Below are 56578 nucleotides of genomic sequence, written 5' to 3'. Positions count from 1 at the left end.
CCGAAGATGCCATGGAGCATGCAAAGGGACTTGGCGCCAAGATCACCGGAATGTTCAAGCACGAGAAGTAGTCACTCGGGTTTCAAGACAGGATTTTCAAGAAAGGTGGCTGGTGCCTGAATACGGGCATCGCCACCTTTTTTGTGCCCTTGGTTCAATCTCTGGAGGAGGGGCCAGGTGGCGCAGCTCGGAGAGGAATCACCACGGCCTCTGCTGATCACGGTGAAAACATGTCACGGCGATCTCCGGTGAAATAATTTGGTAACAAATTGATGCAAGCGCTTGCACTATGCCGGTTAGCCTCACTAGTGTGAGCTAAACCACTCGTGGACGCATTGGTTAGCCGCGTGCCGCATGTTGGAGTCCGTTCACTTTTAGGAGTATGAGCATGGTACGTAAAATGTCAAAGATGTACTTGCCGTTGGCAGCTATTGCAGCGGCCGCTATGGCACTTTCCGCCTGTGGCGGCGGCTCCGGCGGCGGTGGGGGCGGGGATGCCAGCGGTGACGCAGGGGCAAACCTCGACGGTCGCGGCCCCATCACGTACGTGCAGGGCAAGGACAACTCCAACGTTGTCCGTCCACTGCTCGATAAGTGGAATGCGGCCCACCCGGATGAGAAGGTGACGTTTAAGGAACAGTCCGACAACGCCGACCAGCAGCACGACGACCTGGTGAAAAACTTCCAAGCCAAGAACGTTGACTACGACGTGGCCAGTGTGGATGTCATTTGGACCGCTGAATTTGCTGCCAGGGGCTGGCTGCAGCCGCTGAAGGACAAGATGGCAGTTTCCACAGAGGGCATGCTGCCGGCAACTGTGAAGACCGGAACGTACAACGAAGTGCTGTACACACTCCCGCAGACCTCCGACGGCGGCATCTTGTACTACCGCAAGGATCTGGTCCCCACCCCTCCGAAGACTTGGGAAGAAATGATGGGCATGTGCTCCATCGCCAAGGACAAGGGCATTGACTGCTATGCCGGGCAGTTCGCACAATATGAGGGGTTGACGGTCAACGTTGCCGAGGCCATCAACACCCAAGGCGGGGAAATCATCGGCAAGGACGGCAAACCCACCGTCAACTCGGCGGATGCCAAGGTTGGGCTGGGAAACCTCGTCACTGCCTACAAGAACGGGAACATCCCCAAGCAGGCACTGACCTATCAGGAAGAGCAGGGACGGCAGTCCTTCGAAGCTGGGAAGCTCTTGTTCCTGCGCAACTGGCCCTACGTCTACAACCTAGCCAAGACGGATGGTTCCTCCACGGTTAAGGACACGTTCGGGATTGCCCCGCTTCCCGGCAAGGACGGCCCCGGTGCTTCCAGCTTGGGCGGGCACAACATGGGTGTGAGCGTGTACTCCAAGAACAAGGCAACGGCAAAGGACTTCCTTGCGTTCATGACAAGTCCGGAATCGCAGAAGTTCTACGCTACCCAGGGATCCCTGGCGCCTGTCCTCGGCGATCTGTACGACGACGCCGAGCTTGTTAAGCAGCTGCCGTACCTGCCTGTTTTGAAGACATCCATCGAGAACGCCGTTCCGCGCCCGGTAACGCCGTTCTACCCCGCAGTGACCCAAGCGATCCAGCAAAACAGTTTTGCTGCCCTGCAGGGCAGCAAAACTGTGGACCAGGCGCTGACTGATATGGAAGCGGCCATCTCCACCGCTGTCTCCAAGTAGTCCACTGTCCTGCTGCCATCCACAGGGTGGCAGCAGGACGCAAGTGAAATGCAGTTCCGGGGTCTGGTGTGCATGCCAATAGTCTGCTGTCGGCATGCGCACCGGCCGGGCCGGAGTGCAAAAGCTTATATTTTTTTGGGTCTTTCCCCGGGATGTCTGGGATCGGCAAGACCGCTGCACCCAGAGGGTGACGGCAGCAATTTGAAAGTGCTGAAAGGAGCTGGCATGTCGACACATTTAGACCCGGCGGTCAAGAGTAGCAAGACGCCCGGCAGCAAGGAGGTCGGAGCGGACCGCAAGGAGAAAACCCAGGGGCGGCTGGCTGCAATGCTGATCACCCCGACAATGGTGGTCCTTGCGATCGTGATCGCCTATCCGGTGGTCAATGCGATCATCATGTCGCTGCAGCAGGACGAAGGCCTGGATCCGGTAACGGGAACCTTTGTGGCGGGTGGCTTTGCCGGCTTCGCCAACTACATTCATTGGATTTTTCAACAATGCACCGGACCAGGCGGAACCACCGTCAGCTGCCCGCCGGGAACATTGGGTGCACAGTTTTGGTCGGCCACAGGGGTTACCTTCTTCTTCACGGTGATCACGGTCTTCTTTGAGACAATCCTTGGCTTCTGGATGGCACTGATCATGGCCCGTGCCTTCCGTGGCCGCAGCGTGCTGCGCGCGGCGGTACTGGTGCCATGGGCCATTCCCACGGCTGTCACCGCCAAATTGTGGTTTTTCATTTTCGCCTTTGACGGTATCGCCAACACCTTGTTCCACACCTCGATCCTGTGGACCGGCAGCGAAGGGCCGGCCCGTGCAGCGATCATCATTGCCGATATCTGGAAGACCACGCCATTCATGGCGCTGCTTATTCTGGCAGGCCTGCAGATGATCCCCGGGGATATTTATGAAGCGGCCAAGGTGGACGGTGCGTCCACGTGGCAGCGCTTCCGGATGATCACCCTGCCCTTGGTGAAGCCGGCCCTGATGGTCGCAATCCTGTTCCGTGTGCTTGATGCACTGCGCATGTACGACCTGCCAGCGATTATGACAGGCGGCGCCAATGGAACCACAACGCTGTCGATTTTGGTGGTCAACCAAATTCGGATCGGCTTCAATTCAGCCGCGGCCCTTTCTACCATCACGTTCTTGATCATCTTCATTGTGGCGTTCATCTTCGTTAGATTCCTGGGTGCCAACGCCGTCGAATCCGCCAGCGGTGAAGCAAAGGGGAAGCAGAAATGAGCACTTCAACAGCCACAGGCGATGCCCGCACAGCAGCGGCGAAAGGGGTGGCTCGCAGGCGGGTGATGTGGGCCAGTTCCCGCACCTACATCAGTGCAATTGTCATTGTTGTCTGGTGCCTCCTTCCGTTCTACTGGATGGTGGTTACCGCATTCCGGGACGTGGGCTACACCTTCGACCCAACCCCGTTCTTCACGCACGTCACCTGGGACAACTTCGCCACGGCGTTCTCCTCCGAGATGGGCAACCACTTGGACAGGGCTCTGCTGAACTCGTTGTTCATCTCCGGTGTCACCACAGCAGTGGCACTGCTGTTTGGTGTCTTTGCCGCCTATGCACTTGCCCGACTGAACTTCCGCGGCAAGTTCATGGTGCTGGGTGTTGTCCTGGGTGCGTCCATGTTCCCCGGCGTTGCGATTGTCACGCCGTTGTTCCAACTGTTCACGAATATCAATTGGACCGGTACCTACCAGGCGCTCATCATTCCCAATATTTCCTTTGTGCTGCCGCTGACGGTCTATACCCTGACTTCCTTCTTCCGGGAGATGCCCTGGGAGCTGGAGGAAGCGGCACGCATTGACGGGTGTACGGCAGGGGAAGCCTTCCGCAAAGTCATCATGCCACTGGCTGCACCGGCAGTGTTTACCACCGCGATCTTGGCATTTATCGCAGCGTGGAACGAATACTTGATCGCCAGCATCCTTTCCAACGATGCCACCCAAACAGTCACGGTGGCCATCGCGAGCTTTGCCGGATCCCAGCCACATCAGGAACCCTACACAGCGGTCATGGCCGCTGGCACCGTGGTCACTATTCCCCTGGTGGTACTGGTCTTGATCTTCCAGCGCAAGATCGTGGCCGGACTCACCGCAGGGGCGGTGAAGTAGGCCATGGCAGGGAGCAAGCGTGCAGACAAAAAGCAGCAGAAACAAGATGGCCTGCACATACCCACAACCCGGCAAAAGAGTGCCGAGGACTTTGACATCATCATCGGCTTTCTTGGCTTTTGGGCCGTGGTGCTCTTCGGGATAACGCTCTGGTTGGAACTCACCGGCCAGCCGGCTCTGATGTGGGCCATGGGACTGCTTCTGGTCTGCCTTGGATTGTGGGGAATGATCAGACTTCGCCGGAAGCTCCCCAAGCGGCGCGGTAAACGACCGCTCTAGGCGCAGCTTTAGGCACGACTTGGTGGACAGCGAAAGGAGCAGCCATGAGAGTCGGCATCGAAGATGTGGCCCAGCTGGCACAAGTCTCCACCGCGACCGTTTCGCGTGCGCTCCGTGGACTTCCACGGGTCAGCCCAGCGACGCGGGCGCGGGTGCTGTCCGTGGCTCAGGAACTTGGCTATGTGCCCTCACGATCTGCGAGCGGGCTGGCATCTGGACGGACTGAAACGGTTGGCTTGTTGGTGCCTTCTGTTGACCGCTGGTACTTTGGCCATGCCATTGAGGGCGTTGACCAGGTGTTGCGTGACAGCGGCTACAACCTGCTCCTGTTCAGCTTGGGTGGTACTTCCGCGTATGGGCGCCAACGCAGCTTCTCTGAAACCATGGTGCGTAAACAAATTGACGCGCTCCTGGTGCTCACCTTGGAACTCTCGCCAGAGGAAGTGCTTCAACTCCACCACACCGGCATTCCAGTGCTGTCTGTTGGGGGACCTGTTGCGGGCTGCCCGGGAGTTTTCATCGACGACAGCGCTGCAGCACAAGCTGCCACGGAGCATCTGATCGCACTGGGCCATCGGAACATTGGCTACCTTCGTGGGGGGCCCCAGGACGAGCAAGACTTCGAAGTGCCGAACCTGCGCACAGCCGGATTCGAGACTGCCATGTCACGTGCCGGACTTCAGCTGCGGCCCGAGTGGATGGTGCCTGGGAACTACACCGTGTCCGGTGGTGTCCGGGCAGCGGCGCAGATCTTCGACCTTGCAGGGGAAAACCCAACCGCTATTTTCTGCGGCTCGGATGAAATGGCGCTTGGAGTCATGTTTGAAGCGCAACGGCGCGGTATCCGAATACCTGCGGAACTTTCGCTGATCGGCATTGACGATCATGATTTTTCGGCACCGGCCGGGTTGACCACCATGGCCCAAAACCCGTGGGACCAGGGCCGGGTTGCCGCCACAATGGTACTGGCTGAACTCGGTGGGGTCGCTGGGTCAGTTCAGGAGAAGATCATGCCGTTCGCACTGCTCGAGCGGAACTCCACAGCGCCTCCCCAGCGCTAAGCGGCTCTCATAAACTGGCACGCACTAACTGGCTCGTGCCAGCTGACGGATGGGCATCCAACGGTTGGCCAGCCGGCGGTAGGCGGCAGCGGCGCCGGTGAAGTCGCCGTCGGCCAGACATTGCAACCCCATGTGGACATCAGCCGGGGAGTCGTCGGGGTGGACCCGGTTGGCCACTGGACCATAGTCAAGTTCGAGGACGCCGCCGGCATCAAAAGTGGCCAGCCAATGGGACAGATCCTGAAGCTCAGTCAGCAAGTCCAGGTCCGGTGCCATCTGCCCGAGCATGGCCAGGAACCGTTCGGCCCTGCCCAAGGCAATGGACACAGGCACCTGGATCCGCACGGTCAGGATCCTCCCGTTGGCCTCAACCACTTCCATGCGGTCATTGGCATAGACAAGAGTGAACCAGCTAAACGGGATGCCCCACGTGGAGGAGCGTGTCTGCAACGGCATTTCATGTTGGTGCGTGGCGGCGGCACGGGCCAACTCAAGCGCCCATTCCTCTTCTGAGAGCACCAGATTGGCCAAGGTCTCCATCGTTCCGTTGAGCAGCTCAGCGGCACCCGCTATCGAACGGGCCACCACCTGGTTCGGCGCATACAGTGGAGGTTCGCCCTCGCCCATGGTGAGCACGCGCACCCGGTCCCCGTCCGGCGTCGGAAGTGGGTTGGGGAGCGGCCGGCTCACCCTGCCCAGCGAATCGGCAAGTTCCCGTGCGTCTACACTGATCGTGTTTTGCGCTGGATCCAGCAGGCTTTCAAGATAGCTGAACTCTTTCGCTGTGTAGGATTCGCGGGGCAGGTAGACGCGCAGGCACGAGACAAACGGGAGCTGCACACCGCCCAAATACAGCCCATCTGTCATGGGTTAGTCCAGCTCCACAATGACGGGGGCGTGGTCTGAGGCGCCCTTGCCCTTGCGTTCCTCGCGGTCAATTTCGGCAGCTGTGACGCGTGCGGCCAAAGCGGGGGAGGCCATGACGAAATCGATGCGCATGCCCTCTTTCTTGGGGAAGCGAAGCTGAGTGTAGTCCCAGTAGGTGTAGACACCGGGGCCCGGGTGCAAGGGACGGACGACGTCGGCGAACCCTTCCGCTTCGAACGCCGCGAAGGCTGCCCGCTCGGGTTCGCTGACGTGGGTGAGTCCCTGGGTGCGGAAAAAGTCGATGTCCCAGACGTCGTCGTCCTGGGGGGCGATGTTCCAGTCGCCCATGAGTGCGATCTGGGCGTCAGGATCCGCGCTGAGCCAGCCGGCAGCTTGGTTCTTCAGCTCGTCTAGCCACTGCAATTTGTAGGGCATGTGCTCGTCTTCAAGGGCGCGGCCGTTGGGTACATAGAGGCTCCAAATGCGCACGCCGTTGCAGGTGGCGGCAATGGCGCGGGCCTCTTGGACGGGGTCCTTGCCGCCCTTGCCGAACGCGGGCTGGTTCACGAAGGTGCGTTCAACGTCCTCGAGCCCCACGCGGGAGGCGATCGCCACGCCGTTCCACTGGCTGAAGCCAAAGTGGGCGACCTCGTAGCCGTTGTTTTCAAAGAGCTCCCACGGGAAGTTCTCGTCCTTGCACTTGGTTTCTTGGATGGCCAGCACGTCGGCGTCGGTGCGGCGCAGCCACTCCTCCACACGGTCGGCACGGGCTCTGAGCGAGTTCACATTCCAGGTAGCAATCTTCACGTCTCCAAGCTATCAAGTTAATGCTGCGGGAGGTTGGGGCAAACGCCGGATGTTCCCCATCGGCGTGCCAAAACAGCGAAGAAATCCCGCCCCCTTCCCAACGCTCCTGCACTTTCCGGGGCTTAATGCGGAACGCTCCTCCACGCTAGTGAAGGAGCGTTCCGCATTAAGCCCCGATTGGTGCAGGAGCGTCAGTGGGGAAGGGGGCAGGGGTGGTTCCTGCGCGGGCTGTTATTGCCACCACGTGTCCAACAGGGACACTGGCGTGGTGCGTTTGTGTCGGCTTTGAAGGAAACGGCGTTCGATTGATTCGGCCGCTTCTTCGGGGATGGTCTTTCCCTCGAGGTAATCGTCGATGTCGTTGTACGAGATGCCCAGCTCCGCCTCGTCGGTGCGTCCCGGCACGCCGTCGAGAAGGTCTGCCGTAGGCACCTTGTTGTAGAGGTGCTCGGAGGCGCCCAATTGCTTCAACAGGGCCCTGTTCTGTCGCTTGTTCAAGGTGTACAGCGGCAGGATGTCAGCTCCGCCGTCGCCAAACTTGGTAAAGAAGCCGGTGACCGACTCGGCCGCGTGATCCGTGCCGATGACCAGTAGATTCGATTGGCCTGCCAGTGCGTACTGGGCAATCATGCGCGAACGCGCCTTGATGTTGCCCTTGTTGAAATCACTGACGTCTTCGGTTGCAGTCTTGGCGAACTCGGCCTCGAAGCCGTCCACGGCCGGGGCTATGTTGAACGTCCACTCGGTTTTGGCGTTGATGAACTCCATGGCGGACTGCGCGTCAGCCTCGTCGTGCTGAACGCCATAGGGCAGCCGCACAGCGATGAAGTTGGACTCGACTCCCTCTTGCGCCAGTTCCTCCACGGCCAGCTGCGCCAACCGCCCGGCCAGCGTGGAATCCAATCCACCGCTGATGCCCAGCACGTAGCCGCGCGTGCCCGTGGCCTTGAGGTAGTCCTTTAGGAACTGGACCCGCCGGATGATCTCCGCAGCCGGGTCAATCCGGGGCTGGACACCAAGTTCACCAATAATCCGTGCCTGTAGTTCGCGCATGGACCAAGCGTAGCGGCCGAGGGACCCGCCGCGAGCTTGCGAGCGGTGAGAACGGGTGGGGAGAAGCGAATTTCGGAAAGGCGGGAGACGCTGTGCCTATCCGTTTCGACGACGCTGCGTCCGCGCAATTACAATAAAGCCCATGACCTCATCACTTGCCGCAGACCGCGCCCGCCTGCTCGAACTCATCAAGGAACTCGCCGTCGTCCACGGCAAGGTGATCCTGTCCTCCGGCAAGGAGGCCGACTACTACATCGACCTGCGCCGCATCACCCTCCACCACGAAGCCTCCCGCCTGGCCGGGCGCGTCATGCTGGCCATGCTGGACGACGCCGGCATCAGGTTTGAGACCGCCGGCGGCTTGACCATGGGTGCAGACCCCGTCGGAACGGCCCTGATGCACGCTGCCGCCGACGCTGGCCGAGCCATCGATGCGTTCGTGGTCCGTAAGGCCCAAAAGTCCTACGGCATGGGCCGCCAAGTCGAAGGCCCCGGCGTTGACGGGCGCAACGTCGTCGTCCTTGAAGACACCTCCACCACGGGTGGTTCCGCGCTGACCGCCGTTGAAGGTGTACGCAAGGCTGGCGGCAACATCGTGGCAGTGGCCGTGATTGTTGACCGCGACACCGGTGCAAAAGAACGCATCGAAGCTGAAGCCAACGTCCCTTACCTGTTCATCTTCGGCAAGGACGAGCTGGACCTGGACTAAGTCGCCGGCATGCTTCGGCCGCCCGGCAACCAGCTCACCACCACTTGAAAGGACACCGTTGGCTAAGCTTTATTTCCGGTATGGCGCCATGAACTCGGGCAAATCGACGGGTTTGCTGCAGGTGGCGTACAACTACGAGGAGCGCGGCCAGCGTGTGCTGCTCGCCAAGCCCGCCGTGGACACGAAGGGCAGCGGCGAAGTGGTGTCCCGGCTCGGCATTTCGCGGGATGTGGACTTTCTGGTCCAGCCCGAAGATGACATCCGGGCTCTGTTTGCGGCGAACGCGGCGGGCGATGACCCCGAAGCCCTGCTGGAGCACGTCGAAGTGGCACCCGTGGCGTGCCTACTCGTTGATGAGGCGCAGTTTCTGACCCCTGAGCAGGTGGACGGGCTGTTCCGGATTGCCGTGGAAGACGGCGTGCCGGTCATGGCGTACGGAATCCGCACGGATTTTCGCACTCGGGCGTTTCCCGGGTCCGCACGGCTGCTGGAGATCGCACATGCCCTTGAAGAGTTGAAAACCATCTGCCGCTGCGGGCGCAAAGCCCTGTTCAATATGCGCCGAATTGGTGACAAGACCGTGTTCGACGGCGACCAGCTGGCCATCGAAGGTGCTGATGTTTGGTACGAGTCATTGTGCGGCAGCTGCTATTTGAAAGCATCCGGTGGGCGGCTGCAGGTCTGATCAGGGGTTGAAACCCGGTCCGGGGGCCGTTCCGGTCCACGGACGTCGCTATAGCAATGTCTGATGACCACAACAGCCCCCGGAGCCGCAGGGGAAGTCTAAATTTCGTGGATCAGGTCTGCCACGGAGCCAAGGGCTTGATCCGGGCGGAACGGGTACGCGTCAACATCCTCAGGCTGCGTGATGCCGGTGAACACCAAAACGGTGTGCAGCCCGGCTTCCATGCCCGCAATGATGTCGGTGTCCATGCGGTCGCCAATCATGGCCGTCGTTTCAGAGTGTGCCTGAATCCGGTTCATGGCGGAGCGGAACATCATGGGGTTCGGCTTGCCCACAACGTACGGTTCACGCCCTGTAGCCTTGGTGATCAGTGCGGCCACGGCGCCGGTGGCCGGCATCGGACCCTCCTTGGAAGGTCCTGTGGCGTCGGGGTTGGTGGCGATGAAACGGGCGCCGTCACCAATGAGCCTGATGGCCTGGGTAATCGCCTCAAAGGAGTAAGTGCGCGTCTCTCCCAAGACCACATAGTCCGGGTTCTGGTCGGTGAGGATGAAACCAGCCTCGTGCAACGCCGTGGTCAACCCAGCCTCGCCAATGACAAAGGCGCGCCCGTGCGGCAGCTGCGACTTCAGGAACTGGGCGGTTGCCAACGCTGACGTCCACAGATTTTCCTCAGGGATGTCGAGGCCGGATGCCTTCAGCCGGGCTGCCAGGTCGCGCGGTGTGAAGATGGAGTTGTTGGTCAGTACCAGGAAGCGCTTGGAGGTGTCGACCCAGCGTTGAATCAGTTCTTCAGCGCCGGGAACGGCCTTGTTTTCGTGAACGAGGACGCCGTCCATGTCCGTCAGCCAACATTCGATGTCGGCGGGCCGGCGGTTTTGCACTTTGCTCATGGTCTCTCCTGGGGTGGCGGAAGCAGCTAGGTCAAGTCTTGCAGATCCGCGGCGGCACACGGGAACAGCACAGCGGCTAAAGTTAACCGGTGAGTATTTCCAGCGACACCTCTTCCCCAGCACCCGAGCCCACCGCCGCACCCGACTACGTAGAACCGCACCATGAAGTGGGCGTGGGCCCGTGGGTGGGCGAATGGCCCCAGGGGGAGCAGTGGGATCCGGAACTGCTGGCCGAGGGTGACCGGCGCAATGTGCTCGATGCCTACCGTTACTGGACCATGGACGCCATTGTGGCCGAGCTGGACACCCGCCGCCACGACTTCCACGTGGCCATTGAAAACTGGCAGCATGACATGAACATCGGCACGGTGGTGCGCACGGCCAACGCGTTCCTGGCCAAGGAAGTGCACATCATCGGACGACGGCGGTGGAACAAGCGTGGGGCCATGGTCACCGACCGCTACCAGCATGTTCGCCACCACCCGACTGTGGAGGACTTTGTGGCCTGGGCGCAGGGTGAGGGGCTGGCGATCATCGGCATCGACATCTTCCCGGATTCCGAGCAGCTGGAAACGTATGAGCTGCCCCGCAACTGTGTGTTCGTGTTTGGCCAGGAAGGCCCCGGGCTCAGTGCGGAAGTTCACGCTGCGGCAAAGACCACGCTCTCCATTGAACAATTTGGTTCCACCCGCTCCATCAACGCCGCCTCCGCTGCCGGCATCGCCATGCACGCGTGGATCCGCCGGCACGTTTTCAACCAAAAAGTGGGCTGAAAATAGTGGTCGAATAATTTCTTCCTGATTTTTCCCAGAGGGTAGCCAGTGAATTGGGTGTGGGTTTAAGCTCGCAGTATGCGGGCGCATAGGGTGCCCGACTGTTGAAGGACCTCTGATGAGAATGTCATTCAGACCACTAAAATTAACCAACAAAATTTTGGCCATCAGTGCTGCCGCGGCGTGTGCCTTGGCGATGGGGGCCAGCGGGGCTGTGGCAGCGCCGCCTCCCGCCCCAGGGGCCTCGTTCCCGGGTGCCGTACCCAGTTGGGCGCTGCCAGCGAACAGTCAAGGCGCCACAGCCGCAGACGTCACAGTTGAAGCAGAAATCTATCTGCCTCTGAAGGACCCAAAGGGTGCCGTGGACCTGGCTGCGACAGTGTCCAATCCGCACAGCAAAAGCTACCAGAAGAGCCTGTCCCCGTCTCGATGGATTAGCCGCTTTTCACCCAGCAAGGATGACTATGCAGCCGTTGTGAGCTTCCTCAAGGACCGCGGGATGACCATCACAGGGACCCCGGAGAGCCGGCTCTACGTCGTTTTCCGAGGCGCCGTCTCGGTGCTGAACAACGCCTTCAAGACACAACTGAACAACTACGATCTGCACGGGACCACTCTGGTTGGCCCGGCCATTGCGCCGAGCCTCCCTGCTTCCATCGCCAGTAAGGTAGCTGGTATTTCCGTGGACCAGGGCAGCCTCATGACCCGGCCGGACTACATGCGCCCGGGCGACGGCCTGCCGGTGACCCCGCAGCTGCGCGGTGCCACCCCGAAGGCGGAGACAGCCGCGTGCTCCAACTATTGGGGACAAAACACCACTGCGATCCCGCAGGCATACGGCAAGACGACGGCCCCGACCTTCATCTGTGGTTACACCCCAAAACAAATCCAGTCCGCCTATGGCAAGGACGCTGTGGCAGCGGCCATGCCGGGCAACAGCGGCCAGCACGGGCACGCACCTGACGGTAGGGGTCAAACAGTTGCCATCATTGACGCATACGCCTCGCCCACCATGCTCTCCGACATCAACAACTACTCGGCCAGCTACGGGCTTCCGCAGATGAATTCACGCAGCTACCGGCAGATTGTGCCCTCACCGGACGAGTTTCAAGACCAGGCACTGTGCCAGTTCCCCAGCGGCTGGCAGCCCGAACAGGCCGTGGACGTCGCCTCTGTGCACGGCACCGCGCCGGGGGCCAACATCCTCTATGTGGGTGGCTTCAACTGCGGCGGTGGCCTGGACCTTGCCATGTCCAAGATCCTTGACCACAAGCTGGCAACCATTGTCAGCAACAGCTATGGCAACGAAGGCGAGACGCTGTCGGCCAACGCCGTCGCCGGTGAGGTCAACATCCAGCTGCAGGCCGCCGGTGAAGGAATCGGTCTGTACTTCTCCAGCGGTGACAGTGGAGATGAGAGCATCAACCTTGGCTACACAGCGCCCGACTTCCCCGCCAGCTCACCCTGGGTCACTGCCGTGGGCGGAACCAGCCTTGCGGTGAACAGGAACGGATCCTATAAGTTCGAGACTGGGTGGGGCGGCATTCTGGACCGGATTGCCGACGGCGCCTACACCGCCCCCCTCCCCGGGGACGTCTATGGCGGAGGAGCAGGCGGCGGTATGAGCGCCATCTTCGCCCAACCGGAGTACCAGAAAGGCGCGGTGCCGTCCTCGCTGGCCAAGGGCATGCGGGTGGTTCCGGACATCTCCTCCCTGGCGGACCCCTACACCGGCTACGTGATCGGCATCAGCCCCATCAATGACGACACCACGTTGACCACCGATCCCTACACCACCGAAACCTACGGCGGCACGTCCTTGGCGTGCCCGCTGACCGCCGGCCAGATGGCAGTCGCGCAACAGCTCAGCGGCCAAACGCTGGGCTTTGCCAACCCTGTTATTTATGCGGTGAACAAGGCGAGCAGCAAGGTGTTCCAGGATGTGGTTCCGCTGCGGCAACAACCCGCCCTGGCCTACACCAGCGCCCGAAGCGGTAACCAGTACCTAGTATCTATGGACATGGACTCCTCGCTGTTCACGGCCAAGGGGTACGACGACGTCACCGGCGTTGGGAGCATGAGCTACCGCTTTGCGCTTGCGATCAGCCAGTGGAACCGCCCCTGCCGGCACGGCGGGTGGTGCTGACACCCACACCCGGCCTGTCCCAAGGCTCGACGGCGGCCCCGGCACCCAAGTCGGGGCCGCCGTCGAGCGTGGAAAATGCCACGGACTTTGAATGCCGTTTCATGTTCTTCGACACTTCGTGTGCACTGGCTAAGATAGGAGGAGCCATGCAGGAGTTGGCCCGTTGCCAGCCTCCCAGCGCCGTTCTGCCATAAGGAGCTTTCAATGCCCATTGCAACACCGGACAAGTATGCCGAAATGATTGACCGCGCCAAGGCCGGTGCATTCGCTTATCCCGCGGTCAACGTGACTTCCTCACAGACCCTGAACGCAACCCTGCAGGGCTTCGCAGATGCCGGCACCGACGGCATCATCCAGGTTTCCACCGGTGGCGGCGCCTACTGGTCCGGCGCCGGCGTGAAGGATATGGTTGCCGGTTCGCTGGGCTTCGCAGCCTTTGCCCGCGAAGTGGCCAAGAACTACCCCATCAACGTGGCCCTGCACACCGACCACTGCCCGAAGGACAAGCTGGACGGCTTTGTGCTTCCTCTGCTGGCCGCCTCGGAAGCCGAGGTGAAGGCCGGCCGCGACCCGATCTTCAACTCGCACATGTGGGACGGCTCGCACGAAACCCTCGAAGAGAACCTGCGCATCGGCCGCGAACTGCTGGCCCGCACGCACGCTGCGAAGATGATCCTGGAAGTTGAGATCGGCGCAGTTGGCGGCGAGGAAGATGGCGTCGAGAACGCCATTAACGACAAGCTGTACTCCACCGTTGAGGACGGCCTGGCCACGATTGAAGCACTTGGCTCTGGCGAGCACGGCCGCTACATCACGGCCCTGACCTTCGGCAACGTGCACGGCGTGTACAAGCCCGGCAACGTGAAGCTGCGTCCGGAGCTCCTGAAGGACATCCAGGCCGCTGTTGGTGCCAAGATCGGCAAGGAAAACCCCTTCGATCTGGTCTTCCACGGCGGTTCAGGCTCCTCGTCGCAGGAGATTGCCGACGCCGTGTCCTTCGGTGTCATCAAGATGAACATCGACACCGACACGCAGTACGCCTACACGCGCCCGGTGGTTGATCACATGTTCACCAACTACAACGGCGTGCTGAAGGTCGACGGCGACGTTGGCAACAAGAAAACGTATGACCCCCGCGTTTGGGGTGCGTCGGCCGAAAAGGGCCTGGCTGCCCGCGTTGTCGAAGCTGCCGCGCAGCTCGGCTCCGCAGGCAAGACGTTCAAATAATATGAGCGAGGATTTTCGTAGAAACCTTCTCGGCCCGGAGCCCACACTGCTCCCGGCCGAGGTGGAGGTTCAGGCACGTCTGGATGCAGGGGATGAGGCGGTTGATTTGGCTGCAGCGAACCCCACGTCTTCACTGTTGTGGGCCATCCTGGCAGATGAGGCGTACGCGGAAGGCCGGACCATTGAGTCCTACGCCTATGCCCGCACCGGCTACCACCGAGGCCTTGACGCGCTGCGTCGCAACGGCTGGCGCGGAACCGGTCCCGTGCCGTACTCGCATGAGGGAAACCGCGGTTTCCTGCGTGCGCTGTATGCGCTGGGCCGTGCCGCGGGCGCCATTGGCGAGTCGGATGAGGCTGCGCGCATCGCCACGTTCTTGAACGACTCCGATCCTGCCGCCATGGCCGCGATCGAGGCCGCGCTGCAGGGTTCAACGCGCTAAGCTGCAACGCTTCAAGCCGCAACACAAAAGTGCCGTCGATCCTCAAGGGATCGGCGGCACTTTTCGTTTAGCGGATACTTGTCGACGGTAGTTGCTGTTAGTTGCGGACCATGCTCAGCTTCCACAGTTCCGGACCATTTTCCACGTAGTCCACCGTGAACTTACCTGCGGCACGCTGTTCCAGCTGAGCCAGCAAAGGCAGCGGGTTGTGGTTGGCGACCAGCAAGATGCCGCGTCCGGTGGTGAGCCCTTCCAAAGCGCCGAAGATGGTGGCGTGGCGGATGGCGTGGGGGATGACGCGGGTGTCCAGCTCAGACAGGCCGGGGTCGTCGTGCCCACCGCAGGCACAGCCGCCCTGAGCAGGAGCAGCACTTTCAGCCGTAGCTGCGGAGTTGCGGACCGGCAGCAACTCGGAGAGTGTGACGGCAGGGTTTTGTGCCAGTGCGGGCAGAACGAGTTCGCTGGCTTGGTCCACGAATACGGTCACGGCTTCCTGGAGGGCGCCGCCGGCGTGGACCATTTTGACGGGGGATTCCTGAACTTCCAAATCCTTCGTTGCAGACACCAGGCGGGTGTTGTGCGAGGCTGCCAACGACGCAATGACGTTGGCTGACGTGACAGAGCTGTCAGCAGATTGGAAGGCGGCTGCGAGGGCGGCCGACAACGGCAGAAGCTCCTTTTCTGCAAAGTCAACCAGTGCTCCCTGATCCGTTGCTGCCAGTTCTCCGCCCGCAGGATTGGCTGCGGCCGACACGAGATTGTTGCCGAGGGTGCGCACGGTTCCGGCGGCTTCAGCAAGTCGGGTGCGGGCGTCCTCCAAGGACGCAGCTTCTGTGGAAGAGGAAGCAAGAACAAGATTATTCACGGTCAAAACCTTTCATGACTGCTCGAATTTGTTGCGAATGGCGATTCTGCGACTATATTACTACACTTAATCCCGTGGAAAATAAAAGTGCCTTGCCGCCGTCATATGGCCCTAGACCTGGGCGTCGTGATGCCGTGGCGCCGATTTCCAAGGCTCGTGCGGCCGTGCTTTCAAGGCTGCGCGAAATTGACGGCACACTCAGCGTTGAGCAATTGGCGCTGCAAACGGGTCAGCATGCGAACACAGCCCGTGAACACCTTGAAGCGCTCGTCGAGGACGGCTACGCCACCAGGACGGCAGCCCCCAAAGAAGGCCGGGGTAGGCCGGCCTGGCTGTACCAGCCTTCACCCGTACCCGCTGGGCCCGTGGGATATGCGGCCCTCGCCGCGGCCCTCGCGCAGCATCTGGCTACTCACAGTGAAAACGCCGCAGCCGAAGGCGAAGCAGCTGGGCGCGCCTGGGCGCGTGCCATGCCCTCGGCCGGGTCAAACGGAACTGCCGCTGCTGGCACCGGACTGGCTAACAGGGCAGGATCGGCTAACGGGGCACGGTCAGCCAATAGGGCGCAACTTTCGGCTGCTGCCGCCAAAGCCACCCGCAGCCATGTGGCCACAGCGCTTGAACAGGCGGGATTCGGTGTGCAAAAAAACCGCGACGCCACTGAACTGACGCTGACCGTCTGCCCCATTGTCGAGGCCGCGCGGGAGAACCCAGACGTGGTGTGCGCCGTTCACCTCGGTCTGGTGAAGGAGTTGCTGGCGGGCAGCGGGCTGCCAGAGGACGACGTCGAGCTGCTGCCGTTTGCGGGGCCAGGCATCTGCACCCTGCACATGCGCCCCGGGGCAGGGCAAACCGGGGCAGGGCAAATTGGGGAAGGGCAACCGGGTGCACCTCGCCAGCACAGCGCTGCTTCGGGTGCATCCAGTTCAGGCGCAACCCAGCAAGAAGCGGGAGCCGAAGCAGGCCCCGCAACCACATGACTGCGACCAAGCCGGCCGGCACGGCACCAGCCAAAGCCAAACCCCGCCGCCGGCCCAGCATGCTGCGCAGGCCAGCCTTCCGCATGATGTTCCTGCTGCCTGCCGGTGCAGCCCTGCTCATCGGGCTCAACGCCGGCCTGCAACTTTTGGGGGCTGACGCCCCGCTGAAGATCGACCGTTTCCCCCAAGTTCACGGCATGCTGCTGGTGCTCAGTTTCGTGGGCACCGTCATCTCTCTGGAACGCTCCGTAGCCTTGAACAAGGCATGGGGTTACGCCGCGCCGGCACTGTTGGGAGTCGCCGGCCTGTTGCTGATTTCTCCTCTCGACCTGTGGATCGGCAAGGCCGTGCTGCTGGCCGGGACCATCGTGATGACGGTTGTCTACATCCCGCTGTGGCGCCGCCAGTATGACAACGTGGTGCTCATCCAAATCCTCGGCTCGGTTGCCGCTGTGGCCGCCGCCGCACTGTGGCTGCGCGTGCCCAGCATCCCGGTTTTGCTGCCGTTCCTCATCACCTATGTGGTGCTGACGATCGCCGGTGAACGGCTGGAACTGGCCAGGATCGGCATCAACAGCCCCAAGGCAGAGCCGCTTCTGCTCGCCGCGTCCTTCGCAATTCTGGCCGCCACCACGGCCACACTGCTGTGGCCGTCCGCCGGCTACCCGCTCTACGGGGTGCTGCTGCTGGCCCTCGTCGGCTGGCTCACCGTATACGACGCCGCCCGCAAAACCATCCGCTCCCAAGGACTGCCGCGCTACATTGCCGCCTGCCTGCTGGCGGGCTACGGCTGGTTGGCGATTGCCGGCGTCGTGCTGGCACTCCATGATGGGCCGCTGACGGGGGGCTCGTACGACGTCGCCGTCCATGCCGTGTTCCTTGGCTTCACCATCTCCATGATCATGGCCCACGCACCCGTGATCCTGCCTGCCGTGCTCCGCAAACCGCTGCCCTACACGTCCGGTTTCTGGCTGCCTGCAGGCCTTTTGCACGCGTCCTTGGCCCTACGATTGGGATTGGGCGACGGCGCTGCCCTCAACGGCGCGTGGGTCACCGGCGGCGTCCTGAACGTCATATCCATCCTGCTGTTCGCCGTCATGGCGGTTTGGCAGGCCACTCATGCGCAGAAAGCAGCAGTGTGAACATCGGCTCCGCACCCACTCCCGGCTCGGGCCCAACGCCAGGCCCAACTCCGGCCACCGCAGGCAGAACGCCGATGAACCGGGCAGCCTGGCATCAGCGCGCCAATGCACCTGCGGTGTTTTGGCTGCTGGCGCTCGTGGTGGTGGTGTTGTTCCACCGCAACATCCCCGTCTCCGCGTGGCTCATGGTGCACCTGTTGCTGCTGGGGGCGATCACTAACTCGATCCTCGTGTGGAGCTGGCACTTCGCCCAGGCACTGCTGCGCGGGCCGACCCCCGGCAACCGGGGCATGGTGGCACGGCTGATCGGCTTGAACGTGGCTGTGGCCCTCGTCGTGGTGTCCATGATCGTCAATGTCTGGGTCCTGACGCTGGTAGGCAGCATAGGGGTCGGGCTGGCCGTTGCCGCCCAAGCTGTGGTCCTGGGACTGCGGGCCCGCAAGGCGCTGCCTTCCCGTTTTGGCCCCACTGTTTGGTATTACGTTGCGGCATGCCTGCTGTTGCCCGTGGGTGCCGGCGTGGGGGCTGCGCTTGCATCAGGCATCAGCGGCGAAGCGCACGTGCGGCTAATGCTGGTCCACGTGAGTGTCAACGTGCTCGGCTTTGTGGGACTGAGCGTCCTGGGAACGCTCATGACATTGCTGCCAACCATGCTGCGCACAAGAGTGGCCGACGGCGCCGAAGCCGTTGCGCGCCACGGTGCTGTTCCGCTGCTGGCCGGGGTGCTGCTCACAGCCGCCGGCGCCGCTGCAGGGGTCATGTTCCTGTGTTCGGTGGGACTCGCCGTCTACTTGGGCGGCGTCATCTATATTTGCGTACCGCTGGCGAAGGTGGTGCGATCAAAACGGCCCACGACTTTCGCACCGTTGTCCGCCATTGCCGCACTGTTTTGGATGCTGGTTTCTCTCGTGTGGCTGTTGGTACTTTCGTTTTCGGCTGGCAGCTGGGAGACTCTGCACCGCGGGATCGAGTCGGTGGTGCCCGTGCTTGCCGCTGGCTTTGCCGCCCAGGTTCTGGGTGCTGCGCTGACATATCTGGTGCCGGTGGTTTTGGGTGGAGGGCCGGCCAAGGTCAAGCACCGCACCGCAATTTTGGACAAGGCTGGCTGGTTCCGCGTGGTGCTGGCCAACGCCGCACTGGTGGTCTCGCTGATGCCGGTGCCCAGTCTGGTGCGCGTGGGAACCACGTTCCTGGTATTTGGCGCGCTGGCCTGGTTCCTGCCGCTGCTGGGAATCGCCTTGTTCAGCAAAGCCCCAGGGGGCCCATCCCAGAAAGCAGGCCCGAGCGCAGCCCAGACTCCGGCATTGAAAGCACAGCTGGACAAGGCTGCCGCTGCGTATGACCCGGCCCCGCGCAGAAGGTTGGGTCAGGGCGCAACCGCACTGGCCGTCGTCGTACTGGTCATTGTGGCCGGGATTATTGCCGATCCGCAGTCCATGCCCGGGTTTGCCGCCGTGGTGCAGCAGCCTGCCGTGGTGGCCACGGGTCAAACCACCACGGTGGACATGACCATGAAGGACATGCGTTTTCACCCGGACAAGGTGGACGTGCCAGTGGGGAACAAGCTGGTCATCAACCTGGTCAACGAAGACACCATGGTGCACGACCTCGTCACGGCCATGGGTGCAGAATCCGGGCGGCTGTATCCGGGGGAGAAGGCCACCATCGACGCGGGCGTGATCGGTGCAAATGTGGCTGGTTGGTGCAGCGTGGCTGGGCACAAGCAGCAGGGCATGGTATTCAGCATTGTGGCCACCGGTGCGGGTGTTACGGCCCCTCCTGCAACCCCGACCAACACCATGCCGGGCATGGACCACGGCGCGGATTCGGGCCCTCCCGCCGTCTTTGACTTCATGAAGGAACCTGCCGCGGGCTTCAAAGCGCACGACGCCGTGCTGCCGCCGACGCTGTCCGGGACGGTGCACGAGGTGGCCATCAAGGTCACTGAGGAGGAGCGCGAGGTTTCGCCCGGGGTCACCCAACGGTTGTGGCTGTTCAACGGAACGGCACCCGGGCCTACGCTGCACGGCAAGGTGGGCGACAAATTCAAGATCACACTGACGAACGACGGAACCATGGGGCACTCGATCGACTTCCATGCCGGGGCGTTGGCGCCGGATGAACCGATGCGCACCATCAACCCGGGGGAGTCGCTGACGTACAATTTCACGGCCACCCGCGCCGGAATCTGGCTGTACCACTGCAGCACCATGCCCATGAGCCAGCACATCGCCAACGGCATGTTTGGTGCCGTGGTCATCGATCCGCCCAACCTGCCCAAGGTGGACAAGGAATACGTGCTCATCCAGTCCGAGATCTATGCAGGCGGCCAGGGCGGCGTGGCCGACCTGGCGAAGATCCAGGCCGATACCCCCGACGCCGTCGTGTTCAACGGCTACGCGAACCAGTATAAGTTCAGCCCGCTGCCGGCCAAGGTGGGCGAGCGGGTGCGCATCTGGGTGCTCGATGCCGGACCAAACCGGGCCACGTCCTTCCATGTGGTGGGTGGCCAGTTCGACACGGTTTGGAGCGAAGGCCGCTACTTGCTTGACGGCTCCGACCCGGCCGCCGGTGCGCAAGTCCTTCCACTGGCCGCGGCGCAGGGCGGCTTCGTGGAGCTCACGTTCCCGGAGGCCGGCAACTACCCCTTCGTTTCGCACAGCATGGTCGACGCCGAACGCGGCGCCAGCGGGGTGTTCCACATCGAGAAGTGACCGTGGATAATCGTAAGACAGACTGGCTGCACTGAAGGGATATATTCGAGATTGGCCCAGGGCAGGCCCACGAAAGTTGGAGGAGCACCATGACGGCGACGTCAGAAACTTCCCTGGACCTGCTCCACGCCGTTGCTCAGCAACTGGCCGCAGAGGGTCCGGTGGAAATGGGAACGATGTTCCGCAGCCCTGGATTGCGTACGTGCACAAAAATCTTTGCGTTCCTTGGACATGGCGACTACCTCATCATGAAGCTGCCGCGTGACCGTGCGAATGAGCTCGCCTCGTCGGGTGGTGCGAAGCCCGTCACGATGGGCACGCGGACCATGCGTGAGTGGGTGGAGATTCCGGCGCATGCCGACTATGGCACCACGCTGGCCACCTGGACCGCACTCGCCAAGGAGGCACTGCACTTTGTGCGCAGCCTGGGTGACTAGTGTTCAGGGACCGCCGCCTATTCCGGTTCTGCTTCGCTGGCAATTTTTCGCGCCGCGGCGGCCACTTGGAAAGAGCCCACCAGCCCGATGAACAAGAACACGGCGGCTGCAAGCACCGCAGCGCTGGTGGCTTGGGCAAAGCCGTTGGACAGTGCAGCAACTGCGCCAGGCCCGGCGTCACCCAGTGGACCGTGGGTGCCCAACTGGGCCAATTGAGGCACGACGCCGCCCGCTGAGTCACGCAGCTGCCCGGCCAAGGTGCCTACTTGGTTCGCGGGAAGCCCCGGAACGGCTGAAAGCAGCCCGGTGGCACTGGAAACTGCGTAGTGGGCCAGGACGCTGCCCATGATGGCTGATCCCAACGCCGCACCCAGCTGTCTGACCGTGCTTTGAGTAGCAGAGCCCTGTCCCGAAACTGCGGTGGGAATGTCAGCCAGCACCGTTCCCGTCAACTGGGCGGACGCCAAGCCCAGGCCCAGACCATAGACCACCAGCAGGGCGGCAATGAGCCAGATGGAGGTGGTGGCGGTCATCAGCAGGCCAAGGGCCAGCAACCCGGCAGTCTCCAGCCCCAACCCAATGATCACCACGTTGGGTGGGCCCATCCTCGCGGCCAAGTGCCGGGCTGACGCTCCTGAGAAGAACGCCCCGAGCGCCATGGCTGCCAGCACGAACCCTGCGTCGAGCGTGCCAAGACCCAGAATATTGATCAAGTACAGCGGCAGCACCAGCAGCAGCCCGAATTCGCCAATGGCCACCATCGCCGCAACGGAGTTGCCCCAGGAAAACGTCCTGACCCGGAACAACGTAAGGTCCAAAATGGCGGAGCGCTCCACCGTGGCCCGGTGCTTTTCCCACACCACAAATCCGGTCAGCAAAACAATGCTGGCCGCCAAGGTCAGCGGGACTGCGGAGATGGCGGCGTCGGCAGGCCAACTGACGGGGCCCAGGCTCAGGGCGCTCTTAGTGGACCACCAACCCAGGGTGGGACCTTCAATTAACGCGAAAACGAACAAGCCGAATCCTGTGGCACTGAGCAGCAGGCCAAGGACGTCGAACCCAGCCTTGTCATGGGGGGAGCGGGTTTCAGAAACAAAGAACACGGTCCCAATCAGCACGGCCACACCAAGCGGGATGTTCACGATGAAGATCCACTGCCAGGCAAAGGAAGAGGTCAACCAGCCACCCAACAACGGCCCAATGGCGGCCATGCCGGAGATGGCGGCACCCCAGACGGCAAATGCGGTGGTCCGGTCCTTGCCAAAAAACGTGGAGTTCACACTCGACAGCGTTGCCGGCAGCACGGCTGCACCACCCACCCCCTGAAGGACGCGGCTCAGAATCAGGGATCCGGCGTCGTGCGAGAGAGCGGCAAAAACACTGCCAACCATGAACAGGACAACACCGATGATGAACAGCTTCCGGCGCCCAACCCTGTCACCCAGACGCCCGCTCGTCAGCAGCAGCGCGGCCAGCACCACCGAATACAGGCTGTTCACCCACTGGGCTTCATTCAGGTCAAGGTGTAGGTCGGCGATGATGGTGGGCAGGGAGACGCCAACAATGGTGCCGTCGATGACGATCATGGACAGCCCGGCCGCCAAAACACCCAGCCCGGCCCACTTGTTGCGCGAGGATCCCGCCGTTACCTCGAAACTCGCTTGTTGCTGCATGCTTCCACGCTACTTTTGCGCGGGCCGCAAACCATCAACCAAGTGGTTGATTCCACCCTCCCCCCTCGACGCTCCTGCACCTTCCGGCCTTAAAACACAAACGGTCCCGCACCAGGTGCGGGAGCGTTTGCGGCGACACCCCGGAAGGTGCAGGAGCGTCGATGGGGAGGATTAGTCCCAGATGTTGTCTCCGCGCAGTGATGCGTCGGCCCCACCGTCTGTGTAGATGGTCTGACCCGTCGTGTGGGTGTTTTCTTCGCTGGTCAGCCATGCCAGCAGGCGGGAGATGACGATGGCCTCGGAGTGGTAGTTCAGCGGCATGGGCACGTGGGAGTCGACCATCTTTCGGCCTTCCTCGGTTGCCAGCAGCTGCGTGGTCATGGGGGAGATGACAGTTCCGGGAGCAACGGCGTTCAGCGGGATGCCAGCTCCTGCCCAACGCGGGGTGATGGATTCGCGGCGCACCCAGCGGCTCAGTGCACGCTTGCTGGAGGGGTAGTTCAGGTAGCCGGCTTCCGGTCCCTTCTCAGCCAGTGCCGTTCCGACGGCCACGGCCGCAGCTTCGTCGCCGGCGAGGAGTGCGTCGACGAGCTCGGAGGAGTTGGGCTGCAGTGAGGCCATGGAGCTGACGACGACGGCGCGCGGGCTTTCGCTCTTGGCCAGAGTAGGTGCCAAGTGCTCGAGGAACTCGGTGACGCCGAAGTAGTTTACCTTGACGGTCAGCGGGATGGGGGCGGAGATGCCTGCGCAGGCGATGACGGCGTCGACGCTGCCTTTGGCAAGTTCCACGGCCTTCGCTGCTGCAGCAGCGCGGCCTTCGCTGGTGCTCAGGTCGGCTTCAACCTCGGCGCCCTTCAAATCCACGCCGATGACGGTCTCGCCACGGCCACGGAGCAGGTCCGCGGTGGCAGCCCCAATCCCTGACCCTGCACCGGTGACAATGTAGGTGCGGGCGGGCGATGTTCCGTTACTGGGGGTGGTGGTCATTGCATTGCTCCTTTGATTTCGCCCGTTCCTTGTGAGGCAGGCGTTGAATGGGTGGTGCGGAGGTGGTCGGAAAAATTGATGGTGGATTTCTCCAGTTTTTGCAGCAGCCGGACCAGATCATCGCGATCCTGTTCCGACCAGCCGGTGAGCAGGTCGTCAACCAGGCCGTCCCCGGCCCGAACAAACGTGTCTGCCACGCGCTTTCCTGCCGGAGTGAGCTTGATAAGCTGCGCCCTGGCGTCGGCCGGATCGGGGATGCGCTCCGCCAAGCCAGCTGCGGTCAGGCGGGCTACGATCTTGCTGATGTTCGAGGCTCCGGTCACCATGTGGTGGGCCAGAAGTGAGGGCCGCTGTGGTCCGTCGGCGGACAGCAGCGTGATGGTGGTGATGGCTCCTGAATCAAGTTCCACGCCCTCACGGGCCACTACGCCCGTGAGGAAGTCCGGAGCTGTCCACTGCCCGATGATTCGGGTCAGTGAGGTCAGGAGGGCATCCTGATAACGGCCTTCTTTAGGCACTGGTCCCACCGTCGACCGGCAGCACCACACCTGTGACAAAACTTGCTTCCTCGGACAGCAGCCACGCGACGGCATTCGCGATTTCCTCGGATTGGCCCAGGCGCTTCATCGGGATTTCAGCGGCGTAACCAGCCTTGGCTTCCTCAGGCAGTGCCGCCAGCGAGGCGGTCTCTATGGCTCCGGGGGCCACGGCATTGACGCGGATGCCGAGCGCCGCATTTTCCTTGGCCACGCTGCGGGTGAGGCTGACGACGCCGTGCTTGGACGCCCCGTATGGAGTCAGCTGAGGGGTGGCGGTAATTCCGGCAATGGAAGCGATGTTGACGAGGGAGCCTCTGCCGGTGGCTCGGAAGTGGGCGATCTGGGCCTTCATGGCCAGGAATGTGCCGCGCAGCGTCACATTGATGACGCGGTCCCAGTCCGACTCGGTAATTTCATTCACCGGCGTGGGCATGACGCCGATGCCGGCATTGTTCACAGCGAGTTCAAAGCTGCCGAAGGTCTCGATGGTGAAGTCCACGAGGGCAGCAACGTCGCTTCCCTGGCTGACATCGGCGCGCTTGTATGCGGCCCTGCCGCCGGCGGCCAAGATGAGGTCAACTGTTTCCGTGCCAGCAAGATCGTTGATGTCCGAGACAACCACTGCGGCGCCGTCGGCGGCGAGGCGGAGGGCTATTGCGCGTCCAATCCCGGCGCCGGCAGCAGTGACAACGGCGGTTTGGTTTTCAAAACTCATGATGTGTTCTCCTCGGAAAGCTTGATCCCTGCGGGCAATACTATTTACTGTCCTAACGACAGTATACAGGTTTGTTGTCGGAAAGACAGTAAATTTTTTCGCTGCCGGGAAACGGTAGCCAGTGTTGTTGATGGTCTGCGCATGCCCGGGGTCGGCAGCGCCGGGGACGGCCATCCATTGACGGAACGAACCGTTGAAGATAGCTTGGATGAAACTTAGAAAGGGTCCCTAACGGATCCGCCAAAGCACTTGTCTTGTGTTCTGCCCCCTCAACCCACATAAGCGTTAAGAGGATATTCACATCGGAAGCCATGCAGACAATTTTCCCGACCATCATCATTTCCCAAGCAGGTGGAGACCCGGCCGTGATCTTCGGCGCTTCGGGTCTCTTTCTCTTTGGCTTTACCTACCTCTATGTGGGCATCAACCAGCTCTACTCGCTGCCCGGTGACGGGTTGGGTTGGTTCTCGCTCTTCGTGGCGGTCTGTGCCATCGTGTTCGGCACGGTTTTTCTCGTGCACTTCCACGACCCCGTTGCTGCAGTGATGTGGTACCTCTGGGCGGTTCTGTGGCTCCTGTTCTTCTTGGTTCTCGGGCTGCATATGGACAACCTGACGATTGCCACCGGTTGGTTCACACTGACAGTGGCACACATTTCAGCCACTATTCCCGCATTGCTGCTGCTCACAGGCGCGTTCGAATCCACAGGCTCCAATGCCCTGTGGATGGCCGCCGCGGGGCTGGCAGCACTCGTCTTCTCCTTTGTCATGGGTCGTCGCGCAGCCAGCACTGCACCAGTAGAAGTGCACACACCGGTACTGCAGGCCAGTTGAACCATTCCTCCGCCGCAACTTGAGGCCTTCCCCACCATCCTTCAGCGCAAACCCTAGGAGATCCAGCAATGCCGTTGTATGAATTCCGTTGTCCCACCGGCGATCAGTTCGAGGCATCGTTCTCCATGAGCCAGGTACCTCAGCTGCTGGATTGTCCCGATTGTGGACAACAGGCACGGCGTCGAATTGGCACGCCAAGGCTCTCCATTGCCGGCTCGGCCGAGTTCAAACTCATTGATTCAACCAAACGCAGCGCCCATGAGCCCAACGTGGTGTCCAACAAGCTGCCGCCCACGGGTAGAAGTTCACCCACCCGCTACACGGGCAACCCGCTGCACCAAAAACTTCCGCGCCCCTAATGGCGCGAAGGGAAGACACATCAAGAAGCGTTCGTTAGGAGAAATACAATGCCTGAAGTACTGTTCCCTCTCGATTCAGCCAAGAAATTCGAGGATCAGGAAAAGCTCGGCCACAACCGCTGGCACCCGGAAATCCCGCCGGTGGCCACGGTCAAGCCCGGGCAGTCGTTCCGGGTGGACTGCCGGGAGTGGTTCGACGGGGCCATCCTCGACGACGACTCCGCCGAGGACATGCTCAATGCACCCCTTCTGACAGTCCACAAACTCTCCGGCCCGTTCGCCGTGGAAGGCGCCAAACCCGGAGACCTGCTCATCGTTGACATCCTCGATGTGGGGCCCATCCCGCAGGAAGACTCCGGCCCGCTGGCCGGGCAGGGCTGGGGCTACACCGGCATCTTCTCCAAGAACAATGGCGGCAGCTTCCTGGTGGATCAGTTCCCGGATGCGTACAAGGCGATCTGGGACTTCACCGGCCAAGTGGCGACTTCCCGCCACATCCCTGAAGTCCGTTTCGAAGGGCTCATCCACCCCGGATTGATGGGCACCGCACCGTCCGCGCAACTCCTGGCCAAATGGAACAAGCGCGAAGGTGACCTCATTGCCACCGACCCGCTGCGTGTGCCCCCGCTGGCTCTTCCTCCAGAGGCCGAACATGCCGTCCTCGGCGGGCTGCCTCGGGACCAGTGGGCACGTGTTGGTTCTGAAGGTGCCCGGACCGCCCCGCCACGCGAAAACGGAGGAAACCAGGACATCAAGAACCTGTCCAAGGGATCGCGCATCTTCTACCCGGTGTTTGTGGACGGTGCCAACCTGTCCGTCGGTGACCTCCACTTCTCCCAGGGCGACGGCGAGATCACGTTCTGCGGTGCCATTGAGATGGGTGGGTTCATCGACCTGCGCGTGGACATCCTGAAGGGTGGAATGGATACCTACGGGGTGAGCGAGCACGCGATCTTCATGCCAGGACGGGTGGAGCCGCGGTTCAGCGAATGGCTTGCGTTCTCTGGCACCTCCGTCACCCTCGACGGCGAACAGCGCTACCTCGATTCGCACTTGTCCTACCAGCGCGCGTGCCTGCACGCCATCGACTACCTGGTCAAGTTCGGCTACAGCGCGGAGCAGGCCTACCTACTGTTGGGTGCAGCGCCCATCGAAGGACGCCTGTCCGGGGTGGTTGACATCCCCAACTCCTGCTCCACCGTCTACCTGCCCACAGCCATGTTTGACTTCGACGTGCGGCCCTCCGCCTCCGGACCGTACCAAGTCAACCCAGGCATGGGGGCGCCACGAGCAGCCAACGCCGGGTAATTCCGGAGAACTATAGGTAGCTCCCGTTATACAGGCGACGGGGTTGCGTGGGTCATGTCCAACACATGGCCCACGTACCCCCGCCGTTGCTGGGCGTCAGCTGATAAACCCTCCCTCCCGTACACCCAGAATGCGCTGCGCTGACGAGAATACCCGCGAGTTCCGCGACCGACTCGCGCCTTCGATGTGCACCTTTCGGAGTCGTTCCGGTAAACTCCAAAAGTAAGACCCCCTTTTTCGCTTGGCCGTGGGCAGAAGTGCGTTTTGCGCATACCCGTTCCGCCAAGTGGTTTCCAAGGGGTATTTTCGTGTCCGGACGATGCACGGCAATCGCCGAATCATGCAGCGCCCGGCTCAACTTATGAGCAAGGGGGAGGGTCCCATGCCAGCAATCGTAATCGTCGGCGCCCAGTGGGGTGACGAAGGAAAAGGCAAGGCCACAGATCTTTTAGGTGGTTTAGTCGACTATGTGGTGAAGCCCAACGGTGGAAACAACGCCGGGCACACCGTCGTCGTAGGCGGTGAGAAGTATGAGCTCAAGCTCCTTCCCGCAGGTATTTTGAGTCCCAACGCGACACCCATCATTGGCAATGGCTGCGTGGTGAACCTCGAGGCGTTGTTCGAAGAAATGGAAGGCCTTGAGGCTCGCGGGGCGGACACGTCCAAACTGCGTATTTCTGCCAACGCGCATCTGGTGGCCCCGTACCATCAGGTTCTTGACAAGGTCACCGAGCGTTTCCTGGGCAAGCGCGCCATCGGCACCACCGGCCGTGGCATTGGCCCGGCCTACATGGACAAGGTGGCCCGCCTGGGCATCCGCGTCCAGGATGTCTTTGACGAGTCCATCCTGCGCCAAAAGGTGGAAGGCTCGCTGAAGCAGAAGAACGAGCTGCTGGTCAAGGTCTACAACCGCCGCGATGTGGAAGTCGACGAAGTTGTTGACTACTTCCTCAGCTTCGCCGAGCGCCTGCGCCCCATGGTCATTGACGCAACGTATGTGTTGAATGAGGCTCTTGACCGCGGTGAGGTGGTGCTCATGGAGGGCGGCCAGGCCACGTTCCTGGACGTTGACCACGGCACCTACCCGTTCGTGACCTCTTCCAACCCGACCGCCGGCGGCGCCTCGGTTGGTTCAGGCATTGGCCCCACCCGCATCACCCGCGCCGTGGGCATCATCAAGGCCTACACCACCCGTGTTGGCGCAGGGCCGTTCCCCACCGAGCTGTTCGATGACATGGGCATCTACCTGCAGAAAACCGGTGGCGAATTCGGTGTGAACACCGGCCGTCCGCGCCGTTGCGGCTGGTACGACGCCGTCCTGGCCCGCCATGCATCCCGCGTGAACGGCTTCACGGACTACTTCCTGACGAAGCTGGACGTGCTCACAGGGATCGAAGAGATCCCCGTATGCGTGGCCTACGACGTGGAAGGTGTCCGCTTTGACGAGATGCCCATGACACAGACCGACTTCCACCACGCAAAGCCCATTTTCGAGTACTTCCCGGGCTGGACCGAAGACATCACCACGGCCCGCACCATGGAAGACCTCCCGGAAAACGCGCGCAACTACGTGTTGGCACTTGAAGGCATGTCCGGCACACGGATCTCCGCCATCGGTGTTGGCCCCGACAGGGACCAGACGATCGTGCGCCACGATTTAATCACCGGAAGCTAACTTTTACCCGGCACAAAAGGGAAGGACGACGGCGGAACTTGAGTTCCGGCGTCGTCCTTCCCTTTTTGCTGGGGGAAATTATTCGACCGCGAACATGCACGAGTGCGGGAAGGACTAGGCTTGGTGTACAGGAACCCGGCGGAAGGACCCACGGCCATGAAAGTCAGTGTTGGACAGTTCAATCCCAGTGCAGATGTTGCAGGGAACCTTGCCACGATGCGCAGGCTATCCGCTGCTGCGGCCGAAGAGGGCAGCAAGCTCATTCTGTTCCCGGAAGAAGCCATGTTCTCGGTGGGCAAGGTGGTGGGTGACTTTGCCGCTGCCGTCGACGCCCAATGGACGACGTTCGTCAAGGGCTTGTCATTGATCGCTGCCGACCTCGGAATCGCCGTCATTGCTGGAGGTTATGAAGCCAGCGGTGAAGCACGCCCCTACAACACGGTTGTCGCCGTGGATGACGGCGGGGAAATCTTGGGCACGTACCGGAAGCTGCACCTTTTCGACGCCTTCTCCTACCAGGAATCCAAACGGATCAAGCCCAGTGAAAAGGGCATCACGATCGTGGAAATTGGCGGCTTCAAGGTGGGCCTCATGACCTGCTACGACATCCGCTTCCCCGAATTGGCACGCACCTTGGCAGTCTCAGGCGCGGATTTGATCTGTGTTGCAGCGGCCTGGTTCAAGGGCGAGCACAAGGTGGATCACTGGGAGACGCTGATGAAGGCCCGGGCCATAGAAAATACTGTGTGGATGGCGGCAGCGGGAACTTCAAGTGAACACTGCATTGGGCATTCGGTGATTCTGGACCCCATGGGCATCCCTGCAGATTTCCTCGGTGATGAATCCGAAGGTGTGGCCACGGCCGACGTGACACACAAGCGCATCGAGGACGTTCGCGAGTTCCTTCCAGTGCTGCGAAATCGACGCTTTGAAAGTAGTTCAGTGGTGGCCCCGGTAGCTTAAAGTTCTCGTTGACGAGTCCACCGGCAGTGACTAGTGTCAGCCTTAGAAGCAGGAGGAAGTCATGAATGACACCAGAATTTGGTCGGTATTGAAGCCCATGCATCCGGCTGTGCTGGAGGACATGCCGCTGGATGGCACATGGCTGGAACCGCCGTTTGCCAACGACGCTGCAGGACGAGCGGTGATCTGCAATGACGGCGATTTCCAGTTCGTTGTGGTGAACCGTAAAAGTGGTGCCGTTCTGTACGTCTGTGAAGACGAGGAAACGCTGATGGCCTCCTCCCTTGCCACCCTGCCAGCCATCGTTGCGGCTTGGAACTCCATCGACAACGACACTGTGGGACCCGAAGACGACGAAGATTTTTCGGCAGTGAAGAAGTCCTTTCAGGAACAACTGAAACTCCTGGACCCGCAGGCGGCTGCGACCAATGAGTTCTGGTCCCTGTACACGGATGAGCTCACCAATGAAGACTATGTGGACATTGACGACATGCCTGTTGAAGAAGAAGACCCGGAACCGGACTCCGGGGACAATGATAGGCCCGGCGCCGACGAGTCGTTCGTGGACGCCTGAACATCCAGCGAACCGCCGTAGCTTTAGGGCATCCGAAGCTGGGACGATTAGGCTTTAAGCATGGCACAAATCAATGATCCGCAGACTATTCGACGCTTGCTGACGACCCCGGGGAGGTGGGCCGTTGTGGGCCTGTCGAAGAACCCGCTGCGCCCGGCCGTAGACGTCTCGTATTTCCTGCAGCAGGACCTTGGCCACGAGATCATTCCCGTCAGTTTGAAGGGCGACGACGTGCACGGAGCGACGGGATACAAAACGCTTGCCGAAGTACCTGGGAGCATCGACGTGGTGGATTGTTTTGTGAATTCCACGAAAGTGGGCGCCGTAGTGGACCAGGCAATCGCGGTGGGCGCCAAAGCGGTGTGGCTGCAATTGGGCGTCGTAGATGAGGAAGCGGCCCAACGTGCCCTGCAAGCTGGCCTCGACGTAGTGATGGACACGTGCCCCAAAATTGAGGCCGCAAGAATCGGGCTCTAAGCTATCTGCCACAGGCACTTATGCGTTCCCCGGCTGACCACCGGCCACAGTACAAACTAGAAGTTCTGTTAAGAAAGAATCCATGCCACGTCATTTTCGTCGAGCCCGCCCCCGTGCACGGTTGATTGGATTCATCACCCTGGCCCTGGCTTTCGCTCTGGTGGCAACCGGCATTTGGTGGGTGGCCTCATTCACGGGTGCCGGGCCTGCCTCCACAGCGCCTGATGCGGTCACAGCGGTTCCCAGCACCACTGCCTCCAGCCCAGAGGCCCACAGCCCCGCAGCGGCAGGTGATCCGGATCAGCCGCCTCAAGTGCCGGCGTCGTCCATTCCCAGCAGCGTTGCGCCGACTAACCCGGTCACAGGTCGCGTGAACATGCTGGACTGGCTGGTCCCGGACTATGCCCTGCCGCCCATTGAGAACGGCATGGTTCCGGTGCTGACGAGGGTACCCACCGAGCAAAAAGTGGTGTTTTTGACGATCGACGACGGCGCGGTGAAGCGGGATTCAGACTTGGCCCTGCTGGAGCAGCACGGGATCAAGGCGTCGCTGTTTCTGGCACACAACTTCATTGCCGGGGAGCCGCAATTCTACGAAAAGTACACGGCTGCCGGGCACTTGATTGAGAACCACTCCATGACCCATAATTTGGCGTTCATTCAGCTGAGCTATGAAGCGCAAAAAGCCGAGATCTGCGGCATGGCCGACTTCGAGGAGCAGCACTACGGACGCCGGCCGGTGTTCTTCAGGCCACCAGGCGGCCCCTACACCGAGGCCACGCGCCAAGCTGCCGCGGAATGCGGGCTAAAGGCCATTGTTGACTGGGAAGCGAAGGCCAATGCCAGGGGTATGGACTATCAAGTGGGGGCAGGTTTGCGCCCCGGTGACATTGTCCTGATGCATTTCCGCCCGGAGTTCCCGGAGGACTTGGCGGCGTTCGTTGCGGCACAACAAGCGGCGGGGCTGAAGGTCGTGCTGCTCGAGGACTACCTGGCCACCCGGTAGCGTTGAGCCCATGACGCGATTTGTGTACTACACGGCAGCTACGCTCAACGGCTTTCTGGCGGATGAAGAGCGCTCGCTGGATTGGCTCTTTGCTGTTGAAGATATCGGTGGACCGGACATGGCGGAGTTCATGAACGGTGTGGGCGTCTTCGTGGAGGGCTCCGCCACGTATGAATGGGTGCTGCAGGCTGAGAACCTTTTGGCTGAACCCCAAAGGTGGCAGCAATTTTACGGTTCACGGCCCACCTACGTCTTTTCCAGCCGCCCCTTGCCCATACCGGAAGGTGCGGACGTGCGCTTCGTCAACGGCGACGTGGCCGCGGTTCTGGGTGATCTCAGAGCGGTGGCTGGTTCGCGGAACGTTTGGGTGGTGGGCGGAGGGGACCTGGCCGGACAGTTCCTGGACTGCGGCGCACTCGATGAACTTGTCATCACTTTTGCCCCAGCCACGCTCGCCGCGGGTGCGCCACTGTTGCCACGGAATGTGGGGGCCGACCGGCTCAAACTGCAAAGCGCAAGCCAGCAGGGACAATTTGCAGTGCTCTCCTATGAGGTTCTGAACCCAGGGAGCAAGGCATGAGCGCTACTGGCGAAAAACTGCGGGCCGCAGCACTTTCCATGCCCGGCGCCTACGAAGACTTCCCTTTTGGGCCCGAAACGAGCGTCTTCAAGGTTAAGGCGCCCGGAGGCGGCGACCGTCCGGGAAAGGTTTTTGCCCTGAGCGACCTTGACGGGCGGCCACTCTGCATCAGCTACAAGTGCGACCCCGAACTGGCTCCGGCCTTGCGTGCCGCGAATCCAGGAATTACCGGTGGCTACCACTTGAACAAACGTCATTGGAACACCGTGGACACCTCGGGGGTGGAGGAACGAATGGTGTTGGAAATGATGGAAGACTCCTATGATCTGGTGGTTGCCGGACTACCAAAGAAACTGCAACAAGCCTTGAAATGGAGTGCATATGTCGCGAAAAGCTAGCCTGGACTACCCGTTCCTGGGGCTCACCCGGTTGGTGGCGCACAAGCGTGCCGGAGAGGGCCAGTGGCCCAAGGGCTTCGGTCATGTGGACAAAACGGTCGCCGTGGGCCAAGGGGAGGAAGCATTTGCGGCGCTGGCCGAAGGCATCCTGAGTTGGGAGATTCAGAAACGTGCCGGCCTCCGAGTGGCGGCACCGCCGCGAGCCGTGGTGGGGGCGCATGTGCTTAGTGGCTTCGGTGTGGGAAACCTGCGCCTGCCCGTGCCCTGCGAGGTGGTGTGGGCCATGGAGCCGCAGGCGGAGGCGGGCCCGGACGGCACGGAGGTTCACATGGCCGGGTTCGGTTACGGGACGCTGCCTGGGCATCCGGCGGTGGGTGAGGAAGCGTTCATCGCGATGATGACGGCCGACGGCGGTGTGCAGTTCAGGCTCTTGGCCTTCAGTAAGCCGGCCGGACTGATTTTTAAGCTGGGCGCCCCTGTCACAAAACTGACTCAGGCTGGTGTCTCGCGTTCCTATCAGCAGGCTGCCCGCTCACTCGCTGGGGGCTTCTAGCGCCTGTTTGCTGACTTGAGCGGGCCGCGTCGTGGCGGCAGACCCCACCCGCTACGTAGAGCCGGGCTTTGTGCGCTTCGTTAGTAGCGAACGGGGCGCCACATCTGCACTGGCGTCCAGCACACCATGAACTGTGCGCAGAAAGAAACCCCGGCCGGCTTCGAAATGAGCTGACCGGGGTATTCTGTGTGGACTTACAGCGTATGGACTCAGCCGAAGTACTTCGGCAGTGTCCCCTCGTGTGCTTCACGGAGTTCCTCCAGCGGTGCGCTGAACAGGCCCTGCAGGTCGAGGGCTCCGCCTGCGGCGTCCACAACGCCGATGCGGGAGACGGGGAAGCGCCGGGCGGTGCACATGTCGTTGAAGCGGACTTCTTCGCTGCGTGGCACGGCCACGATGGCACGTCCCTGCGTTTCGGAGAACAGCAGCGTGAAGGTGTCGACGCCGTCGCGGGCGGCAACTTCGTCCAGGGCAACGCGTGCGCCGGTGTTGAAGCGCAGCGCCGACTCAACGAGGGCCGCTGCAAGGCCGCCTTCGGAGAGGTCGTGGGCGGAGTCGATCATGCCGTCGCGGGAGGCGTTGATGAGGATTTGGCCCAGTTCCCGCTCGCGTTCCAGATCCACGGCCGGCGGAAGTCCGCCGAGATGTCCGCGCAGGTTGGCCCACTCGGAGCCGTCCATGTCGTCGGCCGTGGTTCCGAGTAGGTAAATGGCCTGCCCGTCCTCAGCCCAGCCCGACGGCGTACGGCGGGCAACGTCGTCGAACTTGCCCAAAACTGCCACCACAGGGGTGGGGTGGATGGGCGTGCTGCCGGTCTGGTTGTAGAGCGAAACGTTGCCGCCGGTGACAGGGATGCCCAGCACCATGCAGGCGTCGGAGAGCCCGCGGATGGCTTCGGCGAGCTGCCACATGACGTCCGGGTCCTCGGGGGAGCCGAAGTTCAGGCAGTCGCTGACGGCCATGGGGATGGCTCCGGACGTGGCGACGTTGCGGTAGGCCTCGGCCAAGGCCAGCTGGGCGCCATGGTACGGGTCCAAGAAGGTGTAGCGGCCGTTGGCGTCGGTGGCCAGGGCAACGCCGAGTCCGGTTTCCTCGTCGACACGGATCACGCCGGCGTCGTCGGGGAAGGCCATGGCGGTGTTGCCGCCCACGTAACGGTCGTACTGGTTGGTGATCCAGTCCTTTGAGCACATGTTGGGGGAGGCGATCAGTTCCAGCACGGCGGCCTTCAACTCATCGACGGTGGTGGGGCGTCCGGCGTCGGCGGTGGAGCCGTTGAACACGTCCGCCTGCAACGCATCCTGCCAGTCCGGGCGTGCGTACGGGCGGTCATAGACGGGGCCGTCGTGAGCCACGGTGCGCGGGTCGACGTCGACAATGACTGCGCCGTCCCACTTGATGATCAAGCGGCCCGTGTCGGTGACTTCGCCGAGCCAGGAGTACTCCACGGCCCACTTGTCCATGACGGCCTCAAAGGCTGCCACATTCGCGGGGGAGACCACTGCCATCATGCGTTCCTGGGACTCCGACATCAGGATTTCACCCGGTGTCAGGGAGGGGTCGCGCAACAGCACGGACGTCAGCTCAACTTCCATGCCGCCGTCGCCGTTGGAGGCCAGCTCACTGGTGGCGCAGGAAATACCTGCCGCGCCGAGGTCTTGGATGCCTTCAACGAGGGAGCCCTTGAACAGTTCCAGACAGCACTCGATGAGCACTTTCTCGGCGAAGGGGTCGCCCACCTGCACGGCGGGACGCTTGGAAGGCTTCGTGTCATCGAAGGATTCCGAGGACAGGATCGAGGCCCCGCCAATGCCGTCGCCACCGGTGCGGGCGCCGAATAGCACAACCTTGTTGCCCTTGCCGGAAGCGTTGGCCAGGCGGATGTCCTCGTGGCGCATGACGCCCACTGCCAGCGCGTTGACCAGCGGGTTGCCCTGGTACACAGCGTCAAAGACCATTTCGCCGCCGATGTTCGGCAGGCCCAGGGAATTGCCGTAGCCACCTATGCCAGCCACTGCGCCGTGCATGACGCGTGCGGTGTCCGGGTGGTCGATGGCACCGAAGCGCAGCGGATCCATCACGGCCACGGGGCGTGCGCCCATGGAGATGATGTCGCGGACAATGCCGCCAATGCCGGTTGCGGCACCCTGGTACGGCTCGATCATGGAGGGAGAGTTGTGGGATTCAATCTTGAACGTCACGGCCCAGCCGTCGCCCAGGTTGGTGACACCGGCGTTTTCGCCAATGCCCACCAGCATGTCCTTCTTCATTTCCTCGGTGACCTTTTTGCCGAACTGGCTCAGGTGGTTCTTGGAAGACTTATAGGAGCAGTGCTCGCTCCACATCACCGAGTACATGGCCAGTTCAGCGGCGGTGGGACGTCGCCCCAAAACCTTCACGACGTCGTCGAACTCGTTTTGCTTCAAACCAAGCTCGGCCCACGGCAGCTCAACCCCGGGGGTGGCGGCAGCGTTTTCGACAGTGTCGATGTTGAACTTTTTCGTGGATTCTGTTGAGATCTCGCTCATTTATTTGTCTCCCAGAAGAGTGTTCAAAACTGAGTTGAAGAAGCCCAGGCCGTCGGTGCCGGTGTGGGCGGGGCCGTAGCCGGTCTCCACTGCGTGCTCGGGGTGCGGCATGAGGCCCACCACGTTGCCAGCGGCGTTGGAAATGCCGGCGATGTCGCGGCGTGAACCGTTGGGGTTGTGGCCCACATAGCGGAACGCGACCCGGCCCTCGGCCTCAAGGGCGTCAAGGGTCTTTTCGTCGGCGATGTACTGGCCGTCCTGGTTCTTGAGCACAACGGTGATGTCTTGGCCCGCGGCGTAGGCGTTGGTCCAAGCGGTCGTGTTGTTTTCCACACGCAGCACCTGGTCACGGCACAGGAACTTCAGGTGGTCGTTCTTGATCATGGATCCGGGAAGCAGGTGCGCCTCGGTCAGGATCTGGAAGCCGTTGCAAATACCCAAAACAGGCAGCTTGGCATCGGAGTTGGCGGCGTCGATGATCTTGGCCATCAGGGGTGCAAAGCGGGAGATGGCGCCTGCACGCAGGTAGTCGCCGTAGGAGAAGCCGCCGGGGATGATCACGGCGTCGACGTCGGCCAAAACGGTGTCCGCATGCCACAAGTCCACGGCCGTGGCACCGGAAAGGCGGACGGCGCGTGAAGCGTCACGGTCATCGAGTGTGCCGGGGAAGGTCACGACGCCGATGCGGGCTCCCGCCAGGCGTGTATCAACGGGTGCTTGGACGGCACCGCCAATCAAGGGGGTTTCAGTCATAACTAGTCCGCCACAACTTCAATGTTGACAACATCTTCGATGACGGGGTTGGAAAGCATGGTTTCTGCGGCCTCGCGGGCCTGAGCCAGAATCTCTTCGGTCACTTCGCCATCGACGAAAAGTTCAAAGCGCTTGCCCTGACGGACAGAAGGGAATGCGGTGAAGCCCAGGCGGGGAAGTGCGCCAACAATGGCCTTTCCCTGCGGGTCCAGAATTTCGGGCTTGAGCATGACGTCGACAACGATCCGAGGCATCGAAGGAACTCCTGGTGTTAAAGGGGATGGCCACGGAAGTGCCGTCTTACGCTGTCTTGCAGACCAGGGGTAAGCCTGAAAATCAATAAGGAAAGCGCTCCGCGAGCTTGCCATCCCATTCTACGCAGTGATTGCAAACGGGGAAATTTTAGTGGTCTACATCGCATCCCTTATCCGGGTGGTTGGCACTTTTGCGCATTGCGGCACCGTGAGGGGATATTGCCACGGCGTCTTCAGTCGGGTCCAAGGCCATTGGCATCGCTGCCATCAGCGGGCATGATTGTGCGACATTTTGGTAATAAGGGAGGCATCTTCATCCGAAAGGACCACATTCGAATTCATGTGATGCATAGCACTGTGGGATGGGGTAGGTTGTCCTATGTCCTAGAAAGTGGGGGTCCTCAGGACGGTTTTGTTCGTTCGCAGGTGTTTTGGCCGGTCTTGGTCACTTGAAAGGAATACATGAGTTATCTGAACTCGGTTCGCCGCCGCAAGGGTGGGCGAACAGCGGTCACTGCTGGGGTGCTTGCCGCGGGGCTGCTTGTCAGCATGATGGGGCCGGTCTTCTCCCTTGCGACGGCAGGGCAGGCATCTGCCGCGGACGCTGGAAGCTATGTGGAGCAGGTCCTGGCCCGCAACGGTGACAACGCCATTGACCCATCCCTTGGCCGCTTTTATCGGATTCCGGAACTGGCTGACCTCGGTGGCGGTGTGGTCTTGGCCTCGTATGACGGCCGCCCTGATGGGGCTGACGCTCCTTCAGCCAATTCAATTGTGCAGCGCCGTAGCATTGACGGTGGCAATACCTGGGGTACGCCCACCTACATTGCCCGTGGTCAGGAAGCGAAGAACGGCAACCAAAAGTTCGGTTTCAGCGACCCCAGCTACGTCGTTGACAAGGTCACCGGAGATGTCTTCAACTTCCACGTGTATTCAAAGGACGTGGGCTTCCAGGGAAGCGGCTTTGGCAATGACGACGCCAATCGCAACATCATCGGCGTCGAAGTTTCCGTCTCCAAGGACAAGGGCCTGAGCTGGTCAACGGATCCCGGCAATATGCCCACGCTTCCTCCTGTGGATTACGCGGCGGGCTCGCAGTACGCAGGCCTCGACGGACCCCTGATCACCGATGTGGTCAAGCCGGTGGGTGACGCCAACAATGTTGGTGGAGTTTCCGGCGTATTTGCTGCTTCGGGTGAGGGCATCCAACTGCAGTACGGTCCCAACAAGGGCCGACTGATCCAGCAGTTCACCGGCAAGGTGAAGCAGGCCAACGGCAACGTTCCCTACCAGGCGTACAGCGTCTACTCCGACGACCATGGCAAGACGTGGCAACGCGGTGAGTTCACGGGCACCGGCATGGATGAGAACAAAACCGTGGAGCTCTCCAACGGTGATGTCATGCTTAATTCACGTGCCAGCAGCGGGGGAAATGGTGGACGTAAAGTGGCCATCTCCAAAGACGGTGGACAGACCTACGGTCCCGTCACGGTTGACACCTCCTTGGTTGACCCCGTCAACAATGCCTCCATTACGCGGATGTACCCCAACGCCGCGCAGGGTTCCGCCGAGGCCAAGATCCTCTTGTTCTCCAACGCAAACTCCAGTGCTGGCCGCCAGAACGGCACGATCCGCTACTCCTGCAACGATGGGGTCAGCTGGAGCGCCGGAAAGCAGTTCAAGGCCGGTGCCATGAGCTACTCCACTGCTACCGCCCTGAGTGATGGCACGTTTGGTGTCTTCTATGAAGGCGACAACAACACCATGACCTTTGGCAAGTTCGACGCCGCGTGGCTGGGTGTTGACTGCGCAAACTCCATGACTGCTGCGCTCACGGCCGCCCCCGTTTCAGGTGCCAACGGGACAACTGTTTCAGCACAACTGACTGTCAAAAACAATGGTTCAGCGGTACTGTCCGGAGCAACTGCATCGTTCGCCGCAAAAGCAGGCTGGACCTTCGGATCCATAGTGGTTCCCGACGTTGAGCCAAACGCTTCCGCGACTGTGTCAGTTGCGCTGACCATCCCTGCCTACGCCAAGGCCGGAAACATCAGCCTGTCAGCTTCGCTTTCACTGGGCGGCCACATCGTTACAGCGACGGTGCCGGTGACCATCACCGGCGGCGCCACGCAGAACATCATTGGGTTGGAGATCCAAGGCTCACCAACAGAAGCTTCACGCGACCTCGGTACCAGTCCCTACGCTGTGGGCAGCAAGGTTCCCTACACATTTGTGGTCAACAGCCTCAGTAACGTCGTCGTCAACGCGGTGCCGCTGACAGGTAACTTTGATCCTCTGGTGCCTGCCGACCGTGGCGGCGCCACCAATGCCGGCAACTGTCGCTGGAATAACCTTGCAGTGTCAGGCAACTTCAGTTGCGCCACCCCGCGCCATCAAGTCACTGCTGAAGAATTGGCCCAAGGGTTCTTTGTTCCGCTGACCACGTGGGAAGCGAATGCAACTGGAGTCACCACACAGAACTACACCGTCACCGGTGCAGAAGTAGACCTGCTGCTGCGCAAGCCGGCAGTGTCGGTGGAGTACACCGCGGGGCCCGTGATCGATGTTGACGGCAGTGGCTTTGCCAGCGTCGGTGACACCATCACCTATACCGGCCGTGTTGCCAATACAGGCAACGTCAAGCTGACAAGCGTTGCCGTTCCGGGCGAAGCCAACTTTGACCTGGACGTTGCCGCCACCAAAACCATCACTCGGCTCTACACGCTGACAGCTGGTGACGTGGCCGCCAACAAGGTAGCAGCCAAGGATCTATCCGTCATTGCCCACAACGGGCAAAAGGCCGTAGCTGCAGCTGCCAGTGCGCCGGTGGTCAAGGCGTGTGCGGATGAATTGTGCGGTGAAGAGCCGCCCATGGCGAACTTGATTCCGCAGCGTGAGCTCAGCATTGAATCAGTCTCATCCCAGGAACTGACCGGCGAAGCCGCACCCAACGGCCCGGCAGCTGCCCTGCTTGATGGCGACATCAATTCGTTCTGGCACACCAAGTGGCAGAACGGCAGTGATAAATTCCCCCACTCAGTGGTCTTCGATCTGGGCAAGGACTACCAAGTCACCGGGTTTGAATACACGCAGCCCCAGAACGGCCCCAACGGAAAGATCAAGGACTACGAGATCTACGTGTCCGAAAGTCCCACGGACTTCGGCTCAAAGGTGGCAAGCGGTTCATTTACCGCTGCCAGCGCGCCGCAGCGCATAGCCATTGACGGCGCTAAGGCTGGCCGCTACGTGGAGCTCATCGGCTTGAATTCCATCGCAGGCAATGAATTTGCCGGAGGGGCAGAAATCAACATCGGTGGTATCGCCGTCATGGACGGACCCGTCACAGGAAGCCCCGTTGTGGGTGCCACTATCAAGGGTGAGCGCGCTGATGGCTCACGCGACTTGGCTGCCAACCCCTACACGGTTGGTCAGCAGCTGCCGTACACCTTCGTCGTGAAGAGCACGGCAGACATTGTCTCCACCGTCTACCCGACGGCAGGGGACCTGGCAGGGTTCAACATCACAGGGACACCCAACTGCCGGTTCCGGGACATCCCCATCGGCGGCGGCTACACCTGCGCCACGGCCAAGCGCGTCATCACGGCCGAGGACATTGCCAATGGCTTCTTCCAACCCATCACAAAGTGGGTTGCAGAAGGTACCGGCGCCACTTCGGCGGAATACACCATCGACGGCGGCGAAGTGGATGTTCTGGTCCGCAAGCCCTCCTTGGCACTGACGGTCGGCACTGGTGTCCTGGATGACAAGGACAGCGACGGCTACGCCAGCGTCGGGGACATTGTCACGTTCCCCGTCACTGCCAAGAATGACGGCAATGTTGCGCTGACTGGCGTTTCGCTGCTTGGCGTTGATGGTGCGGCCGCGGCTCTCGCCGTCGGAGCCAGCACTGCTGGCACCATCGCGCACACTGTGACTGCAGCCGACCTTACTGCGGGTGAAGTTGCCGGCGCTTCGGTATCGGCCGAAGCAAAGAACGGCCTCAAGGATGTTTCGGCGGAAGCCTCTGCTGCGGCGTTGGAACTAACTCTGGCTCCGGAACCTACTCCGACTCCCACAACAACTCCGGCAACGGAGCCAACTGTGACTCCGACGGTGACTCCCACAACTACTCCGACAACGGAGCCAACTGTGACTCCGACAGTGACTCCCACAACAACTCCAGCAGCTGACAAAGCCATAGGCGCCGTAAGCGTTGGGGAGTTGGTGGCGGGCCAGGCCTTGACCATCACGGGCGAGAACTTCAAGCCGGGAACCACTGCCACGTTCACACTGCACTCGGAGCCTGTGCTTCTTGGCCGTGCGACTGTCGCAGCTGATGGGACGGTTTCCCTGACGGCAACAGTGCCTGCGGATGTTCCGGCTGGCCAGCACTCAGTGGTCATCTCGGGCACGGGTGTTAGCGGTGAAGCGGTTGAGATCAGTATCCAGCTGACTGTGAAAGCACCCGTCAGCTCGTCTGCAACCACCACGCCGGTAAGCAGCGCCTCGACCTCGGCGAGCACCACCGCTGCTGGCGATCTGGCGAACACCCCGGCCGCTGGCGATCTGGCGAACACCGGCTTCAACATGGTGCCGCTTGGTCTGGCTGGCGCAGTGCTGGTCTTGTTGGGTGGATTGGTAGTCGTGCGCAGGGCATCCGTGCGAGGCGCCCGCCACTAGGCCTCCCCCCAACGACGCTCCTGCAGTTTTAGGGGTGAAATCGCAAACGCTCCCTCAGTTGCTGAGGGAGCGTTTCGCGTTCAAGGCCGGAAACGGCAGGAGCGTCGTGAGAAAGACCCCGGAAGGTGCAGGAGCGTCGGTATTAGGGGGTGGGGAGGGCGTCCACGGCTACCCGCAGGCGCTCTCGCAACACTGCTGCTTCCGCAGCAAAGCCACGCTGGTACGCCACGTAGTCGGCCTTGCCAGCGGACGTCTCGATGCGGATCGGCGGGTAGCCCCACTCGGCCAAGTCGTACGGCGACGCCTGCATATCCATCGCCCTGACACGCCACGACAGTTCAAAGCAGTCCATCACCAGCTCGCTGGGCAGGGCGGGCGAGAGCTTGTACGCCCACTTGTACAGATCCATGTTCGCGTGCAGGCAGCCCGGCTGTTCCATCTCGCGCTGGTTCTCCCGCGTCGGCGCCAACTCATTGAGCCCCGATGCCTGCGGGGTGTAAAAACGGTACGCGTCAAAGTGCGAGCAGCGAATGCGGTTCTCCTCCACCACCGTGTCCGTGCCCTCGGACCCAAGCCGCAGCTGCAGGTATTCGTGCCGAACAGCGTTGGCATCCTGCCTGTACACCATGGCCCATTCGTGCAGACCAAAACAACCAAACTGTGCCGGACGTGCGGCCGTGCGGCCCAGGATGATCCGGGCAAAATCGATGGCATCCTTGCGCTGAAGGACAAACTTTTCCAGATCAAGTACGACGGCTGGGCCCTCCCCGAGTGCACCGCTTGCCGTGAGCTCGCCGTCGTCGGCCGTGCGGTAGAACTTCCAATTCAGACGTTCGGTGGCAGCAGCGCCGGTAAGGACCACGCCGGGGCCCGGGTGCCAACGGGCCAACTGCCCAGGCTTTTGCGTGTAGTAGGTGAAGAGGAAATCCTCCACGGGATGCTTTTGATTACTCGAGCGGCGGGCCAGATACGGTTTGGCATAGCGGTTCACCCGGCTGTGGTGGGCCGCAGCACGTTCCTGCCACGCGCCGTCGGTCAAGGAATTTAAGGCCAAGGTCATGGGTCTAATTATCCGTCATCCCGTGCATTGCCTCGTCCTGGACATCGGTGCCCATCGGAGCCGAAAGGTCATCGGCGTGGGTAGCTGCATCGATCAAGGCCATCATTCGGTGGTGCAGCGCAAGGGCGGTTTCCCGGTCCAGGCCGAGTCGGGCCATCATGGTTCCGGGGACCGAGAGTGCCTGCTCGCGCAGTGCCGCCCCAGTCTCGGTGAGGTCGACGGCGAGGGCGCGTTCGTCGGCAGTGTCCCGTCCGCGGCTGACATAGCCAAGGATTTCCAACCGTTGCAGCAGCGGAGAGAGGGTGGCGGACTCCAGCAACAGGGTTTGACTCAGATCCTTCACCCGGCGGGGCGCGTGTTCCCACAGTGCCAGCATCACCAAGTATTGGGGGTGGGTGAGGCGCATGGCGGCAAGTACGGGTTTATAGGCGGCAATGACGCTTCTAGAGGCGACGGAAAGGCCAAAACAGAGCTGGCGTTCCAACAGCAGGTCATTCTCAATGGTGCTCATTGCCGTCCTCCGCAAAAATTAGTTAGTGGGCTAACTATCAGTGTACAGTGAGCGAAGTTGCCACAATCAACGTGCCTAAAAGCAACTTTTGGGTCCCAGCTGCAAGGAATGCCACCGATGCCCAAGACACCGTTCGTGCACAAACTGATGCGGTTCACCGGTCGGCTGCGTTTTATTTTCGGTCCTGCCGTCAGCAGTCCTCTTGACCATGAAATGACGAATGAGAACAAGGCACTGCTTGTCTCGCAGCAAGCCGCCACAGAGCAGTGGGTCACGGTTACCAGGGCAGACGGCAGCACCTACCTGGTGCCAAAAGACCCGGACGACAAGTCCCTGCGGTAGGATTTCGGGCCGTCTCCACCCCGTGTCTTTAGTCTGGTTCAGGCGTAAGCTGAAGGCGTCCCAACCGCATCCACACGTGGAGAGGGGGTGTTGATGATGACAAGCGGAGATAAGTTCGTGGACAAGGTCATGCACGCTACCGACAAGTTCCAAAAGGTTTTTGGTCCCGCAGACCAAGGCGACATGGATTCCCCGGTGGTGCATCGCCACGATGATTTCGAAGACAGCAGTGATGAACAGCTGACACACTTTGAAGAACACACGGACTCAGACGGCCACCATTACGCTGAACGCAAGGACGAAGAAGTCGCGGAAGAGCGTTAGGAAATACGTCAAGAACTCCAGTGATTCTTGAATGAGTTTTTAATGCCAAAAGGGGTGCACCCGGATTCTTGTTCCGAATGCACCCCTTTTGGGTGGGTGTGGCTGGGGATCAGCGCCCCGTGCCACCGTAGATAGTGGCTTCGTCTTCGCTGTCAAGGCCAAAGACGTGGTGGACCGCGCGCACTGCCGTGTCCAGCAGGTCTGCGCGCGTGACGACGGAGATGCGGATCTCGGAGGTGGAGATCAAATCGATGTTCACCCCGGCGTCGGACAGGGCCTTGAAGAAGTTGTAGGAGACGCCCGGGTTGGAGCGCATGCCTGCACCGATGAGGGAGAGCTTGCCGATCTTGTCGTCGTAGATCAAGTCCTCAAAGCCAACCTCGTCCTGCTGTGCGCGCAAGGCTGCCAGAGCGTCTTCGCCCTCAACCATGGGAAGCGTGAAGGAGATGTCCGTCTTCCCTGAGCCACGGGTTGAAATGTTCTGCACGATCATGTCGATGTTCGTGTGGGCGCCGGCGATGATGCCGAAGATCATGGCGGCCTTGCCGGGGATGTCAGGCACGCCAACAACGGTGACTTTGCCTTCGGACCGGTCGTGGGCCACGCCGGAGATAATTGGCTGCTCCAAGGCAACTCCCTCTGAGATCTTGATTTTGTCGTCGGGACTGGGCAGGACCCAGGTCCCTTCATTATCGGTAAATGAGGACCGCACATGGATGGGCAGTCCGAAGCGCCGGGCGTATTCCACGCAGCGCAGGTGCAGGATCTTGGCCCCTGATGCAGCCATTTCCAGCATTTCCTCGCTGGAGATCTTGCTGATCTTCTGCGCGCTGGAGACAACGCGGGGATCAGCCGTGTAGACGCCGTCGACGTCGGTGTAGATTTCGCAGACATCAGCATCCAGCGCTGCGGCCAGGGCAACAGCCGTGGTGTCGGAGCCGCCGCGGCCCATGGTGGTGATCTCATGGGTGGTGCGGCTCATGCCCTGAAAACCTGCCACGATGGCGATTTTGCCTTTATCGAGGGCGGTGCGAACGCGGTGCGGGTCAACATCAATGATGCGGGCCTTGCCGTGGATGCCGTCGGTGATCATGCCGGCCTGGCTGCCAGTGAACGACTGCGCAACGCCGCCGTGTGTGCTGATGGCCATCGCCAGCAGCGCCATGGAAATACGCTCGCCGGCCGTCATGAGCATGTCCAGCTCCCGTGCCGGGGGATGATCGGCAACCGAGGCGGCCAAGTCCAGCAGCTCATCGGTGGTGTCGCCCATGGCCGAAACCACCACGACCACCTCGTGGCCTGCCTGCTGGGTGCTGACGACCCGGCGGGCAACACGAAGAATGCCCTCGGCGTCGGACACGGAGGATCCGCCGTACTTTTGAACAATAAGGCTCATGGATGCACGCTCATTGATTTACCTATCGCAACACTGGGAGAAAAAATTTTGCTGCCACTCACGCCTGAGCCGCGCTACGGCGCTGGGCCAGTGCGGCATCATCAACGCGGAAGGCAGTTGAGCCAAGTTTAGCGTTAGCACGGGCTAACGCGGAATCGAGATATCCACATAGTGATACTCCATGGTCATGATGCGGTCATTGGAAGGTGTGTTGAAGCTCCTGTGCTCGGAGTGGAAAGTCCGACGACGGGATGATGCCTTCGCCACCTGCCCCACCTTAGGCTTGTCTCAACTCCGCATTCGCGGCCCACTGGGAGGGGAATCATGACGGAACAACAACAACCACCACCACAGCAGGATCCACCTGATGCCGATGGTGCCGAGATGGCTGGCACTGAGCTGGCTGATGCTGTGCCATTCAACGGTTTGAGGGCTACGGGGCTGTCCCGCAGCTTTGGTGAGGTTCACGCCGTCGTCAGTATGGACCTGCATGCGCCAGCCGGAGAGGTAACAGCGCTGATTGGGCCCAATGGTTCCGGGAAGACCACGTTGTTGCTGATGCTGGCGTCGCTGCTTGCCCCGGATGCCGGCACCATCAGCGTCATGGGCATTGACCCCGTCAGCAACCCTGCGGCGGCGAGAGCAAAAATTGGGTGGATGCCGGATACCTTGGGGGTCTGGGAAGCGCTCACTGCCCGAGAAATCCTCAGCGTCATGGGCCGGTTTTACCAATTACCCAAGATGCAGATTCCCGCCCGGGTTGCGGAACTGCTGGAGCTGGTCAACCTGTCCTCGCTGGCTGACCAGAAGGCCAGGGTCCTTTCCAGGGGCCAGCAACAGCGGCTCAGTTTGGCCCGTGCGTTGATTCACGATCCTGAAGTGCTGCTGCTCGATGAGCCGGCCTCCGGGCTTGATCCGGGATCGCGGATAGCCCTGCGGACCATCCTGCGGAAACTCGCTGGTGAGGGGAAAGTAGTTGTGGTTTCCTCCCATGTGCTGGCTGAACTTGATGAAATTGCCGACGGAGCCGTGTTCGTCAATCAAGGACGCTCGGTGCTGACCCAATCTGTGGATCAGGCTGCCGGGCAGGGGCGCAAGTATTCCATTACAGCGCTTGATTCTGCCGTGTTGGCGGCGGCTCTGACGTCTATGGGTGTGAGCTTTGAGGCGGAGTCTGCTCGCCGCGATTCTGTGGTGGTGGGTGTGGGCTCGGAGCGGGAGGCAGCCTCCTTGCTGCAGGATTTGGTGGCAGCAGGAGTGGACGTGTGCGCCTTCGCCCCAGCCACGGGTGCCTTGGAGGAGACCTATATGAGTATGGAGGTGGAACAGCCATGAGCTTGACACAGTATTCCTCGGGTGTTTCTGCCGTGGTGGGCATGGAACTGCGACAGCGACTGCGTTCACGTGGCTGGTACATCATGCTGGCCATTTGGTTTGCGCTCATTTGGCTGGTGACGGCCTTGACCTGGATCAGCTGGAAGGCGCAGTCTGGGTACAACTTTGATCCCGGCTTTGGGAGAGTCGGTCCCGGACCATTGATCTTCGAGGCCGTTTTGGCGTTTGTCCTGCTCTTTGGCTTGTTGGTGGCACCTGCGTTTTCGGCGAATGCCATCAGCGGCGATCGAGCCGCCGGCACTCTGGCCATCATGCAGGTGACTTTGCTGCGGCCCGGGCAGCTCTTGTGGGGGAAGTTTCTTGCGTCGTGGATTGCGGCGCTGGCATTTCTGGTCGTGAGCGTGCCGTTCTTGATTTTCGGTATTTCACAAGGCGGCCTAGGTGTTGGCTACATCGTGGTTGGATTACTCATGCTGGCTGGCGAGCTCGGTGTTGTGTGTGCCTTGGGCGTTGGTATTTCCGCGCTGGCAAACCGTCCGCTTTTCTCCATCGTTGTCACCTATTTGACGGTGGCGGCATTGGCTTTTGGCACACTCATTGCGTTCGGACTGGGGATGATGCTCAGCAACGGCACCGTGCAGGCAAACCAGAGCTATTACAAAAACATGGAAATGTATCAAGGCCCGGAAGGACCTGATGCAGAATACCTGGACGGTGACATGTACCCGGCGCCACCCAAACCCAAGGACATCACGGATGAGAACAACGAGTACGCCTGCTATGGGCCTCTGGTGGAACAACCCGCGCCCCACTCGGAGCGGGTGGCCTGGATGTTGGGCATGAATCCTTTTGTGGTGGTGGCCGATGCCATTCCGTACCCGGATCGAAACACTCCGGCACAGGCGAATTATACGAGCGGAATGTTCGAGATGATTAGCCAAAGCGCCCGTTACGTCCAAGCAGGTCCGGAAGCCACGTACCAGTGCGCCAACGGAAAGGTTGCCCCACAGTATCTTTCCAAGCAAGCCCCGCTGTGGCCACTGGGACTGGGATTGCAGTTGCTGGTAACTGCGGGCGTCCTGGCACTGGGCTGGCGGGCGTTGCGAACTCCGGCCGGGAAGCTCCCCAAGGGCACCCGGGTGGCCTGATCCACGCTGAACCGCCGCGAGATGCCACTTGTGGTACCCAAAAGCGAAGTTTGGGTGCCACAAGTGGCATCTCGCGTGCCGTTATAGCAGGACAGGGACCGATGCCCGGGGTGCACTCATTAAGACGGCGTCCTCCGGGATCTGGCGGATGGCACCCTTGTCTGCGCTGGTGGCCATGGAGGCGTAAGCCCGCAAGGCGGCGGAGACTTCGCGAACACGTCCCACTGGCTGGTAACCGGTGGTGGCCTCGAGCAGCTCGCGCCGTGCGTCCAATGTTTCCTCGTCGACCAGCAGTTCCATGGACCGGTTGGGGATGTCGATCCGGATGCGGTCTCCGTCCTGCACCAGGGCGATGGTCCCGCCGGCGGCGGCTTCGGGGGAGACATGGCCAATGGAGAGCCCGGATGTTCCGCCGGAGAATCGGCCGTCGGTGATCAGCGCGCAGACCTTCCCCAGGCCCAAGCCCTTCAGGAACGAGGTGGGGTACAGCATCTCCTGCATGCCGGGGCCGCCGCGTGGGCCCTCGTAGCGGATGACCACCACGTCACCGGCCTTAACAATCTTGCTCAGGATCTTTTCCACGGCTTCGTCTTGGGACTCGCACACGACGGCCGGTCCCTCAAACGTCCAGATGGACTCGTCCACGCCGGCGGTCTTGACCACAGCGCCGTCGAGGGCGATGTTTCCGCGGAGCACTCCGAGGCCGCCGTCCTTGGAGAAGGCGTGCTCCACATCGTGCAGGCAGCCTTCCACGGGGTCGGTGTCCAGGGAGGTCCACTCGGCCGACTGCGAAAACGCAGTCGAAGAGCGTTGGCCGCCCGGGGCAGCAGTCCACAGGGCTTTGGCCGCGTCGGTGGCCTTGCCGCCCCGGATATCCCAGTCGTCAAGCCACCCTGTGAGGTCGTTCGAGTGGACGGAGTTGACGTTCGTGTGGAGCAGCCCGCCACGGTTGAGCTCCCCCAAAAGGGCGGGGATACCGCCAGCGCGGTGCACGTCCTCCATGTAGAACGTCTTGTCTCCGGCCACGTTCGGCGCCACCTTGGCCAGGCACGGCACCAGGCGGGACTTCGCGTCGATGTCCTCCAAGTCGTACTTCAGTCCTGCTTCCTGCGCCGCTGCGAGCAGGTGCAGGATGGTGTTGGTGGAACCGCCCATGGCGATGTCCAGGGCCATGGCGTTGTCGAACGCTTCAAAGCTGGCGATGGAACGCGGCAGCACAGAGGCGTCGTCGTCCTCGTAGTAGCGCTTAGCGAGTGCGACGGCGGTGGCCCCTGCACGCTCGTACAGTTCCTTGCGCGCGGTGTGGGTGGCGAGCAGTGAGCCGTTGCCGGGCAGGGACAAGCCGATGGCTTCGGTGAGGCAGTTCATCGAGTTGGCCGTGAACATGCCTGAGCAGGAGCCGCAGGTGGGGCACGCGTTCGCCTCGATGAGGTCGATGTCTTCGTCGGAGATGGAATCATCGACGGCGTCGGAAATGGCATTGACCAGATCCAGCGAGCGGATGGAGCCGTCGGTCATGGTGACCCGGCCGGCTTCCATGGGGCCGCCGGAGACGAACACGGTGGGGATGTTCAGGCGCAGCGCGGCCATGAGCATGCCGGGGGTGATCTTGTCGCAATTGGAGATGCACACCAGGACATCGGCGCAGTGGGCGTTGACCATGTATTCCACCGAGTCGGCGATCAGATCGCGTGAGGGCAGTGAGTAGAGCATGCCGCCGTGGCCCATGGCGATGCCGTCATCCACCGCGATGGTGTTGAATTCGCGGGCAATGGCGCCGGCCTTGTGAATGGCGTCGGAAACTATGCGGCCCACCGGGGCGAGGTGGGTGTGCCCGGGGACGAACTCGGTGAAGGAGTTGGCGACGGCGACGATCGGCTTGCCGATGTCGGACTTGGCAACGCCGGAGGCCATCATGAGGGCGCGGGCGCCGGCCATGTTGCGGCCGTGGGTGACTGTTCTTGAACGTAATGGAGGCATAAGAGTAGTCAAGCAGCTTTTCTGCCCGCTCCGGAAGACGGTGCTGCTACTAGTAGTGGCAGTGCTAGATTTGTTGGAATGAATGAAGAACGACGGCGGGAGCTGGGTCAATTTCTCCGTGACCGACGCGCACACCTAGTCCGAGCCGAACACGGCCTGCCGCCGATTGGCCGCAACCGCACCTTGGGCCTGCGGCGGGAGGAAGTTGCGGCCTTCGCCGCCGTCAGCGTCACCTGGTACACCTGGCTTGAACAAGGGCGTGACATCAACGCCTCCCGCCAGGTGTTGGCGGCCATTGGCCGGGTATTGCGGCTCAGCGCCTCCGAAAACGGCTACCTATTGGCCATGGGCGGCTACGCGCCGCTGCCCATGGCGGAAGTGGCGCCCATGGATGCTGTGCCGCCACACCTGCAGGGTTTACTGGATGCCCTGGACTTTCCAGCGTTCGCCGTGGCACCGGATTGGGGTATTGCCGGCTGGAACAATGCCTATGAGTGCTTGTACTCACGTATTGCAGACGTGGATTCGAGCGAGCGGAACCTGCTGTGGCTGATCTTTTCCGACCCGCAGCTGCGCCGCATGCTCCCGGACTGGGAGGATACCTCGCGGTTCTTTGTGGCTGAATTCAGGGCGGAGGCCGGCCCCCGCCTGGGATCGATGGCGCACACCGCCCTCGTCGCGAAACTGGAGGCCCATAGCGCTGAGTTTGCCAAGATTTGGGCCGAGCACGGAGTGCAGGGCTTCGCATCCCGACAGCGGGTGTTCATCCACCCTGCCGTGGGCGAGCTGACGTTTGAGCAACATCGGCTGGTGCCCGCCGACGCCCCTGAACTGCACTTTGTGCTGTACGTGCCAACCCCTGGCACGCCCACTACGGATCGGCTCGCAGCGCTCGCGACAATTCATGATTCGAGGGCGCAGTAGCTGCCAATGTTGCTCCGGTGATAATGGCATCTAATCAGCGTTTGTTTTTAGTTAAGGGCGTTGCGGCGGCCCTCGAAGGCGCGGCCCAGTGTGACTTCGTCGGCATATTCCAAGTCGCCACCCACGGGCAGCCCGGACGCCAGACGTGTCACCGCGATGCCAATGGTCTTGAGCATTCGAGACAGATAGGTGGCTGTGGCTTCGCCCTCGAGGTTGGGGTCGGTGGCGATGATGATTTCCTGGATTTGGCTGTCGTTTAGACGAGTGAGCAGTTCGCGGATGCGCAATTGGTCCGGGCCGATCCCGGCGATGGGATTGATAGCCCCGCCCAGCACATGGTAGCGGCCGCGGAAGGCGCGGGTGCGCTCCACTGCGAGCACGTCCTTCGATTCCTCCACAACGCAAATAATGCTCGGATCCCGGCGCGGGTCACGGCAAATATTGCACAGCTCCGCCTCCGTGACGTTGCCGCACACGGTGCAGAACTTCACCCGTTCCTTCACGGTGACGATCGCCTTGACGAGGCGCTGCATGTCCTCGGTGTCGGCCTCGAGAATGTGGAAAGCCAGCCGTTGGGCGGACTTTGGCCCGATGCCCGGCAGGCGGCCCAACTCGTCAATGAGCTCCTGAACTGCTCCCTCGTACACAATGCCTCTTGTCTCTTGACGCGAAAATGGTGGTTACCGCCCGGTTGTTACGCCGTGTGGACGGTGCCGTGCGATTAATTAAGTGGGCGTTCCTCGATCAGCACGCCGCCCAGAATTCGTTCCACAGCGGCCTGCCCGACAACGCCGGATTCCTCGATGGTGACGTCGTCCGGGCTGGGGACATCCTCCACTGCCGGGGCTTTTGCTGGCGCACCTGGTGAAGTTTGTGTGCGTCCAGTCTGTGCTGCAGAGCTGTTGGCCATGCGCTGATACATGCTCAGCTTCGCCCCGCCCTGTGCCGTGTTCGACACCGGTGCCTCCTGCGCAGCTACCGCTGGGGTGGGATAGTTGGGGGACTCGCCCAGCTGAGACTCGGTGCCGGAGCTGAGCCGTTGCCCTGCTTCGAAGTCCGGCCGCGGCCCAGAGTCCGTGCCTGTGGACGACGGGGAAGCTGGTGAGGGGCCAGCTGGTGCGAAATGCTCGCCACCTGGTGATTCCGGCACACGGGATGGCCCATCCGGGGTGGAGACCGAAGGTGCTTCGATGGCAATCGGGGCGGCTTCGCTTGTCCCGGAAACAGTGGATTCTGCCTCGGAATTTGCGCGGGACACCGATAGGGCTTCAGGGAGAGGGCTGCCTGCTTGTGCCCAGTCGGGGGCAGTGGACATGCTGCCCCAGCCTGGATCGGGAATGTTTGAACGCCCTGTTTGCCCCAGCGAAACACCCCAATCCTGAGGTGCAGGCTCGGCTGCCCCTTTGTTTGCCTGCTGGGCAATTTGTTCAGCCAGGATGGCGCTTCGCCTGGGAACTTCCGGACTTGTGGTTGCGGCAGGCATGGCAGTTTCAGGTGTGCTGACCGGAGCGTCCCAGCCGGTGGTCCAGGCAGAAATGGGTGAGACCCGCGGGGGAGTGTGCACCACCGGGACCGGGACCGGGACCGGGGCAGCGGCCCGGAACGTTTCCTGGTCTGCAGAGGACGCCGTCGGCGCGGGCTGTTGGTCTTGGCTCTGATCCTGGCTCTGGCCCTGGTATGGATCGGAAGCAGGGTATGCATCGGGGCCCGGCTCCTCCCAGGGGTCGCTGGGTTCTGTTGGGCCGTCCCAGTAGTCGGGGGACTCGCTGGGAGCATTCGCGGCAGGTGCAACAGGTGCAGCCGCTGCGGCCACCTCGTTCGCTGTGGTGACGGGTGAGGGCTCAGGTGCAGTGGCTGTCGATGTGGTTGTCGACGGGGTTGGGACAACTGCCGGCTTTAGTGCGGGCTCCACGGCTTCGGAGACGGCGGCCGGCGTCTGCACGCGACGTGCCGTGGGCCCGGAAGTAGGCGAGGCCGGAATGGCCACCTCAGTGGGCAGACCCCAGGAATCGAGGGGAGCAGCCACAGCTGCCCCAGTTCGAGCGCCAGTTCCAGATTCAGCTTCAGTTCGAGCACTGACCTCGGTTCCGAGTGCCGATCCACTGCTGTTCGGGTGCTGACCGGCCGAGCTGTTTTTCGAAGCGCCGTCCTGCGGACGAGTCGAATTACCAGCTGGAACTTTTGGGTTTGGCTCAGAGCTCGCCTTCGGAGCTTCTCCTGAAACGGCCAGGATCTGCACTGAAATACCCAACACGTCGTTGATGGCACGTTGGAGATTCTCCAAGTGGCCGCTGTTGCTGAAAGTGCCAATCAAACCGTCGGAGGGCAGTCCCACGCGCAGCTCACGGCCATCGAAGGTTTGCGGCACAACGTTTTGGGTCACGATGGCCCAGGAGGCCATCCGGATTCCACGGAGCGAGCCGAGGATTTCCGGCCATGCACGACGGATAACTTCAATACCCGTTGCGTTGCCGGCCGGTGCGTTGCGAGCCTGTCCATTGCCGTCCGCGGGTGCAGGGGCTCCGGTAGCCGGTGGCTGCTCTGCATGGGCGGAGCCGGCGGGCTGGGATGACTGCGGTTGCGCTGATTCGGGCGGTGCGGGTTGCTGCTGGGCAGGCTTGGGGCTGGCAGTCTGTGCCTGCTGCTGCGTCTGCTCGAGGTTCTCCGAGCTTTGCGAGTCGGGCTGCGATGTGCCTGACGGTGTACTGGTGAAGTCAGGACTGTCAGTGGGTGTGGGGAGATCGTCCCATGTTCGGGAGGACTGAGTTCGGGAGGACTGCCCCCCTTGTCCTGCTTGTTCATCCTGAAGACTTGATTCGGGAACTACCTGAGGATCGGCCAGCTGTGCCTGCGAGGGTGTGTGCCGTGCAGTCACTTCAGCACCTGCTTCAGCCCTGGCACGGGCCAATTGCGCGCGTACGGCAGCCAGCCCACCGCCGGAGGTTCCGGGATCGGCGTAAGTAGGCTCCGGCGTCGAACGTCGCTGTGCCGAGACAGAATCCGGGTAAGGGGAGGGGGCAGCAGTTACCGGGACATTCCCGGCAGCGGGTGCACCTGCATAGTTGAGACGGCGTTCGAGCTGATCCAGGCGGGTGCCCATGCCGCGAACGGAGGAATCCGCGCCTGGCAGCAGGAGGCGTGCGCCGAGCAGTTCAAGGTGCAGGCGGGGGGAGGTGGCGCCCGTCATTTCGTTGAATGCGGCGTTGGTGATGTCGGCTGCGCGGGATAACTCGGCGGCACCGAGCTGGGCGGCTTGGGCCTGCATGCGGGCGATGAGCTCGTCGGGGGTGCCGCGCAAAATGGCGTGCGCACTTTCCGGCATGGCGTGCACAATGATGAGGTCGCGGAAACGCTCAAGGAGGTCTTCAACGAAACGGCGGGGGTCGTGGCCGGTTTGGATGACCTTGTCCACGGACTTGAAAACAGTGGCTGAGTCGTTGGCGGCCAGGGCTTCGACAACGTCGTCGAGCAGTGAGGCGTGAGTGTAGCCGAGCAGGTCCACGGCCAGGTCATAGTCCAGGCCAGCGTCACCGGCACCGGCCATGAGCTGGTCCAGGACGGAGAGTGAATCGCGCACTGAACCACCGCCAGCGCGGACCACCAATGAGAGCACGCCCGGGGCGACGGCAACATTTTCGCGTTCGCACAGTAGCGCCAGATACGCCATGAGTGGTTCAGGCGGCACCAGCCGGAAGGGATAGTGGTGGGTGCGCGAGCGGATGGTGCCAATGACCTTGTCAGGCTCTGTTGTGGCAAAGATGAACTTGATGTGCTCCGGCGGCTCTTCAACAATTTTCAGCAGCGCGTTGAAGCCTGCAGAGGTGACCATGTGGGCCTCATCGATGATGAAGATCTTGTAGCGGTCGCGGATGGGGGCGAAGGTGGCGCGTTCACGCAGGTCGCGGGCGTCGTCGACGCCACCGTGGCTGGCAGCGTCAATTTCAATGACGTCGAGCGAGCCTGCACCCCCTCGGGCCAATTCGATGCAGCTGTCGCATGTACCGCACGGGTGGGAGGTGGGGCCTTGGGCACAGTTGAGGCAGCGCGCCAGGATGCGCGCAGACGTGGTTTTGCCGCAGCCGCGGGGGCCGGAAAACAAATAGGCGTGGTTGACACGGTTCTTGTCCAAGGCAGCCATCAAGGGTGCCGTGACATGCTCCTGTCCGATCACGTCGGCAAAGGAATCCGGACGGTACCGGCGATACAGGGCTGTTGGTGCACTCACAGTTCAAACCCTATCTAATCCGCCTGACAAATTGCCGCTTCGATGCTGCAAATCCGGCATATCTGGGGATAAATAAAGACCCCCCATGCACCCGCCAGAGCCCGCTTACCCTTGCTACCTTCCGGTCCTGGGGGAGTTCACAGGGTGACGCCACATGAGGGGCCGGGAATCAGCTTACCTGACAGCGGCGGTGGGTGCGAATCCGCCAACCGCGGTGCCACGCACAGCAAGGCATATCAATTTCCCTCCCACGGTGGTACGTTCGCCACATAGGGGCATTGACGCCATTGCCAAGCCGGTCCCGCCGCGCTTCCGCCCCTGCGCTACGCGGGCCCACCGAGGGAGCGATCGAGAATGTGGTACGGAGTCTTCGAATGGGTATTTTGGGTGCTGGCCTTTGGGTTTGGGGTTATGGCACTGGTGCGAGGTGAAGTGTTTTCAACCAACACCAGCCAGCGAGTGCAACGCCACGCAGGCCAACAGTTCTTCCTGTGGGTCTTGGCAGCCACCTTTGCGCTATCAGGATTCCTTACGGCAGTCTTGGCCATGCGCGCAGGACACTGACTCGCATCGTAGCTTCGCAGTGATTGGTTAAGGTGTTGAATTCCGGGCAGCAAAGGGAAGCCGGAATGAATGTGACACGCCTGCAGATCCTGAAATTCTGTAGCAATGTGACAATGTTGTAAAGTTGGCTGCGTAGTGCAGAAGGTAGTGGGAGCGCCGCCATCTGCACTGTAGGGACGTATTGCACGTCCTACCCTTGATGCGTTGCCTGCCTTCCGCAATGGACGCATAGGGAAATAAGGGCAGTAGGGCTTGAACGGGGTCGTACTGCCCTTATTTCTTGCACTGAATCAGCCGTGTTAGCGGTCATTTTTAGCCGCCCCAACCTTCGATTCGTGAGTTGGGCACTTTGTCAGGTACTCTTGAACCTGCCGTGTTTCGCACAGCAAGCTGGAGGATTCGCCTAGCGGCCTATGGCGCACGCCTGGAACGCGTGTTGGGTTAACGCCCTCGGGGGTTCAAATCCCCCATCCTCCGCCAATGAAAGGCCCGGAATCGTTGAGATTCCGGGCCTTTCGTCGCTTAAACGGTGATGGTTCTCGACTGGCTTGATCACCCGGACTGGCTCGATCACCAGCGCGGCAGCTTCCGCTACTGTTCCAGTGCGTCGAGCCAGAACTGCAGGAACGCTGCCCCAGCAAAATCATTGACAAAGTCATCGCCAAGCTCAAGGTCCGCTGCAGTCTTGACAGGGTAGGGCTTGTCCGGGACGCCGTCGGCAGGGCGCACATCCACATGCTTGACGGGGTGGTCTTGGTGGTGCAGCCAGTCGGCCATTGCGTAGTCGGTGCGGGAATCACCCACCGTGCGCCACGCTTGCGGCACGATGCCTTGTGCGGCAAGCAGTTCCACCGCGCGGCTGGCACCCAAATCCTTGCCCAGGCGAACAGATTCAATGTCCGTGGAGATGATGGACGGATCGACCCGGTAGTCGACACGGCCCGTTGACGCCGGCGCCCGGTGCTCAAGCCTCACCGCACCTAAGTCGTGCTCAGCCAGCAGAGCCAGCGCATCGGCGTCG

The 56578-nt window shown here is 61.6% G+C and carries 54 protein-coding genes, 1 tRNA gene and 1 other RNA gene (2 of these 56 cut by a window edge); 35 read left to right on the top strand and 21 right to left on the bottom strand.

Going from position 1 to position 56578, the window contains the following annotated elements; translation table 11 throughout:
* The 6 genes from JMA46_RS01075 to JMA46_RS01050 form a co-directional block, all read left to right on the top strand.
* On the top strand, positions 1-71 hold the end of the coding sequence (locus JMA46_RS01075; RefSeq protein ID WP_207343437.1) for a hypothetical protein. It extends 202 nt beyond the left edge of the window; only the last 71 of its 273 coding nucleotides appear in the window; the start codon falls outside the window, past its left edge; the stop codon is at positions 69-71.
* 317 nt (positions 72-388) lie between these two features.
* Complete coding sequence (locus tag JMA46_RS01070; RefSeq protein ID WP_247646940.1) at positions 389-1681, top strand: ABC transporter substrate-binding protein; 1293 nt, start codon at positions 389-391, stop codon at positions 1679-1681.
* A 225-nt stretch (positions 1682-1906) separates the two neighbouring features.
* Complete coding sequence (locus JMA46_RS01065; RefSeq protein WP_207343436.1) at positions 1907-2926, top strand: sugar ABC transporter permease; 1020 nt, start codon at positions 1907-1909, stop codon at positions 2924-2926.
* A complete protein-coding gene (locus JMA46_RS01060; RefSeq protein ID WP_207343435.1) occupies positions 2923-3813 on the top strand; it encodes a carbohydrate ABC transporter permease in 891 nt (296 codons plus the stop codon). The genes JMA46_RS01065 and JMA46_RS01060 overlap by 4 nt, the downstream gene beginning before the upstream one ends.
* A gap of 3 nt (positions 3814-3816) precedes the next feature.
* On the top strand, positions 3817-4092 hold the full coding sequence (locus tag JMA46_RS01055; RefSeq protein ID WP_247646939.1) for a hypothetical protein: 276 nt from the start codon (positions 3817-3819) through the stop codon (positions 4090-4092).
* A 44-nt stretch (positions 4093-4136) separates the two neighbouring features.
* Positions 4137-5153 carry a LacI family DNA-binding transcriptional regulator gene (locus JMA46_RS01050; protein ID WP_207343434.1) on the top strand — a complete coding sequence of 339 codons (1017 nt, stop codon included), beginning with the start codon at positions 4137-4139 and terminating at the stop codon, positions 5151-5153.
* A 24-nt stretch (positions 5154-5177) separates the two neighbouring features.
* On the opposite strand, the gene JMA46_RS01045 is transcribed toward JMA46_RS01050, so the two are convergent.
* The 3 genes from JMA46_RS01045 to nadE all read right to left on the bottom strand — a co-directional run bounded on the left by JMA46_RS01045 (position 5178) and on the right by nadE (position 7880).
* A complete protein-coding gene (locus JMA46_RS01045; RefSeq protein ID WP_207343433.1) occupies positions 5178-6020 on the bottom strand; it encodes a hypothetical protein in 843 nt (280 codons plus the stop codon).
* A 3-nt stretch (positions 6021-6023) separates the two neighbouring features.
* A complete protein-coding gene (locus JMA46_RS01040) occupies positions 6024-6827 on the bottom strand; it encodes an exodeoxyribonuclease III (RefSeq protein ID WP_207343432.1) in 804 nt (267 codons plus the stop codon).
* A 231-nt stretch (positions 6828-7058) separates the two neighbouring features.
* Positions 7059-7880 carry an ammonia-dependent NAD(+) synthetase gene (gene nadE, locus JMA46_RS01035; RefSeq protein ID WP_207343431.1) on the bottom strand — a complete coding sequence of 274 codons (822 nt, stop codon included), beginning with the start codon at positions 7878-7880 and terminating at the stop codon, positions 7059-7061.
* 142 nt (positions 7881-8022) lie between these two features.
* Here nadE and pyrE point away from each other — a divergent pair, with 142 nt between their 5' ends.
* Together pyrE and JMA46_RS01025 are read left to right on the top strand one after the other, a co-directional pair.
* Positions 8023-8589 carry an orotate phosphoribosyltransferase gene (gene pyrE / locus JMA46_RS01030; RefSeq protein ID WP_207343430.1) on the top strand — a complete coding sequence of 189 codons (567 nt, stop codon included), beginning with the start codon at positions 8023-8025 and terminating at the stop codon, positions 8587-8589.
* A 58-nt stretch (positions 8590-8647) separates the two neighbouring features.
* Positions 8648-9274: a thymidine kinase gene (locus JMA46_RS01025; protein ID WP_207343429.1), complete on the top strand. Its 627-nt coding sequence runs from the start codon at positions 8648-8650 to the stop codon at positions 9272-9274.
* A gap of 98 nt (positions 9275-9372) precedes the next feature.
* Here JMA46_RS01025 and JMA46_RS01020 read toward each other — a convergent pair whose 3' ends face one another.
* A complete protein-coding gene (locus JMA46_RS01020; protein WP_207343428.1) occupies positions 9373-10167 on the bottom strand; it encodes an HAD-IIA family hydrolase in 795 nt (264 codons plus the stop codon).
* 167 nt (positions 10168-10334) lie between these two features.
* Here JMA46_RS01020 and JMA46_RS01015 point away from each other — a divergent pair, with 167 nt between their 5' ends.
* Both JMA46_RS01015 and JMA46_RS01010 read left to right on the top strand, forming a co-directional pair.
* Entirely contained in the window at positions 10335-10940 is a 606-nt protein-coding gene (locus JMA46_RS01015; RefSeq protein WP_207343477.1) for an RNA methyltransferase, read from the top strand.
* Between the two features lie 124 nt (positions 10941-11064).
* Positions 11065-13086, top strand: coding sequence for a S53 family peptidase (locus JMA46_RS01010; protein WP_247646938.1), 2022 nt, complete (start codon positions 11065-11067; stop codon positions 13084-13086).
* On the opposite strand, the gene JMA46_RS01005 is transcribed toward JMA46_RS01010, so the two are convergent.
* Positions 13043-13189 carry a hypothetical protein gene (locus tag JMA46_RS01005; protein ID WP_207343427.1) on the bottom strand — a complete coding sequence of 49 codons (147 nt, stop codon included), beginning with the start codon at positions 13187-13189 and terminating at the stop codon, positions 13043-13045. The two genes, JMA46_RS01010 and JMA46_RS01005, sit on opposite strands and share 44 nt — an antisense overlap.
* Positions 13190-13290: 101 nt before the next feature.
* Here JMA46_RS01005 and fbaA point away from each other — a divergent pair, with 101 nt between their 5' ends.
* Positions 13291-14313, top strand: a complete 1023-nt coding sequence (fbaA, locus tag JMA46_RS01000; RefSeq protein WP_207343426.1) for a class II fructose-bisphosphate aldolase — start codon at positions 13291-13293, stop codon at positions 14311-14313.
* A gap of 1 nt (position 14314) precedes the next feature.
* Positions 14315-14755: a DUF3151 domain-containing protein gene (locus tag JMA46_RS00995; RefSeq protein ID WP_207343425.1), complete on the top strand. Its 441-nt coding sequence runs from the start codon at positions 14315-14317 to the stop codon at positions 14753-14755.
* 97 nt (positions 14756-14852) lie between these two features.
* On the opposite strand, the gene JMA46_RS17560 is transcribed toward JMA46_RS00995, so the two are convergent.
* Entirely contained in the window at positions 14853-15620 is a 768-nt protein-coding gene (locus tag JMA46_RS17560) for a DUF2249 domain-containing protein (protein ID WP_348770017.1), read from the bottom strand.
* A gap of 74 nt (positions 15621-15694) precedes the next feature.
* Here JMA46_RS17560 and JMA46_RS00985 point away from each other — a divergent pair, with 74 nt between their 5' ends.
* The 4 genes from JMA46_RS00985 to JMA46_RS00970 all read left to right on the top strand — a co-directional run bounded on the left by JMA46_RS00985 (position 15695) and on the right by JMA46_RS00970 (position 20893).
* Positions 15695-16600 (top strand): helix-turn-helix domain-containing protein, encoded by a 906-nt coding sequence (locus JMA46_RS00985; protein WP_207343424.1) that lies wholly within the window; start codon positions 15695-15697, stop codon positions 16598-16600.
* Positions 16597-17742, top strand: coding sequence for a hypothetical protein (locus tag JMA46_RS00980; protein WP_247646936.1), 1146 nt, complete (start codon positions 16597-16599; stop codon positions 17740-17742). The genes JMA46_RS00985 and JMA46_RS00980 overlap by 4 nt, the downstream gene beginning before the upstream one ends.
* Before the next feature lie 74 nt (positions 17743-17816).
* Positions 17817-20456 carry a multicopper oxidase domain-containing protein gene (locus JMA46_RS00975; protein WP_207343423.1) on the top strand — a complete coding sequence of 880 codons (2640 nt, stop codon included), beginning with the start codon at positions 17817-17819 and terminating at the stop codon, positions 20454-20456.
* Positions 20457-20545: 89 nt separating this feature from the next.
* Entirely contained in the window at positions 20546-20893 is a 348-nt protein-coding gene (locus tag JMA46_RS00970; protein WP_207343422.1) for a hypothetical protein, read from the top strand.
* A 17-nt stretch (positions 20894-20910) separates the two neighbouring features.
* Here the strand turns inward: JMA46_RS00970 and JMA46_RS00965 are convergent, their stop codons facing one another.
* The 4 genes from JMA46_RS00965 to JMA46_RS00950 all read right to left on the bottom strand — a co-directional run bounded on the left by JMA46_RS00965 (position 20911) and on the right by JMA46_RS00950 (position 24807).
* Complete coding sequence (locus JMA46_RS00965; protein WP_207343421.1) at positions 20911-22566, bottom strand: DHA2 family efflux MFS transporter permease subunit; 1656 nt, start codon at positions 22564-22566, stop codon at positions 20911-20913.
* A gap of 171 nt (positions 22567-22737) precedes the next feature.
* Positions 22738-23553 carry an SDR family NAD(P)-dependent oxidoreductase gene (locus tag JMA46_RS00960; RefSeq protein WP_207343420.1) on the bottom strand — a complete coding sequence of 272 codons (816 nt, stop codon included), beginning with the start codon at positions 23551-23553 and terminating at the stop codon, positions 22738-22740.
* Positions 23550-24071, bottom strand: a complete 522-nt coding sequence (locus JMA46_RS17415) for a MarR family winged helix-turn-helix transcriptional regulator (RefSeq protein ID WP_207343419.1) — start codon at positions 24069-24071, stop codon at positions 23550-23552. The genes JMA46_RS00960 and JMA46_RS17415 overlap by 4 nt, the downstream gene beginning before the upstream one ends.
* Complete coding sequence (locus JMA46_RS00950; RefSeq protein ID WP_207343418.1) at positions 24064-24807, bottom strand: SDR family NAD(P)-dependent oxidoreductase; 744 nt, start codon at positions 24805-24807, stop codon at positions 24064-24066. The genes JMA46_RS17415 and JMA46_RS00950 overlap by 8 nt, the downstream gene beginning before the upstream one ends.
* A 254-nt stretch (positions 24808-25061) precedes the next feature.
* Between JMA46_RS00950 and JMA46_RS00945 the strand changes: the two genes are divergently transcribed.
* The 11 genes from JMA46_RS00945 to JMA46_RS00895 all read left to right on the top strand — a co-directional run bounded on the left by JMA46_RS00945 (position 25062) and on the right by JMA46_RS00895 (position 33533).
* Positions 25062-25640: an AmiS/UreI family transporter gene (locus tag JMA46_RS00945; protein WP_282099501.1), complete on the top strand. Its 579-nt coding sequence runs from the start codon at positions 25062-25064 to the stop codon at positions 25638-25640.
* 68 nt (positions 25641-25708) lie between these two features.
* Positions 25709-25999 carry a zinc ribbon domain-containing protein gene (locus JMA46_RS00940; RefSeq protein WP_207343416.1) on the top strand — a complete coding sequence of 97 codons (291 nt, stop codon included), beginning with the start codon at positions 25709-25711 and terminating at the stop codon, positions 25997-25999.
* Positions 26000-26047: 48 nt separating this feature from the next.
* A complete protein-coding gene (fmdA, locus tag JMA46_RS00935; RefSeq protein ID WP_207343415.1) occupies positions 26048-27307 on the top strand; it encodes a formamidase in 1260 nt (419 codons plus the stop codon).
* Positions 27308-27689: 382 nt separating this feature from the next.
* Entirely contained in the window at positions 27690-28982 is a 1293-nt protein-coding gene (locus JMA46_RS00930) for an adenylosuccinate synthase (protein ID WP_207343414.1), read from the top strand.
* A gap of 156 nt (positions 28983-29138) precedes the next feature.
* The gene (locus tag JMA46_RS00925; RefSeq protein ID WP_207343413.1) at positions 29139-29945 is read left to right on the top strand and encodes a carbon-nitrogen hydrolase family protein; all 807 of its coding nucleotides are present in this window, start codon (positions 29139-29141) and stop codon (positions 29943-29945) included.
* Positions 29946-30006: 61 nt separating this feature from the next.
* The gene (locus tag JMA46_RS00920) at positions 30007-30519 is read left to right on the top strand and encodes an SUKH-4 family immunity protein (RefSeq protein ID WP_207343412.1); all 513 of its coding nucleotides are present in this window, start codon (positions 30007-30009) and stop codon (positions 30517-30519) included.
* Positions 30520-30579: 60 nt separating this feature from the next.
* Complete coding sequence (locus JMA46_RS00915; RefSeq protein ID WP_207343411.1) at positions 30580-30996, top strand: CoA-binding protein; 417 nt, start codon at positions 30580-30582, stop codon at positions 30994-30996.
* Between the two features lie 82 nt (positions 30997-31078).
* The gene (locus JMA46_RS00910) at positions 31079-32002 is read left to right on the top strand and encodes a polysaccharide deacetylase family protein (RefSeq protein ID WP_247646934.1); all 924 of its coding nucleotides are present in this window, start codon (positions 31079-31081) and stop codon (positions 32000-32002) included.
* Between the two features lie 10 nt (positions 32003-32012).
* The gene (locus JMA46_RS00905) at positions 32013-32582 is read left to right on the top strand and encodes a dihydrofolate reductase family protein (protein ID WP_207343410.1); all 570 of its coding nucleotides are present in this window, start codon (positions 32013-32015) and stop codon (positions 32580-32582) included.
* The gene (locus JMA46_RS00900) at positions 32579-32980 is read left to right on the top strand and encodes an MmcQ/YjbR family DNA-binding protein (protein ID WP_207343409.1); all 402 of its coding nucleotides are present in this window, start codon (positions 32579-32581) and stop codon (positions 32978-32980) included. The genes JMA46_RS00905 and JMA46_RS00900 overlap by 4 nt, the downstream gene beginning before the upstream one ends.
* Positions 32964-33533: a DUF1990 domain-containing protein gene (locus JMA46_RS00895; RefSeq protein ID WP_207343408.1), complete on the top strand. Its 570-nt coding sequence runs from the start codon at positions 32964-32966 to the stop codon at positions 33531-33533. Before JMA46_RS00900 ends, JMA46_RS00895 begins: the two co-directional genes overlap by 17 nt.
* A gap of 209 nt (positions 33534-33742) precedes the next feature.
* Here the strand turns inward: JMA46_RS00895 and purL are convergent, their stop codons facing one another.
* Genes purL through purS form a run of 3 tightly spaced genes read right to left on the bottom strand, consistent with a single transcriptional unit; the run spans position 33743 to position 37068 of the window.
* The gene (gene purL, locus JMA46_RS00890) at positions 33743-36052 is read right to left on the bottom strand and encodes a phosphoribosylformylglycinamidine synthase subunit PurL (RefSeq protein WP_207343472.1); all 2310 of its coding nucleotides are present in this window, start codon (positions 36050-36052) and stop codon (positions 33743-33745) included.
* A 9-nt stretch (positions 36053-36061) separates the two neighbouring features.
* Entirely contained in the window at positions 36062-36814 is a 753-nt protein-coding gene (gene purQ, locus JMA46_RS00885; protein ID WP_207343407.1) for a phosphoribosylformylglycinamidine synthase subunit PurQ, read from the bottom strand.
* A gap of 2 nt (positions 36815-36816) precedes the next feature.
* Positions 36817-37068 carry a phosphoribosylformylglycinamidine synthase subunit PurS gene (gene purS / locus JMA46_RS00880; RefSeq protein ID WP_207343406.1) on the bottom strand — a complete coding sequence of 84 codons (252 nt, stop codon included), beginning with the start codon at positions 37066-37068 and terminating at the stop codon, positions 36817-36819.
* Positions 37069-37530: 462 nt separating this feature from the next.
* Here purS and JMA46_RS00875 point away from each other — a divergent pair, with 462 nt between their 5' ends.
* A complete protein-coding gene (locus tag JMA46_RS00875) occupies positions 37531-41748 on the top strand; it encodes a discoidin domain-containing protein (RefSeq protein WP_207343405.1) in 4218 nt (1405 codons plus the stop codon).
* Between the two features lie 142 nt (positions 41749-41890).
* On the opposite strand, the gene JMA46_RS00870 is transcribed toward JMA46_RS00875, so the two are convergent.
* Together JMA46_RS00870 and JMA46_RS00865 are read right to left on the bottom strand one after the other, a co-directional pair.
* On the bottom strand, positions 41891-42808 hold the full coding sequence (locus tag JMA46_RS00870) for a 3-methyladenine DNA glycosylase (protein WP_207343404.1): 918 nt from the start codon (positions 42806-42808) through the stop codon (positions 41891-41893).
* A gap of 4 nt (positions 42809-42812) precedes the next feature.
* Positions 42813-43319, bottom strand: coding sequence for a MarR family transcriptional regulator (locus JMA46_RS00865; protein ID WP_207343403.1), 507 nt, complete (start codon positions 43317-43319; stop codon positions 42813-42815).
* Positions 43320-43436: 117 nt separating this feature from the next.
* Here JMA46_RS00865 and JMA46_RS00860 point away from each other — a divergent pair, with 117 nt between their 5' ends.
* Positions 43437-43661, top strand: a complete 225-nt coding sequence (locus JMA46_RS00860; protein WP_207343402.1) for a hypothetical protein — start codon at positions 43437-43439, stop codon at positions 43659-43661.
* Positions 43662-43754: 93 nt separating this feature from the next.
* Positions 43755-43985, top strand: a complete 231-nt coding sequence (locus JMA46_RS00855; protein ID WP_348770016.1) for a hypothetical protein — start codon at positions 43755-43757, stop codon at positions 43983-43985.
* A 109-nt stretch (positions 43986-44094) separates the two neighbouring features.
* On the opposite strand, the gene JMA46_RS00850 is transcribed toward JMA46_RS00855, so the two are convergent.
* Positions 44095-45381, bottom strand: coding sequence for an aspartate kinase (locus JMA46_RS00850; RefSeq protein ID WP_207343401.1), 1287 nt, complete (start codon positions 45379-45381; stop codon positions 44095-44097).
* A 324-nt stretch (positions 45382-45705) separates the two neighbouring features.
* Between JMA46_RS00850 and JMA46_RS00845 the strand changes: the two genes are divergently transcribed.
* Entirely contained in the window at positions 45706-46716 is a 1011-nt protein-coding gene (locus tag JMA46_RS00845; protein WP_348770015.1) for an ABC transporter ATP-binding protein, read from the top strand.
* On the top strand, positions 46713-47864 hold the full coding sequence (locus tag JMA46_RS00840; protein ID WP_207343400.1) for an ABC transporter permease: 1152 nt from the start codon (positions 46713-46715) through the stop codon (positions 47862-47864). Before JMA46_RS00845 ends, JMA46_RS00840 begins: the two co-directional genes overlap by 4 nt.
* Positions 47865-47945: 81 nt before the next feature.
* On the opposite strand, the gene ilvD is transcribed toward JMA46_RS00840, so the two are convergent.
* Positions 47946-49844: a dihydroxy-acid dehydratase gene (gene ilvD / locus JMA46_RS00835; RefSeq protein WP_207343399.1), complete on the bottom strand. Its 1899-nt coding sequence runs from the start codon at positions 49842-49844 to the stop codon at positions 47946-47948.
* Between the two features lie 78 nt (positions 49845-49922).
* On the opposite strand from ilvD, the gene JMA46_RS00830 reads away from it, so the two are divergent.
* The gene (locus JMA46_RS00830) at positions 49923-50768 is read left to right on the top strand and encodes a helix-turn-helix transcriptional regulator (protein ID WP_207343398.1); all 846 of its coding nucleotides are present in this window, start codon (positions 49923-49925) and stop codon (positions 50766-50768) included.
* 47 nt (positions 50769-50815) lie between these two features.
* Here the strand turns inward: JMA46_RS00830 and recR are convergent, their stop codons facing one another.
* From recR to ffs, 3 genes are all read right to left on the bottom strand, one after another.
* Complete coding sequence (recR, locus tag JMA46_RS00825) at positions 50816-51415, bottom strand: recombination mediator RecR (RefSeq protein WP_207343397.1); 600 nt, start codon at positions 51413-51415, stop codon at positions 50816-50818.
* A 74-nt stretch (positions 51416-51489) separates the two neighbouring features.
* Positions 51490-54993, bottom strand: a complete 3504-nt coding sequence (locus tag JMA46_RS00820; protein ID WP_207343396.1) for a DNA polymerase III subunit gamma and tau — start codon at positions 54991-54993, stop codon at positions 51490-51492.
* 71 nt (positions 54994-55064) lie between these two features.
* Positions 55065-55160: signal recognition particle sRNA small type (gene ffs, locus JMA46_RS00815), an RNA gene on the bottom strand.
* Positions 55161-55347: 187 nt separating this feature from the next.
* Between ffs and JMA46_RS00810 the strand changes: the two genes are divergently transcribed.
* Positions 55348-55557 carry a hypothetical protein gene (locus JMA46_RS00810; protein WP_207343395.1) on the top strand — a complete coding sequence of 70 codons (210 nt, stop codon included), beginning with the start codon at positions 55348-55350 and terminating at the stop codon, positions 55555-55557.
* Between the two features lie 392 nt (positions 55558-55949).
* Positions 55950-56037, top strand: a tRNA-Ser gene (locus JMA46_RS00805).
* 111 nt (positions 56038-56148) lie between these two features.
* Here JMA46_RS00805 and JMA46_RS00800 read toward each other — a convergent pair.
* On the bottom strand, positions 56149-56578 hold the 3' end of the coding sequence (locus JMA46_RS00800; protein WP_207343394.1) for a hypothetical protein. Its footprint extends 458 nt past the window's final position; only the last 430 of its 888 coding nucleotides appear in the window; the start codon falls outside the window, past its right edge; it ends in the stop codon at positions 56149-56151.

This window comes from Arthrobacter sp. E3 (assembly GCF_017353415.1).
GTDB lineage: Bacteria > Actinomycetota > Actinomycetes > Actinomycetales > Micrococcaceae > Specibacter.
The sequence above is the reverse complement of the archived record's forward strand: the minus strand, read 5'-3'. Positions and strand labels throughout refer to the sequence as shown.

Excerpts from the sequence above, each read along its gene's own strand:
- JMA46_RS00915 (WP_207343411.1), top strand. The coding sequence starts at position 30,580 with ATGGCACAAATCAATGATCCGCAGACTATTCGACGCTTGCTGACGACC.
- JMA46_RS00980 (WP_247646936.1), top strand. The coding sequence starts at position 16,597 with ATGACTGCGACCAAGCCGGCCGGCACGGCACCAGCCAAAGCCAAACCC.
- JMA46_RS00840 (WP_207343400.1), top strand. The coding sequence starts at position 46,713 with ATGAGCTTGACACAGTATTCCTCGGGTGTTTCTGCCGTGGTGGGCATG.
- JMA46_RS01020 (WP_207343428.1), bottom strand. The coding sequence starts at position 10,167 with ATGAGCAAAGTGCAAAACCGCCGGCCCGCCGACATCGAATGTTGGCTG.
- JMA46_RS00850 (WP_207343401.1), bottom strand. The coding sequence starts at position 45,381 with ATGAGCCTTATTGTTCAAAAGTACGGCGGATCCTCCGTGTCCGACGCC.
- JMA46_RS00975 (WP_207343423.1), top strand. The coding sequence starts at position 17,817 with ATGAACCGGGCAGCCTGGCATCAGCGCGCCAATGCACCTGCGGTGTTT.
- JMA46_RS00870 (WP_207343404.1), bottom strand. The coding sequence starts at position 42,808 with ATGACCTTGGCCTTAAATTCCTTGACCGACGGCGCGTGGCAGGAACGT.
- JMA46_RS00910 (WP_247646934.1), top strand. The coding sequence starts at position 31,079 with ATGCCACGTCATTTTCGTCGAGCCCGCCCCCGTGCACGGTTGATTGGA.
- JMA46_RS01045 (WP_207343433.1), bottom strand. The coding sequence starts at position 6,020 with ATGACAGATGGGCTGTATTTGGGCGGTGTGCAGCTCCCGTTTGTCTCG.
- JMA46_RS01060 (WP_207343435.1), top strand. The coding sequence starts at position 2,923 with ATGAGCACTTCAACAGCCACAGGCGATGCCCGCACAGCAGCGGCGAAA.
- JMA46_RS00970 (WP_207343422.1), top strand. The coding sequence starts at position 20,546 with ATGACGGCGACGTCAGAAACTTCCCTGGACCTGCTCCACGCCGTTGCT.
- JMA46_RS00860 (WP_207343402.1), top strand. The coding sequence starts at position 43,437 with ATGCCCAAGACACCGTTCGTGCACAAACTGATGCGGTTCACCGGTCGG.
- fbaA (WP_207343426.1), top strand. The coding sequence starts at position 13,291 with ATGCCCATTGCAACACCGGACAAGTATGCCGAAATGATTGACCGCGCC.
- pyrE (WP_207343430.1), top strand. The coding sequence starts at position 8,023 with ATGACCTCATCACTTGCCGCAGACCGCGCCCGCCTGCTCGAACTCATC.
- JMA46_RS00895 (WP_207343408.1), top strand. The coding sequence starts at position 32,964 with ATGTCGCGAAAAGCTAGCCTGGACTACCCGTTCCTGGGGCTCACCCGG.
- JMA46_RS00995 (WP_207343425.1), top strand. The coding sequence starts at position 14,315 with ATGAGCGAGGATTTTCGTAGAAACCTTCTCGGCCCGGAGCCCACACTG.
- JMA46_RS00855 (WP_348770016.1), top strand. The coding sequence starts at position 43,755 with ATGATGACAAGCGGAGATAAGTTCGTGGACAAGGTCATGCACGCTACC.
- JMA46_RS01070 (WP_247646940.1), top strand. The coding sequence starts at position 389 with ATGGTACGTAAAATGTCAAAGATGTACTTGCCGTTGGCAGCTATTGCA.
- purS (WP_207343406.1), bottom strand. The coding sequence starts at position 37,068 with ATGCCTCGGATCGTTGTCGACGTCATGCTCAAGCCCGAAATTCTGGAC.
- JMA46_RS01005 (WP_207343427.1), bottom strand. The coding sequence starts at position 13,189 with ATGAAACGGCATTCAAAGTCCGTGGCATTTTCCACGCTCGACGGCGGC.
- purQ (WP_207343407.1), bottom strand. The coding sequence starts at position 36,814 with ATGACTGAAACCCCCTTGATTGGCGGTGCCGTCCAAGCACCCGTTGAT.
- JMA46_RS00960 (WP_207343420.1), bottom strand. The coding sequence starts at position 23,553 with ATGACCACCACCCCCAGTAACGGAACATCGCCCGCCCGCACCTACATT.
- JMA46_RS00875 (WP_207343405.1), top strand. The coding sequence starts at position 37,531 with ATGAGTTATCTGAACTCGGTTCGCCGCCGCAAGGGTGGGCGAACAGCG.
- JMA46_RS01065 (WP_207343436.1), top strand. The coding sequence starts at position 1,907 with ATGTCGACACATTTAGACCCGGCGGTCAAGAGTAGCAAGACGCCCGGC.
- fmdA (WP_207343415.1), top strand. The coding sequence starts at position 26,048 with ATGCCTGAAGTACTGTTCCCTCTCGATTCAGCCAAGAAATTCGAGGAT.
- JMA46_RS01050 (WP_207343434.1), top strand. The coding sequence starts at position 4,137 with ATGAGAGTCGGCATCGAAGATGTGGCCCAGCTGGCACAAGTCTCCACC.
- JMA46_RS01055 (WP_247646939.1), top strand. The coding sequence starts at position 3,817 with ATGGCAGGGAGCAAGCGTGCAGACAAAAAGCAGCAGAAACAAGATGGC.
- JMA46_RS00905 (WP_207343410.1), top strand. The coding sequence starts at position 32,013 with ATGACGCGATTTGTGTACTACACGGCAGCTACGCTCAACGGCTTTCTG.
- JMA46_RS00920 (WP_207343412.1), top strand. The coding sequence starts at position 30,007 with ATGAATGACACCAGAATTTGGTCGGTATTGAAGCCCATGCATCCGGCT.
- JMA46_RS01010 (WP_247646938.1), top strand. The coding sequence starts at position 11,065 with ATGTCATTCAGACCACTAAAATTAACCAACAAAATTTTGGCCATCAGT.
- JMA46_RS00810 (WP_207343395.1), top strand. The coding sequence starts at position 55,348 with ATGTGGTACGGAGTCTTCGAATGGGTATTTTGGGTGCTGGCCTTTGGG.
- JMA46_RS00900 (WP_207343409.1), top strand. The coding sequence starts at position 32,579 with ATGAGCGCTACTGGCGAAAAACTGCGGGCCGCAGCACTTTCCATGCCC.
- JMA46_RS00950 (WP_207343418.1), bottom strand. The coding sequence starts at position 24,807 with ATGAGTTTTGAAAACCAAACCGCCGTTGTCACTGCTGCCGGCGCCGGG.
- JMA46_RS00925 (WP_207343413.1), top strand. The coding sequence starts at position 29,139 with ATGAAAGTCAGTGTTGGACAGTTCAATCCCAGTGCAGATGTTGCAGGG.
- ilvD (WP_207343399.1), bottom strand. The coding sequence starts at position 49,844 with ATGCCTCCATTACGTTCAAGAACAGTCACCCACGGCCGCAACATGGCC.
- JMA46_RS00865 (WP_207343403.1), bottom strand. The coding sequence starts at position 43,319 with ATGAGCACCATTGAGAATGACCTGCTGTTGGAACGCCAGCTCTGTTTT.
- JMA46_RS00965 (WP_207343421.1), bottom strand. The coding sequence starts at position 22,566 with ATGCAGCAACAAGCGAGTTTCGAGGTAACGGCGGGATCCTCGCGCAAC.
- JMA46_RS00830 (WP_207343398.1), top strand. The coding sequence starts at position 49,923 with ATGAATGAAGAACGACGGCGGGAGCTGGGTCAATTTCTCCGTGACCGA.
- nadE (WP_207343431.1), bottom strand. The coding sequence starts at position 7,880 with ATGCGCGAACTACAGGCACGGATTATTGGTGAACTTGGTGTCCAGCCC.
- JMA46_RS00940 (WP_207343416.1), top strand. The coding sequence starts at position 25,709 with ATGCCGTTGTATGAATTCCGTTGTCCCACCGGCGATCAGTTCGAGGCA.
- JMA46_RS00845 (WP_348770015.1), top strand. The coding sequence starts at position 45,706 with ATGACGGAACAACAACAACCACCACCACAGCAGGATCCACCTGATGCC.
- JMA46_RS00930 (WP_207343414.1), top strand. The coding sequence starts at position 27,690 with ATGCCAGCAATCGTAATCGTCGGCGCCCAGTGGGGTGACGAAGGAAAA.